Here is a 57,671-nt window from a genome sequence, read left to right as displayed (position 1 = left end):
AGTCGCTCAAACGCTCCAGTCCCTCCTTAACTTCTGCTGTCAGTTCTTTAGGATGGTTGCTATGAATACTGATCCATATAGGACCATTACGCTTTAGCATAGCACACAACTCTGGTGTAATCCTTTGCGGTAGAAAAATGGGAATCCTACTTCCTATTCTAATAAACTCTATATGTTCTATAGCGCGAAGCCTTTGGAGAATTTTTTCTAATTTAGTGTCACTGAAAAGAAGAGGGTCTCCACCAGAAAGCAATACATCCCTGATTTCATCATGTTGTTCTAGATAATTATAAGCTTCCTCAAAATCAGTCTCTAAATCTTGGTCTCCAGCACCACTAACAACACGACTCCTCGTGCAATAACGACAGTAAGATGCACAACGATCAGTAACTAGGAAAAGGACACGATCAGGGTATCTATGAACCAAACCGGGCACCGGCATATGGTTGTCCTCACCACATGGGTCACTTAATTCTTCTCTATGCTCATGAGTCTCCTCGATACGAGGGATTACCTGGCGCCTAATTGGGCAATTAGGATCATGAGGATCAACGAGATTAAAGAATTGGGGTGTAATTGTCATAGCCAATTTTGATCTAGATAGCCTCACGCCTGCGCGTTCCTGTGGAGTCAGTTTAATTCTGGCTTCCAGATCCTCTAATGACTTAACACTGTTGCGAAGCTGCCACCTCCAATCACTCCACTTTTTCGGGTCAAGTCCCTCCCAATATCCAGGATATGAAAATAAAAACTCTTTTCTCGCCAACGAGTTACCTCTCTAATTACTCCAAAATACTAATCGTAATGCTTTGGTTGTCAAATACTTGAAAATTCTTCATCTTTGTGGAATATAGATAGAGTCATGAGCCATATCATACCAACACTGTATGTGAAAACTGGATGCCCCTGGTGTGAACAAGTCATAAATTATCTTGATGAAAATAAAATTAAATACGACAAAGTAGTGGTAACTGGCGACGAAGAGGCTTTTAGCGAAATGCGTCAGCTCTCAGGACAAACAAAGGCTCCCACTATGGATTGGGATGGGCAAGTTCTCGCTGACTTTGGCGTTGAGGAACTTATAGAATTTCTCAAAGATAAATCGGAGAATTAATGGAATCGTTTTACCTCCCAAATACTCGGAGAATCCCACTATTTTGACAGAACACATTAGCCCAGATCTCCAAGCTGCACTCATCTGTGAAGATGTAAGAATGGAAGCCAACGGAGGCAACACTCTCGTCGGGGTCATCAATATAATTGCTGCCCCCAAATTGCCTATTAGAGTCATTAAGTTATGTGTATTTACTAGATGGTGCTCGGGTCGTGGAGAGTTCTTGCAAAAAACTCGCATTTTAGATATCGATGAAGAGCATGAAATTGCCTCAGCTGAAGCTCCCTTTCGTCTTAAAAACACCGAAAACCACGCAACCAATGTAAATGTTTTTGGGGGTATGGAATTTCGCAAAGAGGGTGACTATCCGGTAGAAATCTGCCTAGAGAATGATCTTAAATTAAGATTTACTTTGAAGATCGTTAAAATGTCTGCTCCTCAACCACACCATGGCTAGTTACCTTTTTTGGAAATTTACTAAAACTCTTGGTCCTAAAAATCACTTTCCTCTGTTATCGAGGTGACCAAGTATGAAAAACTCGGAGACCAATTCGCTCAAGAGGGAAAAACACTTGAGGCCATTAGGTTTTATCAAAAAGCTATAAACCAAGATGGCAAGAACATATCAAGTATCCTCAAGCTAGGCTCGCAGCTCTATAATAGCAACGACTACCAAGCTGTTATAAATCACTATCAAAAGCATATCTCATCTTATCCAAATTACTTCGAGCTCTATTACAACTTAGGCAAAACCTACTGCAGACTCGGACAATACAAAAGAGCTCTTTCTGTATTTATAAAAGCAAAGCAGCTACAACCAAAATTCTTGGAAACATATCTCGAGACCGCATCTATTCTTGCTCGATTAGGACAACTAAACAAAGCAATTGAGAATTCCAGGGAAGCTATACAAGTTAACCCCACATCTCATAAAGTTCATAGTAATCTTCTCTTTTATATGAACATGGATCCTGCTTATACAAATGAGAAACTCTTTGCCGAATACAAAAACTGGAACAAGCTACATACACAAGATTGTGTAGTTTATGACAAATACTTAAACTCACTTAATACCGAAAAACAAATCAGACTAGCATTTGTCTCACCAGACCTCCGAAATCATGTTGTAGGTCACATCATACAACCATTCTTTAAACATTATGACCGTAATAGGTTTCAAATTACTTGCTACTATAATCATAATTCAAAAGACCAGCACAGCGAAGAAATACGATCGCTTGTAGACAAATGGTATGATGTCTTTGATTTGACCAACGATGCACTAGCAGAGAAAATACACCAAGAAAAAATAGATATCCTTGTTGACATGGTTGGACATATGAATGGTAATCGATTGATGGCTTTTGCCCAGAGGCCTGCCCCTATACAAGTCACTCAAACAGGATTTCCTAATACTACGGGTTTAAGTGCTATGGATTATAGAATTTCAGATTTTTATTTAGATCCACCAGGGCTTACTGATGATTATCACTCGGAAAAAATTATCCGACTAGATAGCCCAGGCATACTGTATAATCCACCCGAAAATAGCCCACCAGTAGCAGCAGCTCCTTTTCTAGAGAATGGACATATTACCTTTGGATGCTTAAATAATTATGTCAAAGTCTCTGAGCTCGCAGTTAAAACTTGGAGCCTTATTCTTAACGCCCTTCCTGATAGTAAGCTCCTCTTGCTTGTAGCTGAAGGAGAGGATGTTACAGAAGCTCTCCATAGAAGATTTCTAAAATACAGCATATCTCCGGATCGTATCCAGCCCGCTCCGCTGTGTGATCGAGAAAACTTTTTGCTATTACATCATCACGTTGATATTGCCCTTGACCCATTTCCCTATACAGGTTTTTTCTCTAGTGTAGAAGCACTTTGGATGGGAGTTCCCGTCATTACCATCTCGGGGAAAAATGGCGGGGAACGCCATGGAGTTAGTATTTACAATTATCTTGAGAGAACTGAGTGGATTGCTGATAGCTATCAAGAGTACATTCGTATTGCCTTAAAATTAGCTAAGGATAAACAAATACTTCAAAAGACTCGTCAAGAGTTACGCCAAGAAGTTCAGAACTCTCCTCTAATAGATGGCCAGCTTTTTACCAGAGAAATAAGCAAAGTCTATAGCGAAATGTGGAAAAATTGGTGCCAAAGCCAGCAATAAGCATAGGAAAAGTCGATCCTACATCTCATATCTTTATACAAAAGACAAGGCCCGAACGATGCAGTAGGGACTTAAAGATCTACGCATCTCCTTCAACTTCTACGATAATTCCCATTAAATGAATTCGTTTATAAGATTCTCGAGCATTTCCTGGCGTCCGGAGGCTATTGTAGGCTCTCCACTCTGTAGGGCATATTTCTCTAGCTCTTCGAAACTACTTTTACCTTCTTCAATCATCGTGCCAGCTGCAGTATCAAAGGACGCATAGCGTTCTTTGATAAATTTCCCTAGACGCCCATCAGCTCGAATAGCTGATGCAATCTTAAGACCTCGAGCAAAAGCATCCATTCCTCCAATATGAGCATGGAATAAGTCCACCGGTTCATGAGATTCTCTGCGTCTTTTCGCGTCAAAATTAAGACCACCTGTGACAAAACCACCCATTTCTAGAACTATTAACATGACTTGAGTAGTTTGGTAAATATTGGTAGGAAATTGATCCGTGTCCCAACCAATTAATTGATCTCCCCTATTCGCATCGATACTACCAAGCATCCCAGCATTAGCAGCAACAGTTAGATCGTGCTCTACAGTGTGGCCCGCCAGCTCCGCATGGTTCGTTTCAATATTGAGTTTGAAATAATCCATGAGCCCATACTCACGTAAGAAATTGAGGCATGCTGCAGAATCACTATCATATTGGTGAGTGCTGGGTTCTTTAGGCTTAGGCTCTATGTAAAAAGGTGCTGTGAATCCTATCTTCTTGGCGTGATCTACCGCCATATGTAGGAAGGCTCCAAGGTGATCTAATTCTCGCTTCATGTTGGTGTTAATCAAAGATCCATAACCTTCACGGCCTCCCCAAAAAGTGTATCCTAAGCCGTTTAACTCTTTAGTTGCTTCAATGGCTTTCTTCACTTGAGCTGCAGCGTATGCATAAACATCGAAGTTTGGAGAAGTCGCAGCTCCTTGAGCGTAGCGTGGATGGGCAAACAAACAGGCAGTTCCCCAAAGTAGTTTCTTACCAGTCTCTTTTTGTTTTTCTTTGAGCTTTGCTACAACTGCGTCTAAGAGTTCATTAGATTTTCCAAGATCATTCATCTCTGGCGCAATATCGCGGTCGTGCCAGCAATAATAATCTATTCCAATTTTCTCAAGAAATTCGAAGAAAACATCCACTCGAGTAAGTGCATTTTCTAAAGAATCAGACTGATCATCCCAGGGCATTAACGCTGTTCCTTGGCCAAATGGGTCTGCCAAAGGATTACGCATCACATGCCAATAAGGCGCCGCAAAGCGAAGGTGCTCGGACATGCTTTTGCCATCAATGACCTCATCTGCGTTATAATGCTTGAAAGCTAAGGGATTTTTTGAATCAGATCCTTCGTAAGGTATTACAGGTACGTCTTTAAAATATTCCATATTTATTTATCAATGTTAAGTGTTAGATCCAATAGTCTAACTACCTTTTTAGTCACTTAAAGTCTACATTTGGGTTATTTTCTTGTATATTCAAGACACTTTGATTTTTACAATACTTAAATTAAACGAATAGATGCTTTCATATCCATCTAGAGCGTTTTCTAATTAATAGACAATTGTGCCTCATCCCACCTTTCTTTTTACTGCCTAGAAAGCCACTGGAGATCTATGTGTAGCCAGATGGTACTTGAATCAATGCTTGATATCAGGAGATCAATTCGGCGAAAAGTCTATGAATACTTGGATCCCCCGGTTGAACCAGGGTATGACATGACACCGATATTTAGGTATACTTCAAAAATTCTCTAGAAGGAAGGGCTAACCATTCAAGCAAACGAGACAGCCAAAACTAGTGATGAAAGCTCTCCCAATATTCCTCGTCTAGTCTTAGTTAGCGTGCCAAATCCTCTTTCATAAATAGGATTCCGTCATATAGTGATGCTGAAAAGTGATACATAATCATAAGTCCACACCCAAGAATTCCTTAGACACGAGCAGGAGAGGCGATTATAACTTGAATGATTAGTTGCGGCCACGCGAGGCCAAGCGATATCTTAATATAACTAATGCCCCAACACCCAGAATGATCAGTGTGTATGTAGAGGGCTCAGGTATCGTTACGATATCTATAGTCAATGTTTCAAGAAATTTTCTGCGATTACCTGTAGAACTCAACGCAAAAAGATCACCATCTTGGACTACTTCATCCAAAATTACTGAACCTTCTTCAGTAACAGAGGCAATTTCTAAACCCAAAGTCGGACTTATTTGTTTATGAATCGCATAATTTTCACCACCGCTTAGCCCGCTCAACACAACCAGATCATTTGCACCTAGTGTTAATCCACTAAAATCAAATTCGAAAAAGATCGCCTCACCTTGATCTATCCTGGACACACCACCCAGTTCAGAATCCTTAACTCCCCAACCTCTAGCGTTTGTGGCAATCAATGAAGTAGAGATATCATTAATACCGCTCCAATCTACTGGATTAAAATTATTGATTCCGCCTTCCGAGCTCAAAGCTGAGATCTTAAGATCAAACGTCCCGGATGCTAAGATAGATGAAAATCCGCCTGATAAGAAAGGGTCTTTTGTGCCAGTAGCAGACACGCTATTGTTTGTGACATCAACAGTAACATCTGAGGTACTAAGATTCAGCCCTCGGCTGGTGAAATCAAGGATCACTGCTGCACTGGTATAAGAAGCATGAGTTAAATATACGGCTATTAAAAGATATATCTTGTTTAGTAAAGTGCTCTGATTCATAATAGTTTTCAAATATATATGGTTTGAGTTTTAGTTTTTTAGTTCCCAAATACTTCAAATTATATCCTTCAAAAGGCTACAATTTACACAATCACCCATTAAACAAACTTATTCCTACCTTTTATGTAGAACACCTCTCAAGTTACTGATCTTGGATTAGAATGCAAATTAAATATTTAAAAAAAAAGCTGCATTTTATATCCGCTTGAGCATAGAAGAGTCGCTATGAAAGAGCGAAGTGAGTTCGAAAACTAGTAAAACAGTTTCATCGAGATTTTTTGTTGTTCTATAGAAAACCCATTTCGCCATCACCTAAGAAACAGGGGATATCAGTGGCTTAGTTGAAATTAACCAGATACAAGGTCGCTTCACTAGATCAAATCTCAGTGAAAATGGCCTAGTATAGTGTTGACGAAACACTGGTTTTATTAATAAATGATTATCAATAAGAACATGGACTCGAATTTTTTTAGAACTTTTAGTGAGCACCATAGCTGGCTTGACCGAGCAGCGATCACTATGTCACTTATTTGTGCTGTGCACTGTCTGATTACACCAGTTATACTAGTAATATTACCGATCGTAGCTTCGACTTTCTGGGTGCACGAGCAATTTCATTTATGGATGCTCTTTTTGGTCATTCCAACTACTAGTTTAGCTATTTTCATGGGCTGCAGAAAACACAAGGATAGATGGGTGATCGCATTTGCTACAATTGGCATCTGTTTACTCATCACCGCGCTTACGAGGGAAGTAACAGGGTTTACATCAGCATGCGCTAGTTGCCACGTTTGTTCAGGGCCAGCAAATCAAATGTCGGCAGAGACCATTTTCAAAGATAATGCTATTTCCTTACACGCTTTAATCAATACCCTGGGGGGGGCCTTTTTGGTGACTGGCCATGGTCGCAATTTCTGGCTATGCCGTAAGGTCTCCTGCACCCCTCAGAACTGTTGCTAAATCCTAAGATAAATGACCGGATAAGTTGCGGCATGGAACTTTTCCACACTGATAGCACTCTATTCTAATCAATGCATTTACAACAACTAGCCATCCTGAATAGCTTGAGCGATTAGAGTTTCCTTAGAATATGCCCATAGGCTCTTTTGATACCTACGGCCTTACTCCATCTGGATTGACACTTTACATTTTTAATAATTTCAACTTCGCTTATTCTTAAGAGACAAACTTAGACGTTGCCATGGATCCATCTTTGTCGACTCTCTTTTCCTTGTGGCTCAGGCTCTTATAGATTTTGTGCAACTCCCATTACATCAATCCGGTTTTAAAACGAGGGTTTGCAAACAGCTAAATTTTTGGAGAAAGCAAAGGTAATCCTAGATCCTATCTCCATTCATGCTTGGGGTAGCGACGCCTCAATTCCAATTTGATCTTTTCATACCCCTCTTCCCAAAAGGATTCTAGATCATCTGATATTTGAACTGGTCTCATATTCGGCGCTAGCACCTCAACGCAACATTTTACTCTATCCATAGCAATAGGGTAATTGACAGGCGCATCATAGAGATCTTGAATCTTTACACGAATAGTAGGAGCTTTTTCGGGATGATACTCCACCTTAGCCGATCTCTTATCATGAATTTTGATGCGTTCAGGTGCGTGCTGCTGTAAGGCAGACAACTGCTGTTGAGAGAGCCATTTTTGAACTATTGGCATAACAGCTCTTTCCTTGATTTGCTTATAGCTAATTGCTCCTTCACATATTTGCTCAAGTAATAATCTCTTATCTTCCTGGTTAATCATAGGTAATTCTAATTCCGGACACCATTGAGCCAACTGATTGAGTCTCAAAATCCATTGTTCTACCTCGTAGTTCCAATGCTTTAGCACAAGATTGCCTTTTGCAATTTCTTGTGCCAAAAGTCCACTAGATTCTACACCTGGCAGGGCATCTTTTTTAACTAGGTGTAACGTAAGATCTCGAAAAATCTGACCTTGAAGAACTACAATTCGTCTATTTTGTTTATCAAAAGCTAATTCATTCTTTTCTGCAAAATCATTTGGAAAGAGTTCCCTAAGCCATACTTCATCCACTCGACTTACTTGCTCTAAAAATGTTTGCACACCTTTTCCAGCAGTAAAGCTATCCGTTTCCCTTACACGCACAGCTATTACGATTTTACTATTCCTGACGACAGAGTTACGTGAAATTTCGCCTGTGCGCCTATGAACCATTTCACAACGCATAGACCCACCGTCTAACCTACATGCCACTTGATCGGAAAAGGCCACAAGAAAGCACTGTAGCAAGCTGGAAATATTTTCTTGTCTGGTAGCTTGATTATTCTTGGGAAACAAATTCATTTCTTTTGAGAGATTCAATAGCTGCTGGAAACTTTTATCTACTTCCAAAGCTGAAAGCCCATGGACACCTATGGAATCACAATCATGTCGATCAAACCCTTTTTGCTTGGTCCAATTCCAGGCATGCATTTGTAACAAGAGATCCGAATCACTGATTTCACCAAATAAAGATTCTCTTTTCTGTTGAACTTTTCTATCAACCTTTCGTAAGAAAATATCTCTTCCCTGCAACAAAGCCGCAGCTAAACAAGCTCCTTGAATACAATTCCGACGCTCAGCTTCAAGCAACATACGAGAAAATCTAGGATGCAAGGGGAAGCTAAGCATACGCCTGCCTTCATCACTAAGCATTTCAGTCTCACCAACTAAAGCTCCCAAATCTTTTAATACTACCAAGGCCTGATCCAATAAACTTTGGCTAGGCATTTCAAACCATGGGAAGCTTTTAAAATCTTCCACGCCAAAGCCTTTCAACGTTAATAGAATCTCCGCCAAATCAATCCTCATGATTTCAGGCAGTTCGGTTTGCGGGAGATGTTCTTGCTCAAACCTAGACCAAAGCCGATAGCACCTACCCGGAGCAATACGCCCTGCCCTACCCGCTCTTTGGGCAGCTGAGGATTGGCTGATCTTCTCAACGGTCAATGAGTTGATCCCGCGACTCGGGTCAAATCGATTGACACGCGCAAGCCCGCTATCAATCACAATGGTCACCCCTTCAATGGTCAAGGATGTCTCTGCAACATTTGTCGATACAATAATGCGTCTCTGCTGGCGCGGTAACAAAGCCTCATCTTGTTTATCAGGGGGCAATTCACCATGCAATGGCAAGACAACTACTCGCTCTCCAAAGTTATAGCCTTCTAAACACTTAATGGTTCTTCGAATTTCTATACCTCCAGGCATGAAAATTAATATATCGCCATCTACTTTTTCTCGAATCACTCTTTTAACAACTCCAGCAGCGCGCTCCCAGATAGGCTCTTCACGCCCTCTCGATCTCAAAGTATGCCGACCACTTTTTGCATTACCTTCATACCTAATCGATACATCATATTGGCGAGTCTCTGATTGAACCAACTGAACAGGTTGAAGAAACTTTTCTAAACGGTCTGAGTCCAAAGTTGCAGACATGACCACTATTTTTACATCTTGTCCTTTTGAAACTTGTAAATACAGTGCCCAAGCTAGAAGGACATCTCCTTCTAGATGTCGCTCATGGAACTCGTCAAAGACTATAGCCGAGATACCTTCTAATTTCGGATTCCGAAGTATTGTGCGCAGTAGAATCGCCTCAGTCATAAAGACGATTGAAGTCCATTCTCTCGTGCAATTTTCAAAGCGAACTTGATAGCCCACCTCCTTTCCCAGCGTGAGCCCCATTTCTTCGGCAACACGACGCGCCAACATTCGAGCAGCTAGACGTCTAGGTTGCAGAACTAGAATTTTCCCTTGTTTGGCATAACCTGCTTTGACTAAAATTTGTGGAATCTGTGTAGACTTTCCCGAACCGGTTGGAGCCATTAGGATGACTCTCTTTTTCTCTTTTAGCCCCTTTAATATTTCTGGACCTTTAGCATTTACGGGTAAACTCATCGAAAGATATAAAATATGATGCACTTATGTCATGACGACTCTATGTTCGTGATAACTTAGCCATGCCCGACCTTCAAGATAAAGGATTTATTGTAAAGAGCCTTAACTATTCCGAGACTAGTCTCATTATAACTTGGATTACAAAAAGGCATGGTATCATATCAACAATAGCTAAGGGAGCCCGCCGATCTAAGCAAAAGCTCTACTCTAAAACAGACCTCTTTTATGAAGCTTTACTCACTTTCAGATCCAGTACACATGATAACTCGCCTTATTTGCATCAACTAATCGACATCGAACTAATAAATCAAAATAAACATGTCTCTAAGAGCTATCAACATCTTTTAGCCGCAACTGTTTATTTCGAATTAATCAATCACCTTGTAGAGCAACAAACCCCGGTACCGGAACTCTATGATCTGTTTACAAAAGCAATTGAATATCTAGATAAAAAAGCACCTTCCAAACAAATTCTTCACCGGTATGAGAGACACTTATACATGGCCCTAGGATTAGACAATGGCACTCAATCTATACAGAAAATTCGCCAACGATATTATCAGAAAATACCCAAATCTTTGTTGAATCTAGAAAAAGATTTTTCTTCATAAGTTACTGCTGCTGTTTTGATTATAAATCAAAGTATATACTCTTAATTAGATTTTTTACATTTTACCAATAATGTAACTACATATTAAAACAGGAGGGTTACTTTATGAGTAATATTAATGATAACACATTGACAGAATCTCCCATCGCCGCTGGAGAAATTGAACCATTAGACATAAACGATTGTATTTGCTTTGGCATAAGAAAAGCTAGCCGAGCCATTACACAAATTTGTGATGATTCACTAAAACGCTCAAAATTACGTTCCACGCAATTTACTATTTTATTAGCACTATCACAAAAAGGTTCCATTACTATTGGTAAACTTGCAGAAGAACTATGGATTGATCCCACCGCTCTGAGCAGAAACCTAAAACCGCTTGTAAGAGAGAACTATCTTGAAATCCAACCAGGATCGGACCAGCGCACTCGCTTTATATCATTAAGTGAAAAAGGAAAGATAAAGACAGATGAAGCTTTAAATCATTGGAAGGAAACTCAAGAGAAACTTAGAACACTTTTTACTGAGAGTGATTTGGCTCAAATCAAAGGCTCTCTCAATATGTTATTAGAGAGCATAAAAGATCATCGTTAGTAGTAGTCCTGGTAAGTTTTATATTATTTAGTTTTCATTTCATAGACCCCATCCCATTCTTCAGGTGGTGGTGAGAACTGACAGTCTTGGCTTCTCTTAACATATAAACTGCACAGACTATCTTCAGGGTTTAGGCTGTATGCTAGATTGAAACTCTCTTCAGCCTTAACAAAGCTCTTATTTCTATAAAGAATTATTCCTTTCTCAAAATGCTCTAACCACGTGTAGGCTTCTTGATCAATATTAACTTTTTCACTATGCACCGTGAATACTTCCACGGGCTTTGTCTTACCTTTGACTTTGATAAGATCAACCGTCTGTATAATAAATTCATCCTTCACTAACTCTGCAATACTCTCTCCCATGCAAAACTCAATCCCGTATGTCTTTGTGACACCCTCCAAGCGGGATGCTAAATTCACTGCATCGCCGATGACAGTAAACTCTTTCTTCTTCAAAGACCCCATATTGCCGACTATGACCTCACCGTAATTAAGCCCCATACCAATCTTAAATGGAATCATTCCCCGTCTTTGCCAATCTGCATTAAGACGATCTAGCTCGTTTAACATAGCCAGTGATGCTTTCACTCCATTTTTAGCATCTAGCTCTATACCTTCACTTGTGGTGTTACCCCAGACAGCCATAATGGCGTCACCAATAAATTTATCCAAGGTCCCATTATGATCAAATACGCAATCAACCATCGCCGTGAAGTACTCATTGAGCTGTGTGACAAATTGTTGGGAGTCAGATACAGCCTCTGTCATGGTTGTGAAGCCGCGAACATCTGAGAAAAAAACAGTTACTGGCTTACGAACCCCTCCTAAAGATTCCATATAAGCATCGGGGCTATCGAGAATTTGCTTGACCACATTTTTTGAGACATATGTATCTAACATAGATCTTACCCGATTTTTTTCCATCCAATCAAAAGCATATTCAAGAGCCAAGCTGAATATGCTTCCTGAATTGAAGACGAACAAAGGAGCAAATGCGATAAGATAGAAACTATATGCATTATAAAGATAGAACAATAAGCCAAGAAATAATCCATTCGTTAACAGAATTAGAACAGCCCTGAAAAGAGGTTGCCTCATAGAAATGGATAAGATCCAAGCAAGCAATGCGCTTAGGAGAACTATGATACACTGCATCCAAATAGGAGTCTCTGATATAAAATGAGCGTGCCTAGCGGCTGCTAAAGCATTAAGGTGTAGCTCAGGCCCTGGCATATTACCCACTGGAGTCATATGATAATCCTGCGACCAATTACCATAAGGCCCCAATAAGATAATTTTATTTTTAAAAAAATCTCCATTCTGATAGTTATTCTCCCAATAAGAATCTACAAATATATTAGCTACTGAATGAGGTAAATAGCCTGCTCCTGCCTTTTCTCCAAAGCGTATGATTTGCCGCTTCTCAATCCCATGAATATATTGATCTTCCCCGAGAATTTCTAAAGCTCGCGCAGTAATAGATGTGGTATTGTTAGCTTTATAGAAATCAAGATTTCTTATAATATCATCTTCGTCATTAGGAAAATTTACATAGGCTATGCGCTTATCTAAGGGATCTTTTTGAGTAATAATTGTTTCGTAGGGAATATCTAATTTGATCACAACATTACCATTAGGAAGTGTTGCATTGCTATAGTTTGCTCCAACTACAACTTTATCTCTATATTTATCTAAGCTTGCCTTAAGAATAAAATCATTTTCAGTGGGTGTTAAAAATAAAAAATCCAAGATCACAACTTTAGCGCCTGCATCAAATAACCGATCTAGTATATAGGCATAAACCGAGCGTGGATAAGGCCAACCAGATTTCATTAAACGTAATGCTTCAGAGGCTTCGAAATCTTCCTCCCATAAGTGGTCAAGAACGATGGATGCATTATCTACTGCTAAATAAACAAGATCATCATCAATAGGAGCTTTTTTGCCATGCCATGCTAAATTGTCTCGGATATTTAATTCTCCTAGGTAAAAAGTGTTATTGACATAGCTATGAGCTCTTTGGATAAAAGGAGGAAATTTGCCCAGACCTATTAACTCAATAGTAACAACCAAGAAAACAGGAGCCAGGCATACCATGCAGATGATTGCTAAGCTGATACCTCTTCTTTTCTTAAAATTCAAAAGCATATGCAAAACTCACTCTGTATACCCTTCGACTGTTAATCAATCGAATTAAGAGAGTTAAACCACATCATCCAATAAAGACATAAAGATCTGTGTAAGATCGTGTACAAAGATACGTAGAGTTCACTCTAAGTATCCCTTCTTAAAAAATCTTCGCCAACTCTCTTTCCTTATGGCTCAAGCTTTTACACATTTCCCTTAATCCCTATCTATACAATCCAGGTTAAATCAAATTAATACTTTTTCCAAAACCCCGGAACAAAGAGGAGCAAGACTGCATACAGTTCTAACCTTCCTAACAACATCAAAAGTGAGAGCCACATTTTACTAGCTGGATTAAAAAAAGAAAAATTTTCAGTTGGACCAATTTGGTCAAGGCCGGGACCGATATTATTTAAGCAGGCGAAAACCGCCGATACTGTCGAATCAATTTCTAACTTTGGCTCAAGTAATGCTAAAATGACAATCCCAGATATAAAAATCATGAGATACAATGCAAAGTAAAAAGTCACCGCAGAAACCAATGAATCTTCTAGTATTCTGCCATTTAGCCTAATGCGTTGTATCAAACGCGGCCTGTAAACTAAGCGCAGCTGATGAAAAATTTCTTTAGTAAAAACAATCATGCGTGCAGCTTTCACACCGCCAGAAGTTGAACCAGCACAACCTCCCATCACCATTAATAATAGCAGGACTACCTGAGCAAAAGGTGGCCAACTAGCAAAATCTGCCGTAACATAACCTGTCGTTGTGCCTACAGAAACAACCGAAAAAATAGAGTCCATCAAAGCATTACCAAATTGAGACCATTGGTAGTGTCTAGTTACCAGCAAGTCCGAAGTCACCAAAATGATAGCTACTCCTATGACCATAAAATAGATACGAGTCTCTTCATTACGCCTCAATACTCCAATCTGTTTAAGAACAAGTATTTTATAATGAATTGGGAATGCCACTCCCCCAGCTAACATAATGACAACTAACCATAGTTGTATAAAAACGCTTTCATAATAAGCAATGCTAGTGTCCTTGGGACTAAAGCCCCCGGTGGCAATAGCAGTCATTGCATGATTAACAGCATCGAAGAAGGACATCCCAAAAATGAGTAAACCCAATGCCGCGACTCCAGTTAAAGAAAGGTAAATAATCAGATAGCTGAGGCTTAGAGATTGAATCCTAGGTTTTAAATCACCTTCTGCAAGTCCACTAGTCTCACCTTGGAATAATGCTTTGCCGCCTACTCCTAAAAAACCTAATAGCGCCACAAATAGCACCACTACTCCCATACCACCCATCCATTGCATGAGACTTCGCCATAATAGATAAGACTCCGGTAGTTTTTCCAAATGTTGAACAACAGTAGAACCTGTTGTGGTAAAGCCTGAGAAAGACTCAAAAAATGCATCCCACCATGGCATATGTGTCGGCCCTAAAATAAATGGAATGGCTCCAAAGACACCGCACAATAGCCAGCTCAAGCCCACAACAGCCAGTGCTTCTCGTCGGAAAATATTCTCTCGATCTGCATTACGCCCTACAAGTGCAAAAAAAATAGCAAACAATAAAATGATCAAGACACTCGCTATCCATGCTGGAAAAGACTCAGGGCTTGTTTCCCGTTCCCAAAACCATGAGAAGAGGCAACAGACTACCATCATCATGCTTTCAATGATTAGCACTCCTCCTAAAATTAATGAAACAAATCTAAGATTCACATGGCAGACTCAAAGAGATTCAACACTTTAATTCGTTCGGAGACCATATTAATGACAAGCAATGAATCGTTTCTCTGGATAGTATCTGAAGCTGTTGGAACAATGGTGCCATCTGCTCGCTCGATCCCCAACAATAAAGCACCTGCCGGCCATGCCAAGTCACTGATTCGTTTACCGAAAAGCTCAGACTCCTCTCTATCAAGTTTCAGTTGAATGATCTCAGCTTTATTTTTCATACTCCAAAGCTGCACATATGGCTCAGTCGTTACATAAGGTAATAGTTCCTCACCGGCTACAACTCTTGGGCTGACCGTTGTAGTAACTCCCAGAAAATCTCCAAAATCTAAAAAGATTCCCGCGTAATCTGGGCGATGTATAGTCAATAAAATAGGTTTCACACCTAACTTTGCTGCTTGCAGACATGAGACCACATTATCTTCATCATCTCGTGTAGCAGCTACAAATACATCTGCTTCTACTAAGTTTTCCTCTCGCATTAAACGTGAACGAGTCGCATGACCTTGAACCACTTTTACCCAAGGAAATAACTCGCATACCGTCTTGCATTTATCCTCGCTTGGCTCGATAAGCTTTATATCCGACTCGACAGGATTAAAATATTCTAATAATCCAATACCTACATCATCTGCTCCGTAAATAGCTATCCTAATGCGCTTTTTCTTATTATTATGTTCTACATATTCTGCAGCCTGTTTAAGGGCTTGCGGAGCTCCAATCAGTATGATCTCATCCCCAACTTCCAATATCGTAGAAGCGCGAGGAATCACAATTTCAGGATCACGACGCAAAAGCCCAACTCGCATACGAGGGGGGAAAGAAATATCCATCAAAGCTTTGCCTGCGGCAGGAGATTTTTCATCAACATGAACTTGAAGTACTTCTATCGCACCTCGAGCAAATTGGTCTAATACGGGAGTAATTGGTGTACGGATCTCCTTTGCTAACCTCGCAGCAACCAACCTTTCCGGACTTACAAAGTAGTCAATTCCAAAGTGTTTCCCATAGGAAAAACTTTTATGCTCTCGTTGCAAGTTAGAATGGCACCGAGCAATAACATTTTTGGCTCCAAGCTTTTTAGCTAATGAACTAGCAACAAGATTAATTTCATCTTGAGAAGTCAGAGCCAAAAAGAAATCACAATTTTTAACCCCCGCTTTACGCAACACTTCCACAGAGGATGCTGAACCAGTAATCACAACTCCATCTAGTTGATCCTCTAGTCGACTGGCAGTTTCTTCATCTGAATCGATCATCACAAGTTCATGGCCTCGTGCAATGAGGAGTTCTCCTAAATGAAAGCCGACTTCACCTAATCCAGAAATAATGATTTTCATTAGCTTGAAATAGCAAAAATACTTTCTACTTTTTTCATGAATTGCCGGAATAAACTTATTTTAATTTAAATGATGTCATTGAGGCCTAAAAATCTTCTCTCCAGGAAACATAGAGTCTCCCTAAGGGATCACCTTATTGATACATTTTCGTCGACTCCCTTTTTCTTGTAGCTGAAGTTTTTACGCCTCTCGTTCAACTTCCATGACACCATTCGCTTTTAACTTAGAGTTTTAAATAATATTGAAAAGTAATACTTCTAGAAGTTATTTGCTAACCCGGTAGCTATTGCAACGGTTTTCCCAGCCTAACTTCCACCTTTTTTCTCCCCGCTTGGGATCCGAGTTTTGGATTCTTCTGTTTAGAACAAAAATAGCCGCATCAGCAAAAGCATCCAAGGCAGCAAGACCTTCCTCTTCCCCTTTCATCTCCTCTAAGACTTGTAGCAGTCCCCAGCCCTTCCCTGCATATCGTTCGGATTCTCTAATTCCTTCACCCTTAAAGTTCACATAATCAACAAGCGCATAAATACCATGTGGATGACCTGCTACACGGTAAAATTGATCACGGACCCTGCGAGTCCTCTGAGGAGATAGCCCTTTTGTTATCTTGCCTAGAGCTTGTTCAGATCTTCTTGCCGTATAGCGCGCTTGGACAGGTATCGTTTCTTTAAGAAAAAGCCTCAGTTGAGTCATTTCACTACCATCTTTCGACTTTTCAAAGGCATCTCGACTCAACCACGGAGAACCACCTTTTTTCTCGACTTGATCAACAAGCCATTGAGGCACTTCTACCCCCTCTTCTTTCATAAAAGCTATGAGTTTAGGAAAGCTTTCATCAAATGGGCCTTCATAACCCACTGGATACCAAATAAAATGTCCTATACCTAACGAAGGGAATTCTTCCCCTGGATTCCACATGGTTAGACCAGAGATCGTTCCTCCGCATTCGTTCTTCCATATCATTTTTCCAATACGCATGGCATCTTCATCATCAAGTGATATCTTGGATTTTGTAGGAGCTCCATATGCATAGGATGCTATGAAATCTGCTAAAAAGACAATGTGGACTAGATACAAAGAGAGCTTTAAAAATGAATTCATCTCCCCCATTATCTCCATCCAGTGAAAAAAGTCACGACAGCCTTTATCCTGGGTGCAGGATTTGGAACGCGCCTCAAACCTCTAACCAATCAATGTCCGAAACCACTCCTTAGAATTGGTGGACGTCCCATCATTACTTATGTTTTTGACCACCTTATTCAAACAGGCATTCAACGAATAATTATCAATACACATCATCTACATCATATCTATGATCAAACTTTTCCGGAAAGAGAGTGGAAAGGTATCCCTCTTATTTTCCGCCATGAGCATCCCGAGATTTTAGATACAGGTGGAGGTGTTCGTAATATTATAGACCTCGTTCAAGAAGATGAGAATTTAATAGTCTATAATGGAGATATTATGACCAACCTCCCTATTGAAAAGCTTTTGCATCACCATTTCATGAAATCTTCAGAGGTCACGCTTGCTCTAAGATCTAAGAATGGACCACTCCATGTCAATACTGATGAAAATGGACAGATTGTTGATATCCGTCATGAACTTAAACGCCCGTCTGCCCGAGATTGCTTATTTGCCTCTATTTATGTGGTCCAAACATCATTCTTAAATCGAATCCCACCCAATACTAAAATCTCAGTTATCTCAACATTCCTTGACATGCTACGCAAAAAAGAAAGTATTAACTCCTTACTCATTGATGAGGGCCATTGGTCCGACATAGGTACTCACGACGAGTTTAACCGCATTCAAAAAGCATACGAAAAACAGGCTCCTCATGATTCCAAATAAAAATGAACTTTTTGAGAGTACTCGTAGAGCCTTAGGCTTGAGTCCTGACGCACAGTTTACAGTTACCCCTATTGTTCAAGGAGGCTCTGATCGTTTCTTTTACAGGTTTCATACGCGATCACACCCCTCATTTATAGTCCTTCTGTACAATGACCAAAAAAAAGAAAATAGTCTCTACGCAGATATTGCCCGTTTTCTTAAAAAGCTAAATATTCAAGTCCCGCTTATCTTTGAACATGATGAGAGGAATAAAATTATCTGGATGGAGGATGTTGGACAGAGTGATCTCTACTCCATTCGAGATGAAGACTGGATAATACGTCGTGAGTTTTACCGTAAAGCACTAAAGCAAGTGAATATTCTTCATCACAAGGGGCTACCGCTCGCGCGAAAAACGGATTTAATTACCTTACCTAGTTTCAATGTTGGCTTGTATGAATGGGAGCACCATTACTTTTTAGAAAACCTCATCAACGCATATTTCGAAATAGAACTCAATGAACACGAGGCTATGAAACTTGGAGAAGAATTAGGCAGGTTAGAGGAAAGGCTAATGCAAACACCTACCTGCCTCATTCATCGAGACTTTCAATCGCAGAATATCATGCTCAGTGATGACTCGACCTACCTCATAGATTTCCAAGGCATTAGAGGTGGTTCTGCCTACTACGACCTAGGCTCATTACTTTATGATCCTTATGTTGACTTCAAACACAAAGAGAGAATCGATCTACTCGAATATTATTATGATCAACTTAGACATGATCCAATAACATCCATTCCAACTTGGGAAAATTTTCTTCTAAGTTTTTATGAAGCATCTGCTCAACGCCTCATGCAAGCTTTGGGTGCTTACGGATTCTTAGGACTTAAAAAGCATAAAGCTGAGTATTTATCTTATATTAAGCAAGGTCTTATTAACCTACTGGACTGCACCTATTACAGTGGAAACTTGCAGCACCTGCAAAAGCTATCTACAAAACTACTTGAATTAGAATCACAAAGGAGGAAAAATCTAAGAAAGACCTAGCTTTTCTTCCAGATTAGCTTTTGAAGTCATACCCACCAGCTTATCCTTTAACTCGCCTCCTTCAAAAATTAGCATGGTTGGTATTGCACGCACATCATATTGAGAGGCTAACTCCTTATTTTTATCTACATCTACCTTTGTGATAGTTACCTTGCCAACGTTAGCATCAGCCACTTCGTCCAATAAAGGTGCTATCATCTTACATGGACCGCACCACTCTGCCCAAAAATCAACCAAGACAGTTCCATCATTATTTAAAACCTTTTCCTGAAAAGAATCAGAACTTAATTCGACTACATTATCACTTGCCATAATCAATAACCTGAATCAGCTTCTAAAAAAAGCAACTCGGAAATCCCAAATTTCTATCAAGCAGCGGTTATTTAACGTCAATCAAATCACATCTGTGTAGACCAATGCTAGAACGATAAGACTCGCTAGTGAGCATATCATAGCTAGGACAGATGTCGCATTACCTCCTGAAGCCTGCTGCGGTACAACCGGCATAGGAGCTGAAGCCGGTGATGGTGTTGCTGATTGCGGTGCTGGTGCTGGCATAGGATTCCTGGGGGATGCTGCCGGAGCACCACTTGCACCTGGAACAGGTCCTTTATGCTGTTGTGCACCCGGACTGGGCATTGGGGCAGGAGCTGATTTTTTCTGTCCGAGAGGACCTCCTGCCTGAATACTAGCCCCAGGAGCTGGCATTGGTGAAGGCTGCTGGGGTTTACCCATTGGTGCACTTGGAGGCTTGGGCGTTGGTGCCCCTCCAAGTTTGCTAGGAGCTGCCGGTGGCATCTTTAGCGCCATAGTTTTACCTAGAGATGAGCTTTCATCACTTTTAGCAGAAGAGGGTGATTTAGCAGATGGAGGGGGAGGGGCAGCACCTGGCGCTGGCGGCGGCACAGGGGGCTTAGGCATGGGTGGTGCAGGTACTGCACCTGCTGCCGGCGGTGGCATAGGTGGTTTGGGTAAAGGCGGTACGGGAGGAGGTGCTGCGGCGCTCGCTGCAGGAGATGCTGTTGGTTTGGGCAGAGGCGCCGGTGTTGCTCCAGCAACGGGAGGTGCTGGTGGTTTCGGTAAAGGCGGTGCAGGGGAGGGGGGTGCTGCACTTGCTGCTGGTGGCGGGACAGGTGGCTTAGGTAAAGGTGGTACAGGTGCTACACTTGCTGGCGGTGGTGGCACAGGTGGCTTGGGTAAAGGTGATACCGGCACTGGTGCCGCGCCCGTTGGTGCAGGAGGAGCAGGAGGAGGGGGCATAGTTGGTGGTGCAGGAGGCTTATTACCCACCGGTGGTTCAACTTGAGCAGTTCTCCTTACTGCAGTAGAAACTGATCCAGGTGCAGGAGCAGTCAGTCCAGGTGGTTTAGCTCCAGGGATCTGAATTTTAGCAGTCGCTTCGACATCTGGTGCCTCACCCTTAGGTTTTAATGGTAAAGTTGCAGTGGGAGCCTCAGATGGTGGTGCAGGAATAGAAGATGAACCCATTGGTCGAGTTACATTCATCGATGCTTTATCGACAAGATCACTCTTTGGTGCGCCAGCAGGCGGGGCAGAAGAAGCACCAGTTCGCGGAGGCAAGCTGATCCGCATGGTCTCTTTCTTTATGTTCGCGGCCTTTGAAGCGCTGTCTAAAGCTACGGTCTTTTTAGAAATATCAGGAAATGGGACTTTGGGCTTTTGCTGGGAATCACCCCCAGGTTGCCTTCCCAATGGTTGTGTTGGAGGCTGTTTCTTTTCAGGTATATCTGCCATACATCACAATAACAACTTAGTTAGTTTTAAAAGTCAATGACTTTATAAAGCTTTTCCGTTAAAAACTACACCTAATGCATCTACTCACAAACCTTTGCAAAAGACTTTGAATCACTACAAAAACTAGAAATGGATTTATCTAACCGGAGGATGTCACAGAAGTTGAACGAGATTCATGAAAGCTTGAGCCACAAGCAAAAGAGAGTCAACAAAGATGTATCAAGAAGATGATACCACTAGGAAAGTATGTGTTTCTTGAAGCCAAGATGTTGCGCAGATGTTTAAGTGTCTGTAACACGACTTTGGTTTAATCTATAAACTCTAAACCATCTTTCCAAAAAGCATCAAAAGCTCTATCCCAGCTTCGTTCATTTTGCATTTTTCGAGCGGTTCGATCAAGGGTCTCGCGGCTCGGACCATTGTCCATGAACTCTGAAATAGCGCCAACCCATGCTCTGAGATCTTTAGCTTTCAAAATCTTGCAGTGATCTAATTCAGCAACCAGTTCTTTGGGGCCTCCAATATCTGAAACAAATACAGGAAGACCTGCTGCCATAGCCTCTATAACAACATTTCCAAAAGTATCCGTTGTGCTTGGAAATACGAACAAATCGGCTGAGGCATAAGCAACCCCTAACTCTTGCCCGGTCAAAATACCTGTAAAAATGGCGTCGGGTAACAATTGCATCATTTCTTCCTTATAAGGCCCCTCTCCCACAATGGCTAAAGAAACCCGACTAGAAGTCTTCTTAACTTCACGGTAAACTTCTGTTAAGAAGCCCAATTCCTTTTCCCTAGAGACTCTGCCGACATAAATAAGGACTTGCCCATTAGCCCCTTTTGCCTTCCAATAATTTTCATTACGGTGCTTGGGGTTAAAGAGTTCTGTGTCAAGACCTCTAGGTAAAATCTTCAACTTATTTGATGGAATGCCTCGCTCGATCCAACACTGCCTGTAAAATTCTGAATTCACATAAACGAGATCGAGTTGTGAATAGAACCAGTGCATAAATTGCCAGGCCAAGGTTTCCATCATATAATCTTCACTTAGGATGCTTACGTATTGAGGAAAATCAGTATGATAAATGCCGGATGTTCTAAGGCCCAATAATTTTGCAGCAGCTAATGCTGTAAGCCCCACTGGTCCAGGAGTGCTGATAATACACTCTGTAAATCTCTCCCGTTCAATGTAATCAATCATATCCAAAATAGGAGGAAAACTTAATTTCTGAAGCTTATATTCTGGCAGTTCAAACTCGCCTACTGGTTCAAAATTCATAATCGGAATATCATTTATAGATATTTCTGATCGCGACGTCACAACAGCAAGATCAGCACCTTGTTTCTTACCACTCAAACACATGGTCCGTATAGTTCTGGCGACCCCATTGACGTCCTCCAAAGTATCCGTAACCCAAGCTCTCTTCGTATTCTGAAGCTGCTTAGGTAAGTCCGGCATCATAGCTTTGGCAGTGCGCTCCAACAGCCTCCTATTGCCATGCAAGCTGTAGAAGGAATAGATATATGGAGTAACACTCAAACCGATCGGGATAAATCCGCTAAGTGGTTGTAAGCTCTCTACAAACTGATTCTTATTAATGCACTTTAAACAAGAATTAAACAAACGAAAGCAAAGGTCATTGGCTATCTTGGAAGCCATTTTAAATGTCCGTCTGCTTGGAGTTTTCTCTGAAGCAATAATGCGATCCAGATCTAGGCTTACTTTAGGATCCAAGAAATAATTCAGTATTTCACGATTGATGGAAGGATCAGCCTCAGGAGGTTTTAATAGATCCAATGCTTTACCAGAACGAACAAATTCTGCCACGTGACCGATACGTTCTGCTAAGGACAACTTTGCAGGATTTTCCCCATCTAGAAAACGTTGCATAATCTTCCCAAGCAAGTCCATCCCAACTGGCGCTTTGTACTTCAGTTTATCAGAAGCATAGGTATAGACGACATTGTACATGCTATTGGAAACTCTTAAGGCATCTCCACATGAGCCCACAGCCCGAGAATGTCCTTGCATGACTTGTGCTAGAAAAGAATCGATATCCTTTGCCTCGGAGACTTCAGTCCAAGCAGCTCCCGGGTATAACCCCCCATGATCATCTGAGCCCCCAGTTAATGACTTAGTCCAGGGTTGTTTTCCCATTGGTTCAAGCTCATGTTTTAGAGCTAGTTGCTCTACTCTTTCTTGAGACAAAGCTTCTAAGCACATTACGGTGACTTCTTGAGCAAGAGGCTCTCTGATTCCATTGAGTCCCTCAAATACCTTAAATAGCAAGATTAGTTTTTCAAAATGCTCAACTGATAACTTATTATTAATACTATACAACGGGTGAGCGACTCCGTGAGCTATACCAGCTTGATTCAGGTAGCTTACTAAATCATAGATATTATTCCGGATTTCTTGAACGGTCGCATGCTGCTGTTCAGTAATATTCCATAACAAAAGGTGTATTTTGCATCCATCCTCTGGAAAATAAGTGGTAACCTCCTCGCTTATGAAAACATCTGCTTGATCGACAATATCTAAGCATCCCTCAATTGTATTATGATCTGTGATTGTAACATAATCAGCCCCTTTAGCTTTTAACTTTTGGTATAGCTCTTTGGGACGAGTATAGCTTTCGGGCATACCCAGTTGCCTAAGCACCCATTCTGAAGGACGGTTTGAGTAACACGAATGGACATTTAAATCACATTTTGGCATATTCCGCATAGGTTAACGGTTGGTAACCTCTAGCCAAGATCATTTCAACTATCTGAATAATTTGCGCACGACACCGTGTCCATGCCAAATCATTAGGATGTAAGCTTAGGCGAATGACGTCATTTGCCCAAAGACGCTTCAGAAGATACGGATTCCATTGTCTTGAAATAAGGCGCCTCCACCCTGCTCTGGAGCTATAACACAAAGACTGCGTGAGGATCTGCTTACCTTTCTGTAGCAGCTCAATGCTATTCAAACGAGTTGTATAATGAAAACCTAACTTGCTTAGTTGCAAGTCATAAGCCTTGGGCAATAACCAAGCGGGTGCAATAAAACCATCTAATGGCCAATTTCTTTCCTTCCAAAAAAACATTCCCTTTTCTAGACGTTCGGAAAATTCTTGATCTGTTAAATCCCAGAACTCTCCTTCATTCGCAGTGTAAAAATTTTTAATAAAAAAATTGCCTTGGCTGCCTAATTTGCCCAAATGATAAAAACCATGGAGCACAAGATCATCTCCTGCTTCCAGTCTTTGCTCTAGAAAAGCTAATGAATTAGAATCTTCAAAAATTAGACCTTGGCGGTGATAATTAGGAATGATTAAAAGAGAGACATTTTTAACACCTAGGCAATTTAAGACCTCAATCTGTTCGGAGATTGCATGGTGGCTACCTTGATGATAGTCGTGCAACGATACAATAAATTTCTTACCGCTCACCTTACTTATCGAATCACCTGATTAGCTTTCGCTATCCCTTTCCAAATCGTCCCAGGAGCCATTAAAGTTTGTTTACCCAATATAGATCCCGGATTTAAAACTGAGTTACAACCCACTTCTGTACCATCGCCAACAATCGCACCAAATTTTCGTAATCCAGTTTCGATCTTTTCATTACCATGGCCTATGACCACTTCCCTTCGATCAAGTCGAAGATTTGAACATATCACACCGGCTCCTAGGTGCGCCTTATTACCCAGTATAGAATCACCTACATAAGAAAAATGCGGCACTTCTACATGATTCAGAAGCAAACTGTTCTTGAATTCACAGCTATTACCTAAGACACAGTTGTTTCCTACAATAACATTTTCTCGTATGTAGGCTCCATGACGAACTATACAATTCTTGCCAATCCAAGCAGGTCCCCTAATGAAAGCGCCTGGCTCAATAATGGTTCCCTCTCCAACATAAACTTCATCGCTGATGAATGGCTTTCCGATAACGCTTGCTTCAATGTTAGGCTTCAGCCTAAACTGCAAGTAGCTTGCTATTTGCTTGATAGGATCCCAGACGTACTGTGCAGATTCAAAGAGTTGAACATGATCTATATGATCTAATTCAAAATAATCCGAAGGCTTCAAATCCATTTTTAAAACCCTATCTCCTGAGACCGGCTACATTTCCACTCATGTCCCTAGCTCTAATATAGATCATATCTTTATCCTTCGTAGAAACTCGAAAAGACTCACTTTTACTATCTAGAACACCGTCTCGCGGAATAACAACTTCATAGTCAGCGCCATCACCTGAAACACTTACTGCCTCAAGCAAACTCGTTTCATCCTCCACCTTAAATTCTAGATAATCAGCACCTTGATTAAAAATGGTGATCTCAGGCTTTGTATGATCAATTTCCCAAGCTGAGCTTTCACGTTCTGCTTGCTTAGCATAATCTTGAGGGTTATCCGGCAAATCACTTGCAATCACGCGAGCTTTATAAACCCCATCCGGCCAGCCACTCGTATCCCAACTATACATAGGCTGATCCAATTCTTCTTTCAGCGACTGCCAATCTCTTTCGTTCTCCTTTTTAATTTCTAGTTGATAGGTCAACTCATCCTGATTTGCATCTTCTGCTTCCCAAACAATGGTACGCAATCCCGGTTCTTCGACCGGGTAGTATCTATCCGATTTATTAAGCGTTAAATTGGAGCTACCCTTAACCAATTGTTGAGCCGTTTTAGGTTGAAGTTGAGGCGCACGTGTTTCAATCGCCGTGTATCCAAGATTAGGTTCTAGAACTTTCACACTCTTAACCTCTGGGGCTATATTACTTACTTGATAATAGAGCTCTAAGCGGTCCACATAGCCGCTATTGATCCTGAGCTCTACTTGTAAATACCGCGCAGAAGGGCTTACAACTTTATCGGACTTGAGGGCTTCCCAGTCATACCATGATTTATCAGGATCGCTTGTATTTCCACTACGAGTTCTTAACTTCCAACTACCTTCACCAAATGCCCGGACAGCTCCCCACTGTGCAAATAATTTGGTATCCACCACGTTTGTTCTATAGACTCCTTCTTTGTTTCCTGTCACATCTACAAGATAAGCCTTGGCTAAATTACTGGTTAAGACCATCAGCTCTCCTTGACTCATAGGCAGCATGACTGTTGCTTGCCCCGACTCAAGACTTCCCCATCTGGACATGACATTATTCTGATCGGCATGATAGAGATACCCTTGATCCCCAGCATTCAATACAAGACCATCCTTTACAAGAGACATGCTATGTATAAGCAAACTCGTTTTCCAAAGAACATGCGGAGCTTTATCATCAGAACGCATCACGTAAAATATACTTCCCCCTTTAATAGACTTCGTGACTTCTTTTTTAGCACTCGTAACAGTCGTTTTGCTATTCTCCTGAGTTTTTACTTCACTGCTACTAACCGTCTCGACGCCTTTGATATCAATAACACTTGTCTTAGAGGATTTTGGAACTTTGCTAATAGGCGCATCACCTTTTCCATCCCCAATAGCAACAAAATAAATATCTCCCTTTTCATTTACTGCCACATCACGAATTTCCGTCTTTCCCGAGTCGAACAGAGCAACCGCTTTTCCTTTCTCGTAGATGTGATATACTAAACCCTTACCGACAGTTCCAGCAAGGAGCTCACCTTTTGCTCCGAACGCTAAGCATCGCACATGTGGCTCATCTGCATCATAATAAATCTCCCCCTTTCCTTTAGCCGTCACTTTAAAGATCTTACCTTCAGGCCCAGTAGCTAAATAGAGAGCACCTTTACTCCACAGCATATCCCATACATATTCCTCTCCCGTTTCAAAAAATACTTCGGATTTGCCATTGGGTCTTACCTTAAAGATCTTACCATTAGGAGATGTTGCTACGTAGACATCTTTATTACTGTCAACCGCTAGAGCATAAATATCTGTTTCATCGAACTTAATAAACTCCCGCACCTCCCCAGTATTGGACAAAAGGTAAACCATACCTTCCTCTCCAGAACCTATAACAAACTCATCACGGTTACGCTCAGCTCCTACCCATAGATGAGAGGCTTCAAATTCAGCTAACTCTTTAACGTCCGGGCCCACCGATAACTGCCCTTCAGCCGATAAGCTAACCGATTCCGTCTTTCCTGCAGCCAATTCTTGCAAAGAGTCAATAATGACACGCTTTGTCTGACCACAATAACCCGAAGCTGCTATTATTAGTCCTAATAATGTCAACCAATACTTACTCATCATAACCCTTTTTTGACTTTTGCTTCTACTACCTTACCACCTCGAATGACTCCATCAATCTTTCTAGCCTGATCAAACCAGACCTTTCTAGACAGCGGCTGCAATGCAGGTTTGGCAGCTGCATTCTTTCCCATAACGCTCAACACAGAATAAGGTAGGCCCGTTTGATCCCGCTGGCGAACCCTGGCGCCTAAATCATTTGTATACAACCTGAGGTAGAGGTGATCTGCTTGAAACTGTTTATTCAAACTATAAATCCTATCCCTGGCATCCCGAGCAAGCGACAAGGCACCCTTTCGTTTTTCTGAGCCCTCAAGCACATCGCCCCCTCCTACATAAATACCTACCTGGCCATCTTTTATGTGTTCCGGAAGTTCAAAGGAAAAGCGCTGCACCTCGCGCTCGCCAGCTAAATTCCTTAATGTAATAACCGCCTCTATTTTTTGGTCCGACCTGATTACAGGTGGATCCAGGACTACCTTTTCAATTTCCCAGACACTCGCCTGTTCCAGAGTTTTTACATCAAGCTCAAGTGAGGTAATGTCTAACTCATACGCATATTCATTTACCAAGTTCATGATCGTGAAACCCTGATCGAATAATGCACTCATCCTTTCCGAACGAGTGCCACTATAAACACCATCTAAAATAAGACTCGGATAGTCTTTAAAACCAAGCTTACCTTCCAAGCGCAAGCTTACTTCATCAGATAACTCATCGCCTAAAATCATCGACTGAATCATAATCATAAGAATTAACTGTGGCGTAAGAGCTCGATGCTTAGCAAATCCTCCCTCTAAAGTCTCTTGTGAGACTCCATTCCACTGGCGCTTGATTTTGTAAGTACCCATTTCAGGTAATTTACCAATTTTCCCAGCTATAGCTGCTGTCCTGTCTTGGGTAATTGTCCCACTCATTTTACCTGTATTCGCAATTTTAAACGGCCGAAAATAACTTGGAAGAATACTCAATATCTCAGCAGAAGCCATAGGTAGCTGCACTTCGCCAAGTCCGAGCATTGGGTGCCCAAACCCTAAAACTCTATCCCCTTTTCTCCAGGTTAGCGTCCCTGTACCCGCCATAGTAATATCACCAGAAACGAAAACTGCCGCCAGAGCAGAACCGGCTTCTAGAGGATAGGATTGGACCTTATCATCCTCCAAAGAAACGCCCCCAGTAGAAGCTAACATTAGTGGCATATCAGGAAAAATTTTATCTAACAAATGATTAAACTCACTCTTCCAACCCGTAATAGAAAATGGCAGGCCAAGATATTCCATATGCTGCTGCTTCGGCTTATCAAGCTTTGTTATGCTATGAGTAAAATCAGAAATAAGATTAAACCTTGACGTATGAAATACAGAAACATCTCTAGGAATTGCCTTCAAAGCATTGACATCTAGCATGTCTTTAATGGGAGTAAACCCGCAATGCCCATCTTTCTCAAAAGTTCCCACACGATAAGCTAATGCACCTACTAGTTTCCCTCCAATGTAGAGGGGGCTACCACTCATTCCATGAACGGCGCCGCTTAGAGCAGTTCGTTCATCTACCAAGCGTCCCAGAATCACATGCTTATCTGGTCCTAAATAATTCCACATGACCCCTAAAATCTCAGTATCTAACTCTATAATCTCACTTCCTCGGATGACTGTATGCGTTTTGCCACTCATACCTGAACGAATTTCCTCAATCGGCATAAGCTCTTGTGCATATGAAAAATTTTTGAAAGCAAGGACCCATAAAGCACATATGATCACTCCGTATTGTCGAGTCATAGTTCTTATCACGCGTAAATTCATTGTACAGCGAGTCACTTTACTTTGGATAAAGAGACCTCTAAAGCCTTCAGTGTTTGCTCAATTTCATCATCTCCATGCGCTAATGCCAAAAAGCAGGTCTCAAATTGAGAAGGCGGCAAATAAATTCCTGCATCTAACATAAAGTGAAAAAAGCTTTTGAACTGATCCAGATTAGCAGCTTTCACGTCGTTTAGATTGTCTATCGCACAATTAGTAAAGAACAAGCAGAACATAGAACCTATTCGATTAAGTGCTAAATTTAAAGGAGATTGATTGATTAGATTACGAATTCCAGCTTCGAGCTTTTGTCCTATGAGCTCTAACTTTTCATAGCCGTTTTCTGATTCTAATGTCTCTAGCTGAGCTAGGCCAGCTGCCATGGCTAAGGGATTTCCCGACAATGTTCCAGCTTGGTAAACAGGTCCATCAGGAGCTAGGCAATCCATTATTTTTGCTTTCCCACCAAAAGCTCCTACAGGCAATCCTCCACCAATTACCTTGCCAAACGCAGATAAATCCGGGTTTATACCTAATAGTTCTTGAGCGCCTCCCTTGGCTAAGCGAAAGCCCGTCATAACTTCATCAAAGATCAAAACACTACCGTATTTGTCAGTCCATTCTCTTAATTTTTGATGAAACCCATCTTTGGGTAGAATTAGCCCAGCATTAGCAGGAATAGGTTCTAAAATGACAGCAGCTATTTCCTCTCCCCATTTTGTAAAAGCTTCTTCCAATAAATCTATCTTATTAAATGGTAAAATAATCGTATCCTCAGCGGCCCCTTTAGTTATTCCTGCACTATCTGGATGTCCTAGTGTGAGCGCTCCAGAACCCGCTTTCACCAACAATGCATCAACATGCCCATGATAGCATCCTGCAAACTTTATGATTTTAGAGCGTTTTGTATAGCCTCGAGCCAGACGCACGCATGACATGGTTGCCTCAGTCCCGCTATTACACATGCGAACCTTATCTAGACTTGGAACCCAGTCGCAGATTTTCTTTGCTAAATCTACTTCGAAAGGATTTGGAGTTCCAAAACTCACACCATCTCTCGCAGCACTTTGCACCGCATCAATCACAGGCTTTGGCGCATGTCCTAAAATTGAAGGCCCCCACGTACAAACATAGTCTATGAGCTCTCGGTCATCTACACTAATAATCCGAGCTCCTTTTGCCCGTTTGACGAAAAAAGGTTGACCCCCTACTGCACGAAAAGCTCTAACAGGTGAATTAACTCCTCCAGGAATAACTTTTAACGCCTCTTCAAATAAAACTTGCGAATTTGACACTGCTAAAATCTTAAATTAAACGAAAACGTGATATTGCCATAAGTGGCCAATCTGTCAAAGGGTGAAATGGTTTAGTACACTCTCAGTCACACAGAGGGCTTGCCGAAATGGATACGTATCTGAGTGTGAATAAAGTCTTTCTTCCATCGGACTACAAAGCATAGAGGACAAGTTCCCGAAGTTGCTCTAATATTTTATAAGCTCTCTCCAGAGACTTCACGCAACACCAAGCTTTCTAAAGCCTCTTTGACTGGTTTTTGTTCATAAACAATTGCAAATAATTCATCCAATACGGGTGTCCTAATTGCTTTTTTCTGGGCAATCTGATGCAGTGCTTTAATGGTTGGGATACCCTCAGCAACACCTCTCACACGGTTTACTGCCTCTTCGACACCACAGCCTTGGCCCAATAGCAATCCAGCCTGATGGTTTCTACTGTGCCCGCTGTAAGCAGTAAGCATAAGATCGCCAACTCCACTTAGTCCAAATAATGTCTCTTTTTTAGCCCCTAGCACAGTGGCTAGCCTTACCATTTCAGCTAAACTGCGCGTCATAGTTGCGGCAATTCCGTTATCACCCAATGAGAGGCCTTTAGATATTCCACCTGCGATCGCATACACATTTTTTAAAGCTCCACCTAACTCCACACCAAGTAAGTCAGAGCTCGTGTAGACTCTAAATAACTTGTGATGAGATAATTCTTGTATCTGCTTAGCTAGGCTCTCTGTCTCAGCCGCAACCACCGCTGCTGAGGTCTTATTGGCTTGAATTTCCATAGCTAATGTTGGCCCCGATAGTACTCCTATCTTACAGCCTTCCCAAGTTTGCTTGAAAATAGTGCTCACATAGTCACCACTCTCTATCTCTATCCCCTTAATTAAACTAACGACCGGGCAACCAGGATGAAGTAATTTTGAAAGACGATTTCTTAGAACCTGACAGGGTATTGCCACAAAAACAAAATCTATTTCTCGCGTATCGTGCGGCCACTGGCCTTCATCTCGAGACAATAAAGTGACCTCATGCTGATTGCGCTCTAGAACAACCTTCATTGCTTTTGCCCAAGCCCCGGTGCCTATCATAACAATCTTCATACTTACTCAGCCTTTCTTCTACCCTTTAACTCAAAACGTTGTTCTGTTCCTCCTAATAATCGCTTGATATTAGATCGGTGTCTCCACACCCCTAAAAACCCCATCAAAACAGATAAGAACACAAAGGCTAGTTGATCTCTATAGATTAAGAGGGTCGAGACAGGCACAGCGAGACAAGCAGCTAACGAGGCGATTGAAACATACCTTGAGAGAAAAAAAACGACCACCCATGAACTAGATGAAATTAAAAAAGTCCATGGCATGAGACCCAACAAAACACCAGCAGAAGAAGCAATTCCCTTACCCCCTTTGAATCCCAACCATGGACAATAGTTATGTCCTAAAACTACCAACAATCCTCCGATAACCAGAAATAAAGACTGGTCTATATTACCCATTTCCATGAGACTTCTCTCATGAAAAAAATGCATGCACATTACAGGAGTTAAGCCCTTTAATACATCTAAGGCAAAAACCGTATAGCCCCACTTCTTCCCTAGGCTTCTCAAAACATTGGTGGCACCTATATTGCCACTTCCCTTCTCGCGAATATCAAATCCATTTAACTTTCCGACAAGAAAGCCAAAAGGTATCGACCCCACCAAAAAACATGAAAAGCATACCACTAAGGGTATCTCCCATCCTGCTGCTATAAATAACATGACTCGCTCATCTCTAAAGGACGCTCTAAAAAATTGTTCATGAGAGAAATGAAGAAAAAATTGCTGAAGTCAAGGAGGAAGCAAAATCGATATTTATTCCAAAGATGCAATAGGAGCAAAAAACCTTTTGCACACATTTCTTCATTGCTCTACTCTGTCCTATCATGTCGCAGAATATTCCTTCAGACTTTGATCTGAGGCAGAAAGAATCATATACAAAAGCAAAGCAAGCCACAGAGCGCAAGAATCACGATTATGCAGTGACTATCTTAAAACAGCTAGTTACAGAAGTGCCAGGTCACTTAGAAGCTCGTAGACTTTTACGGAGCAATGAAATTATTAAAGCGCGCTCGGCCTCTTCATTTGCCAAATCCATGGCTGGAGTCAAAGTCAGTGCAAAGGCCATGAAGGCCAAAGGAATGGTTAATAAAGAACCACTACAGGCACTATCAGCTATTGAAGATGCTCTTGAAATAGACCCTATCAACGAACAAGCCAACAATATTCTTGCAGACGCTGCCAAGGCTCTTGAATTTTATGATCTTGTCGCCTTTGCCTATGAGACAATCCGTGAAGGTAAGCCCGATGATATTCCCAACCTAAAGAAGTTAGCTCAGCATTACATGTCTCGCCGGGAACCCGATAAAGCTGTCAAGGTATACGACAAAATTGTGGCTTTAGCCCCTCAAGATGGTGAAGGGCAAAAAGGCCAGAAAGACGCTGCTGCCATGATGGCCCAACAAGGGGGCGCTTGGGAGGAAGATAAGAGTTTCCGTGCAGGCCTTAAAGATGCTAATGAAGCCAAACTACTAGAAGAGCAAGGTCGTTCAGCAACCTCTGAGGAAGGAATCAACCTACAAATTGAAAAGCTCTCCGAGCACTACCAACAAAATAATCAAGATATTAATATTGTAAAAAAGCTAGCCGCTTTATATGAGAAGAAAAAGGATTTAGTGACTGCTCTCCAGTGGTACCAGTATGCCTTCTCTCTAAGTAATAACTCCGACCCCGTTTTAGAAAAAAGCATCCATAAGATTCAATCTGCTCAATATGAAGAATCTATAAGGGGTTACGAAGAAGCTATTGCGGTAGCCGAAGGTGATACCAAAGCACAATACGAACAACAGTTGGCGGAAATCAAACAGCAATATGCTCAAATCAAACTCACAGCAGCTAAGTCACGGGTTGATAAATACCCTAACGACCTTGAATTCCGTTATGAATACGGACAAACACTCTATGAGGCAGGAGAACATAAAGCTGCTGTTCCAGAATTACAACTTGCCTTAAAGCAGCCTAAGATTCGTTACCAAGCCATGAATATGCTAGGCAACTGTTTTTGGCAGCGCCGTATGCTGGACTTTGCAGAAAAACAATTTGCTACGGCTGCCGACGAAATCGAAACAATGGATGATCTCAAAAAAGAGGTCATTTACAACCTAGGTTGCGTTCTAGAAGAGTCTGAAAAAAAAGATGAAGCTCTCGCCCAGTTCAAAATCATCTACGAAGTAGATTATCAATATCGAGATGTTGCAGAGCGCGTAGAATCATCCTACGAAAATTAGAGATACGCTAAGAGGATTCTAAATGTTTTCTTGTCCCTAGTCCTATGACTAAAGCAGAGATAACTCCGAGATAGCCTCCAACCAATACATCTGTAGGATGGTGCCTATCCAACATCATTCTTGACCAACCCACACTGCTTCCAGCTATAAGAATGGGAACAGCTGCAGAAGGATAAACGACTGCTAAGGCTGTCGTCGTACCCATTGCAGTTGCAGAATGACCAGAGGGAAAACCGTGATAATTTCCATCCATTCTTAATCCATACGCCCCGTCAGGTTTCTCTGCCGAAGGACGTGGTCTTCCTATTGTTAGTTTCAAACTATAGGTTAAGATACCAGCTATAGCCGCAGCTAATAAACAAGTCATTGCTCCACGCCTTAATTTTTCATTCTTAAATGCATAACCGCTTAAAAAAAGTACTGCAAAGACTATAACCGTACCTGTTGGAAAATCCCCCCAATAGCTAAGTTGCCTAGAAAGCTGATGAATAAAATCATTATCCACAGACTGCACTATCTCAAGCCAATGCGCGTCATGAGGTAGCATAAAGAACGTCATCACTATTATGAGGGATAGTGAACCCCAGATTACTTTCTGCCATTTCTTAAATTGACTCGCTCCAGCCTTTAGCGTCAGCTTGACATCTCTTCCCAATGTTTGAACGATTCTGATTAAAAGTTCCATTATACTCCCCTCTTTTTAGGCTCCCAAATAAACTTGTGCATTTGAAGCTGAAATCGAACCGGTAATTTATCTTCTACAATCCATTCCACGAGAGCTTGGGGCTCACATTTACCAAAGACTGCCGAAAAAAGCACTGTCCTCACTTTATCTTGTAATTCAAATTCTCGAACCTTTTGTCGACTCCACTCGTAATCATTTCGTGAAGCTATGACAAACTTGACTTCATCCTTCATTTTTAAACAAGAAATATTCTCATATCTATTGCGACCCTCCATTCCGCTATCTGGGCACTTTAAGTCCATAATACAATGAACACGTGAGTCTATTTGGCTAATATCGTGTGCGCCACTTGTCTCGATGAGCACATCAAAGCCCTCGTCGCATAAAACCTTCATCAAAGGAAGGACATTTTTCTGCAATAAAGGTTCCCCTCCGGTTATTTCTACTAAAGGAATTTGATGACTCCTAATTTCTTCGAGGATATTTTCAAGAAGACGCTTTTTACCCTCATAAAAGGCATACTCTGTATCACAATAGCTACAACGCAAATCACAGGCTGTTAAGCGGACAAACACGCACGGTAAACCCGCAAAAGTGCTTTCCCCTTGAACACTCACATAGACTTCATTTACTACTAGTGCCCTATCCTTCATGCTGAGAAAAGTTTATGCAAATCAGATACAATTGAAAACGGAATAACCGAAGAAGGTTCACCAAATCTCAATCAACACCTTTATCACCACCTCTAAGAACAAGTTCAATCAACCACGCTAAGAAATGAATCTCTAAAATACCACCTCTCAATTGATCATCCTCTATTTCTTCCAAATCTCTATCCATCTCATCTTGCCCTACACCTAATTCAGCTGCCCGGTATAGGCGATGGTCATTGAGAATAGTTAATACCCGATCAATCTCACCATCCTCGACCCTCCAAGTAATGATTTGTTGATCGGCACGTAATAAAGAAATCCAGCTTTTGAGTTTTAAAGAATTCTCACTTCGGTATATCTGAAAATCATCGCGAATCACATCAGCAAGATCATCCGAATCTTCTCTATCCTCTTTTTGAATATTTTTTGGGTACCAAACCTTCTGAACAGCATCACTAAGTTCATCTGGTGGAATACTATAATTGCTAAGAATGCGAGAGAAAATATCTTGCAGCAAAGTTGCCTCACCACGAAATAATATAATCTCTATGCCTCCCTCGATTCGATTGACTTGCATCGTTATGATTTCACTTTTTCAATCGTAGTTTTTAAACCAAAGTGGAGCAATTGCTGAGCATAATGCTCAGCTTTTTCTTTTGTTTCATTGGCCACACAACTTTTCCCTTCTTGATGAACTTCTAACATGTGTACTGTTGCTTTTTTATGGGAAAACCCCAAAACTTTCTGAAAAACATACACCACATAACTCATCAAGTTTACCGGGTCGTTCCACACAATCACATTCCACCCTCTTTCAAAAGCATCTTTAACCTTTTCTTTGCTTTTCGGGGAAACTGATGGAGCCTCTACCGCCATAGAGAATAATTAAGCTTAAAATTCTACTTTAGACACACTTTTTTTGAGTAGCATTTTACCCTAGGGAAATCTGGCAAGCTCTGGAAAAACTGAAAATAATAGCTGGTTGGATTAGCTGATAATAGTCTTATCTGGATCAAGCTCTGAATCGAGTTGTAAAGGTTCTGCACTTTCAGATTTTTCCGCTGCCTCTTTGAGATAGACGTTTAGGGTCTCAGCCCCTTGCTGAGCGTAGAACTTTACTAAACCTATATTTGTCTTCTCATCAAAAACGGTGATTAGTAAGCTTTCATAGTGCAAGGCCGAGATGAATATACTAACACCCTGTCCTTCATGATACAGTGCCGTAAATTCAGGTTCTCCTAGACGACGCGCTAACTCGTGCGTTGCTGCGAAAGATCCAGCGGCTAGGGCGCATAATATACTCAGATCAAGATCTCCAGTCTCACCGAATTGAGCAAATAGATTTCCACCCTTATCCACTAAAGCTGCCCAGAGCGACTCTGACTTTCCCAAGAATTCTTCAAGATGAGATTCTATTTTCAACTGATCTTCTTCTGATAACATACCGATCGAGGTCATCTAAATATCCCTTCTTAAAGTTAACCTTGAGATTGCTTGGGTGAAAGTTCCGCTACATTTGTGCTAGAACCTGCTGATTTTGAATATTTTGCTAATAACAACCTAGCCGTTCCATTTAAAGTCTCCAAAACACCGTAACCTTCTGTAGCAGATGATTCAAATGACAAGACTCGAGTAGCTCGATTATTGAAAGTATACTCTAAGTAATGAAGTGGCGCTGCATTAGGAAGATCTCGCTTGTTATACTGAAGGACATAAGGAATTTGCGCTAAACTTAAGTGGTTCTCGATAAGGTTCTCCTGCAGGTTGGCGAAGGATTCTACATTCTCTGCCATGCGGTCCCAATGTGAATCAACTACAAATACAATTCCATCCACACCCTTTAGAACCAATTGACGGGTCGTGTTATAGACAGGTTGACCTGGAACAGTGTAAAGCTGAAAACGCGTATTGAAACCAGGAAGTGTCTTCGTGCTCAGACTCAGAAAATCGAAAAATAGCGTTCTGTCTGCATCTGTCGATAAAGATACAAGCTCTCCTTTTTGAGTGCTTTCAATACGTTTGTGCAGATTGACTAGATTCGTCGTCTTCCCGCATAAAGCACAGCCATAGTAGACTATCTTTAATTGAATTTCCCGTTTCGAATAATTGATAAAAGCCATATGTTAACGCGAACCCTCTAAATGTTTATTATTATCTAATAACTCCTTCAATATAGACCTTATGATGTCCGAGTAAAGCGACGGCAATTGATTACTTTCGTGAACTGCAACAATCAACAAATCTCCACGAGAAAAAAGAAAATAACTGAGGCCCTCAGATGGTAAAAATAGCTCTTGAGCCTTTTGCAGACCAAAATTTGTCATCATATCCCTTGTGCTATCCAATAGCTTGGCAGCTATAGAGCCCAAAGACTTAGCAGAAGCTTCATCGGGATAGTCATAAACTGTAGGCGCAGAATTTTTACCAGATATCACACACCCTACCACACCTGGCCATGATCTTATGCAAGAGGCCAAATCCTGTAAGGAAATTCTTTTATAAGGATCTAAGCCCAACATTTCATTCACGGCAGATGATATAGTCAATTCTGGTAAAGATAGTCCTGTAATACCACAATAAAGGTCACGGGTCATGCCCGGAACTTCCATCAATTGAGATGGGTGCTTAAACCGATCATTCAACTCACGCCACGCAATGATCTTCTTAGCTATAGATTCTGAACATCCCTCGATCTCGGTTAAGTCATTGAGTGAACAATTATTCAAATCTAGTGAAGACCCCCTAGGAGTTGGTATTATGCTTGCTTCGGCAGTTTCGGTTTGCTGATGAGCCGTTTCTAGCAAGCTTGTTTGTGCAGGAATTTTGAAGCTAGAAGTCTTTCGAGAGATTGATTCAGTTGCAAACTTTGATTTTTCACCAATAGGAACTTTAGCTGTTTCTTCTTCAAGGGGATCAAAAGGCCTTTGATCTTTTTCATGTGATGCTGGAGGGACTAAAGGAGGCGGTTTAATGGAAGATAGATCTCCAAGGGTTTTTTCGGGTTCTTTAATTGGAGGAAGCTTTTTAGCCATAGCCTTGAAAGCGCTCACACTCTCTTCTGACTCTATAGGCTTCGAGCGTGAGGTTTGTGAGATAGCTTTCGTCACAGGACTTTCCTCTACAACCTTCTCTATGTCAATAGGCTTAGGCATAGGGACGACGGCAGGCGGATCTGCAGGTTCAGAACTCGAAACAGCTTCCTCGAGCTCGATTTTTTCTGCAGGTGTAACTGAGGGAAAAGATGAAAGCACCTCATCATCCTGAGAAGGCGTTACTGCTTCAGGAACTGCAATGGATTCGATTCCAGCAATTTCTTCACTGAGCTCTTGTCTGTCACCCTCTTCTTCAGAAACTTCAGGTTTCATGATCTCAGTGACATCTAATTTAGAGGTAGGCCTTTGAATAGGGATTTCTTGGCCAGAGGTACCAACCTCTTGTAATTCTTCTTCCATTCCTTCACTAGCACTTACTCCTGAAATTGAATCCTCTGGGATCTCCTCAGTAGTAGGGCTCCCAGGCATTTCAGGCACTGAAGGAGCTAGTTTTATAGCCTTGGTTTGTAATTCATCTACCTCAGGCTCCTGGACTTCATCTTGATCTGTTGATTCATCTGCTTGAGAGCTTTCATTCTCTTCACTTTGTAAAAAAGCTTTAAACTCATCTGATTTCGCAAAAGATAAATCTGGTTCAGATGGTCCCTCATTCACCTCTTCCTCTAGTTCTTCTTGCTTATCAGAAACACTAAATGCAGAGAGCGCCTCATCTGCCTCTTGCTCAAATTGATTATCGGAAGATAAATCAGAAGCAGCTCCTAATTCAATTTTCGTAGTCTTATCTTCCACATCTAGTTTGGGAATATCAAATGAGGTTAATCCTGTGGCTACTACAGCAGGCTCAGGTTCAGAGGCTGCAGCGGTTTCTTCAGCGCCTGTTAAGTCTTCCGAATCTGGAATCAAGCTGGACTCCAGGCTTGGCACGTCCTCATCTAACACTGCGTCAGGATTTGAAAGATCTTGAGTCTCATCAATTCCTTTCTCTTCTACTGCCTCTTTAGGTTCATCTAAAACCCCCTCCGGTATTCGTTGAGTAGGCGAATCTTGGATACCGTCTAGCTCTTCTACCTGACCCGCTGCTTTAGCAGCAGCTCGCTCTTCCGCCATCTGACGCAACTTCTCTTCCGAAAAGGGATCCTCCATAGAAGATACTGAGGGGTCCACCATTTTTTGGTCAGCACGCAGAGATAAATACTGAGGAGGAACCCTCATAACAACCTCAGATAGCGGCAAACTAATCATTTCCTCCGCTACCTCTCCCATCTGTTCGGTCGCAACAAGGATGTTGGGTGGCATTCCCTCGGAAATTTCACGATGTGTAAACTCTATCTTGCCCGAGGGCATCATGGGTATAATGCTTTGAAGAGGTAACTTTAAATTGTAATTAGCAGCTTCGCTAGATAGAAGACTGTTTACATCACTAGTCAAGACGCTCTGAGAGATAAGTGGCAACACCACAGCTAATGGCAGCTCAACCGTACCCATGGAGTTAAGATCTACATTTTGTGTCCTAGCTAACCCAGCATCCGATGAAACAATAGGAGTATGTGCGGCAGCTGCTTCACTTGAGCTAGCACCTGGGACTGATATGCGCTGCGTAATTCTCTTCTTGCCCGATGGAAATGGAGGCTTTGCCGGGGCTAGCCCTTGTGGAAGTGGAGCGGGTTGTACTTTAGGTGGAACCTTAAAATTTGCTCCAGGGGCCGGACCACTCACGTTGGTCGCAGCAGGAGGAGGTTTTAGTTCAGGAGGTTTAATTGGTTTTACCCCAGAGGAAGGATTTTGCCCTTCTTCTTTCTTTTTGGCGAAAAGGTTGAAGAATTTGGAAGCCATGTTATTACGTTAGTTTTCCCATAAAATTCTTTAATGTAAAGTTTACTTTCTCTTTTTAGCATCTACTGCTACAAACCTAGCAGGTATAAAAAATAGTTGATGATCTCTATGATGTTGAAATACATTAAGTTTACTAATCACTCTAATCTCGAGTTTTATACATAGAACGGTGAATTTAGCTGAATTGTTACATCTATGCTCCCTTTCTAGCAGAACAGGTAAAGTAAATTTTACTTCTACTGAAAAGAAAGGCGAGATCTATCTCGAAGAGGGTGAACCATGCTATGCTCAATATGAGCAACTGCAGGGAGACAATGCTTTACTTAAAATGCTCACCCGAAAACAAGCAGATACCGTTTTTATACCTGAACTTTATCCACCAGAAAAAAATGTCACTTTAAAAACAGAAGCCGCACTGCTTGAAGCAGCTCGCTTGTCTGATGAAATGCTCATTACCAGTCAGCTATCCTTAAAAACCTCCTCGCAGCCAAAAGAAAAGCCTAGGCCTGCCATTGCTAACCTCTATTTATTACCAGATTCTACAGGCTGGACCTACCCCATCCTCGAAGGCCAGCAGCTATACATTGGCCGAGACCCAAAAAACGAAATTTGCATCGAGCATGAAACCATTTCTAATAGGCACTGCCAGCTCAAAAACCAATCCAATAGCGTCGTGCTTACGGACTCAGAGTCTCTCAATGGAACCTTTGTAAATGGAAAGCGCATTAAAATGGTTGTTCTTAGCAATCACGACCTGATTCAACTCGGTGACGCCACCTTCCGTATAGAAATGAAGTAGCCAATCATTTTTGCCTTCCTATTTTATTTCATCACACCATTGTTCACTCGTGCCTATGAAAAACTCTGACCTCAAAACTGCAATCGACAAAATCCATTCAGCCAACTCTGTTATCCTTTTGAGCCACGTTCGCCCAGATGGTGATGCTTATGGTAGTGAGCTTGCTTTAGGCCTTTCCTTAAAAGAATTCGGGAAGAAGATCTACTTCTTCAATCAAGATGGACTAAGCACCCTCTTTACCTTTCTCCCTGGAGCTGATGAACTAACTCCAACCCCAAAAAAAATGCCTGCTGCAGACCTTATTATCTCATTAGACACCTCCACAGAAAATCGTTTAGGTGAACACTTCACCGGATGGTCTCGTCCTGTCGATATCAACATAGATCATCATGTCAGCAACACCCTTTATGCTAAAATCAATGTCATAGACAGTAATCAACCTGCTACCGCTTCAATTATTCAAAAGCTTATCGAAGAATCTGATCTGCCCATGACCCCACAAATCGCTTCCAACCTATTTGTTGGACTGACAACTGACACGGGATCCTTTAGATATCGAGGAACTACTCAAGAAACATTCCTAATGGCTGGCAAGCTTGTAGAAGCTGGAGCAGATCCAGCCTACCTAGCTAAGGAGTGCTATCAGTCTTTCTCTCCCAGTCGTTTTAAACTTAACCAAATGGCTATGCAAAACCTTCAATTTGAAAAAGAAGATACTTTTGCTTGGTTCGAACTGCACCCTGACATGTTTGAAAAAGTTGGTGCCCTACCGGAAGACACCGAAGGCATTGTCGAAAGTACCCAAGCCGTTAAAACTGTAGAAATTTCTGCATTATTCGAATACCGCGGTAAGGATGCTCTCAAAATAAGTCTACGTTCTAAGGGAAAATTCAACGTCAGCGAAATAGCTAAAAATTTTGGCGGTGGCGGCCACCCAGGTGCAGCAGGAATAAATTTTTCGGAAGATGCGGCCCAATATCAACAAAAGGTGCTGGATCATATTCGAGAACTTCTCTAGTATACTTTCCCTTAATATAAGGATAACCACACATGACTGATTTAGACGGACTGTTATTAGTAGACAAACCCCCACAAATGACATCGCACGACATAGTTGCCTATGTTCGCAAAGCCTTTGGTATAAAAAAAGTGGGCCATTGTGGAACTCTCGACCCTATGGCCACAGGACTTCTCATGCTTGTCCTAGGTAAAGCGACCAAGGTTCAAGACCTTCTCATGTCAGAAGACAAATTCTACGCTGGAAGCATGATGCTGGGGAAAGTAACCGACTCACAAGACGCCGAAGGCGAAGTTCTTGTTTCGAACAAAGTTCCTGAATTTTCCCAGGACACTATCGAGGAGGCCTTTGACCAGTTCAAAGGGGACTTCTACCAGACACCACCTATGGTTTCGGCTGTCAAAAAAGATGGGGTCCCTCTATACAGACTTGCCCGTCAAGGAAAAACCGTTGCTCGCGACCCTCGCTTGGTTCACGTCTACAAATACAGCATTCTCAATGTCAACTTGCCCCAGATCGACTTTGAACTTCATTGTAGCAAGGGCTTTTATGTCCGCACCTACTGTCACGACATTGGAGAAAAACTACAATGTGGAGCCCATCTATGTGCTCTTAAGCGTATCAAATCTGGCAACTTCTCCACCGAGATGGATAAAACGACAAATTGGAATACACTTCAAGAAAACAAAGGAGATAAAGGCTTTCTCTCTGAAAAGCTATTTACTTTACCTGAAATATCCAACATACGTCGCCAATAAATAGTAGAGCCGTCAGTGGCCAATTTATGCGAATCTACCAACATTTTAATCAAGCCAAACAAGACAAGTCTATTCAAAGAGTCGCTATTGGTTTCTTCGACGGGTTACACCTCGGCCATGCAGAGGTAATTCTAGGAGCCGACACTTCTCTGGTTCCTCGCACCTGCGTCATCACATTTCAGCAACACCCTTTCTCGGTTCTCTTTCCTCAAAAGGCTCCTTTACTTATCACCAGTCTTGAACACAAATTTTACCTACTCAAAAAATGGGATGTAGGCACAGTATTAAATCTACAATTTGATGATGCTCAATCTAAACAATCAGCGCCTGATTTCCTAAATCAACTTAAAGAAAACTTCCCCTCCTTAACACATATCTCAGTTGGACCCAATTTTCGTTTTGGCTATAAACGCCTGGGCACACTTGAGCATTTACAAGCATGGTGTACGCGAGAGAACGTCGCTTTAAAAGTGCCTCAACCTGTAACGATAGGTGGCGAGATTATTAGCAGCAGCCGTATTCGCCAAGCTCTTCAACAAGATGACTTACAAGGAGCTAAAAGTTTACTAGGCCACCCATACAGCCTTTTCGGTACAGTCATCACAGGTGAAAAATTAGGTCGAACACTGGGCTGGCCGACAGCTAACTTAAACACCCACGTAACCCCTATTTGTTCAACAGGAGTCTATGCTGGCCTGGCTATACTAGAAAATGGCCAAGCTTACAAAGCAGCCATCAATATAGGCCATCGACCCACTGTTTCTCGAGACAGAGATATTCATACCGAAGCCCACTTGTTGGAATTCAATGAAACAATTTACGATCAAAATCTTGAAATCGAGCTACATCATAAAATACGAGATGAAGTAAAATTCGACTCCTTGGAAGCTTTGAAAAAACAAGTTGAACAAGATATTGCGAAAGTTAGAGGGCTTGAGACGTTAAATATTAAGTAAGATATTTACTACTACACTCGGTTTCATTACTAAAAACCTCAACCAACCTATGCTCAGTAACATAATCCTTGGATTAAATCCCAAATCAAAAAATCAATCCAAGGGAATCGAAAGAAACCAGTCATGAAGAAAAAAACATTCTTAATCACCGGAGCAAGTAAAGGAATTGGCCTCTCTGCAGCAAAAATACTTGTCAAGCAAGGACACTCTATTATCGGTCTTGCACGTTCCCAGCCCTCATTAGATTTAAAAGGAGAGTTCATTGCTATCGATCTACTTAATCATCACAAACTAAAGGATGTCTTAAAAGATGTGACATCTAGACACCATCTAGATGGAGTCTTTAATAACGTCGGACTTGTGCACCCTGCTCCACTGGAAGAAATAACCGAACAACAATTGAATTCTTGCTATCATATGAATGTGAATGTTGCGGTTCAATGTGTTCAAGCTGCTCTGCCTCACATGAAAGGACAACATTTTGGTCGCGTTGTCAATACGGCTAGCCTAACTGTCGCAGGTGCACCTTATAGAAGTAGCTATGCTGCTGCTAAATCTGCCCTAGTAAGTATGACTCGAACTTGGGCTCTGGAATTAGCGTCTCACCAGATTACCGTCAATGCTATTTCTCCCGGTCCTATCGAAACCGAACTCTTTAACACAAACAATCCTCCAGGCTCAGAAAGTAGAGAAAGATATATCAAGAATATCCCTATTGGAAGAACAGGCAAAGCAGAAGAAGTCGGAGAGCTTGTTGCCTTTCTCATGTCTGATCAGGCAAGCTTTATCACAGGTCAAAATATTTTTATTGATGGCGGTTCTAGTGTAGGAAAATCACTTAACTAGATTTTTCTGCCGGATTGATCCCCTGGTATCTACACAGATCTCTAGCCACTTTTACTGCTGAAACCGGAGATTAACAAATAGATAGGGCACTGTTTCCTATTTACTCAAAGATGCTCTAGCATTCCTTTGCAAGTTTCTGCGACCCATCATATAGCTCAAGGCTTTATCCATGGATCACTGGCCTTTTTTCTTCCAGAGATCATTCCCATACAAAGTAACATTTTCTTTAAGATCCTTGATAATCGTAAATAAATAAACCGGATGATCAACTAGATCTTGATATTTAGTTACCTTCACTTGATCCACAACCTTGAATCCATACCGAGCGTACATTCTTGGACCCCTTCTATTCTCAAAACTCACAACCTGACCATAGACTTTTTCCTCACCGTATTCTGATAGTCTCTGCAAAAACATATCAAACATGGTCCGAGTCTGGCTTACACTTCTATGCTCCGCTAAGAAATTAAAGTGCACATGGGCCATGTCCTTTGGGGTAAGAGGCGTTTCTTTTCTACCATTCCATAGCATCCACCTTAGATATTTCCTGGTAGCAGACTTATATTTGAAAAAGAAATTGCCTAGCACTTTCGGAAATAATCGAAGATAGAGCTGCATCTCATAAGCTTTCTGTAAAGAGGGAAATCTTGAACCCATAACATATCCCTTGATTTGCCCATCTTCTAAAACGACCACTGTGAGATCTGGCTCAACATCCGTATAATAAGAAGTAAGAAAATCAGCAAAGACTTCACGATCTTCGAAGACCGTATCAATAGACTTACCAAGATAGCCTGTTGCACAGCAGACAGCTCTAACCCCATCTCGATCGCTTGATTCATAAAAACGAATCTCGATCTTCTTATTTTGCTTTGTCTTCTCAGTCATGATGAATCAACCACCGTAGCGAATATTATTGCGTTTATCTTCAATGGCTTGCCGGTAAATATCCCAAATGGTGTTGCAGACATCCTTCCAAGAAAAGCGTTCTCTCACCCTAACACTAGCTTGCTTACCGATTTTTTTTAAATCCTGAAAGCTATAAACGGCAATGGCGTCGGCAAGCGCCCTCGGGGTGTTTTCTTTAGCCCAGTGCTCTATGCCAGCAAAGATGTTGGCATCCATATACGTCCCGCGAATTCCAATAACGGGGGTCGCACAGGCTTGACTTTCCAACGTCACCAAACCAAACGTTTCACATACTCCTGGATGTACAAAGATATCTGCTGCACGATAATAGTCCGCCAAGACTTCTGTATGATTACAAAAGCGGATCCAGCTCACAGCAGAGGTTTCTTCTTGCAACTCCTCGATTAGATGCCGTTGAGCCCCATCTCCAATAACCATTAAATGAAAATGTCTAGGTTGGTGATCATGTAATAAACGAAAGGCATCTACCAAGGTTCGGGTATTCTTATCTCCGGATAACCTTCCGACATATAGTAACAATTTCGCGTCCTTCTCCATATCCTTAGGGCGCAGAGAAGTTTTGCAGCGCCCAGGTTTAAACACCTCTGTATCCACTCCCAAATGAACATACTGAGCACTCGATACACCCCAATCTTGTAACAGATCTACCAGAAAGCGCGAAGGCACTAAGGTACGATCAAAATGATTATAAAGACGTTCAATATAATCTTGGGCATAAGCTAGCCCAACATCTCGAAACCACTGGCCGCAGTATTTTAAAACCGTCCGCATATAGGCCTCGGGAAAGTGCGAATGATAAAAACCAACCACAGGAATCTCCATTTCATCCCCTACTCCCACTAATTGCCATCCTAAATGGTAGGGGTCTCCAGATTCAATTACATCTGGTTTTTGTTCGCGGATCATCTCCATGGCCAGCCCAAGATTAATTAATACACGATATCGTGCATTGCGATCCCCTATCCTGTAGGACTTGATAGTGCAGGTGGTGAGTCTACCCTCTTGAATCACTTCAGTGCGCTCGCCTGGAATGACCAGCAAATGCTCATCCTCCGTATGCTCCAAGACATATTTTCGCTTTTCTGTAATATACCGCTTAACACCGCCGCCTACAGCAGAATAGAATTGAGTCGCATCGCAAACTTTCATGTAAACATTTCAGAGGTTACCAGAGGCGACCTAAAAAGAAGGGATGAAGCATGGCATTTGTTTTGAGCCATGCAAGCTAGAACAGAGAACGTGCTTTAGACTACTTGTTCTTCTATGTCTTCTAACGAAGGGATAACCGATTGGATTTGCGACTCGTCTAGTCGTCTAGCACCCTCTAACAGAAGCTCTTGCCAAGGTCTATTGATCGTCTGAACAACCAATGGATGTTCTTCTATAAAGTGAAATTCACAACGTCCCCACTGAAGCATTTCATATAAGGCTTTTTCAGCAGCATATTTCTCATCTTCTGCATGAATAAGGAGTCCTACGTTTAGATAGATATATCCCATTTCCCCTGTTTTCAGATACTCCACTTCAATTTTACCGGTCCATTGGCTAAGACAAAGCATTTGAACCAGATCCGCTAGCTTAAGAGTGGATAGATAACCCAACGACTTGGGCTTTTGCGCCTCTGAAGAAATTTCCTCGGCGGAATTGATGAACTGAGCTCTTGCCTTAATATCATTCAGCTTAGCTACCACGGATGCTTTCACTTGCTCCACTTCATATGGTTTTTCTATGAAAAGCACATCCGCATCCTGCCAATCGATCGCCTGCATGATCACGCTATCAGGACCCCCAAGCACCAGCATGGATCCTACCTTGTTGGCGTATACTAGCTTGGTTAAATAAAGGAAAAAATAAGGTCCCGGACTATCCCCATCAAATACAATCAGATCATACATCTTAATGGGCTCGTTTTCTAATACGCCGATAGAAGTAACCGAGATTTCTGGAATGGATTCTACTGCTAACTCCAACCACTCAAAATCATCTCTAGGCCAAAAGGCAGTTGCAATATCCATGCTAGGTTTAGTGAGCATAGTTTATGCCCAATATTGTCTATACGGTATAATAACTGCTAAATGCAACGTCTAAGCCATAACTAATACATTTTGTTCTTTGAGATATGGTAATGTCTTAGCCTAATGTAAAAATTGGAACAACGTGGATAGATAAGTACAATGTTTGCTGGCTCATTTAACCAGATGCACTTCGGAGAAGTGGCGCGGTTGCTTAGCTCATCTAAGCAATCAGGTGTATTGATTATTATCGATCAAGAAACCAATCATCTTTTAGCCTCTGTATACTTTCATGGTGGACAATTAGTTCATGCCACCGCTGATCAACAATCCGGATTAGATGCGCTAAATCAGATCTGCCATATGGGCCAAGCAAGCTTTTCATTCGAAAATGATGTGTCCCCTCCAGAACAAAGCCTCATCACGTACCCAACAGAAAGGCTTCTCGAGAAGGTCCACAAAGAAGTCATCGTAAATGGCGCTTTTCAGGCAGCTCTTCCTCTTCCTGCCGATATTCCAGTTTATCAACCTGGGAAAAGTATGATGGGCCTACAAGCTAGTCCAGACGAACTCGCTCTGCTGATTCAATGCAAAGGCCAAAGTACCATCAATCAGATAGCTGCTCAGATGAACCTCAACGTTGAAGATGTCTGTCGCACACTAGGCAAGTTCCAGCATGTAGGCATGATCAAAACAGGGGAAAATCATACGACAGAATCCGTTGAAGCCGCTCAAGATATTTCCGAATCAGACCCTTCTGCTCCAAATCAACTCCCTCAAGCGACTCAGTCAACAACCAACCAACCTGCCCGCTATTGGCGAGGCAAAAGAATTTCTTAGCTGTAATTTAGAATGGGCATACCAATTGCTGAAACCGAAAAAAATTTATGAAATCAAATCTAACTTATTTCATTGCCATAGCCGTATTGATTGCCTTACCCCTAGCTACCCATATTAGCTATGCTCAAGAAATTCCCCAAGCAACACGCGTCATGCAAGCCGAGGAAGCCATTAAGGCCCAAAAGGAAACTCAGGATCTTCAGGCAAAAAACCAGGCTCAGGACGCTCAATTAATCAACATCCAAAGCGAAATTCAAAAAATACAGCGTGACTATATCGAGCTACAAAAAAGCTTACAAGATAGCGGTGTCAACCCATCTCTAAAGAACGACCTTAAGAAAATTAAAGATATCGATTCTTTATCTAAAAAACTTTCCAACATCCAAAAGGAAAATGCCAGGCTCAAAGACCAATTGGAGGTAGTGGCAGAAGATAACAAAAAACAAAACATTGAATCCAAAGCGAAAGCCGAGGGCGGTTGGCTAGGTGCAAGCTGGGTATGGGTTCTCATAGCAGGTTTCATGGTCATGCTGATGCAAGCTGGTTTTGCTCTTGTGGAAACCGGCTTTACCCGAGCTAAAAATGCAGCTCACACCATGATGATGAATTTGCTGGATTATGGAATCGGTATGCTTGTGTTTTGGGCCTTTGGTTTTGCCATCATGTTCGGTGGAGCTAGTAACATCGACTCCATTGCTCTAGGCGAAGAAATTAATAGCAGCGTTGAATTTTCTATTGGTGGTCAGACATATTCTATCCTCGGAAATGCCGGTTATTTTCTTGCTGGATCTAATGTTTATACCGGAGGCGTATTCACCCTATTCCTATTCCAAATGGTTTTCGCAGCTACTGCCAATACCATATGCACCGGCACTTTGACAGAGCGCTGGAAAATTCAAGCATTCTGTCTTACCTCGGTTATCGTAACAGGCTTTATCTACCCGATTTTTGGCCACTGGGTTTGGGGAGGTGGATGGCTTAGCACCCTCGGCTACGTTGACTTTGCCGGCTCAACTGTCGTGCATATGACTGGTGGCGTGATTGCTCTTGTCGGTGCATATGTTGTTGGTCCACGTGTCGGTAAGTTCAACAAGGATGGATCTTCTAATCCAATTCCCGGACACAACATACCTATGGCATTCCTGGGAACCTTCTTATTGGCTTTTGGCTGGTTTGGCTTCAATGCCGGATCATCACTAGACGGCACAGATATGCATATCGGTATCATAGCAACCAATACAGCACTAGCCTCTGCTGCCGGAATGATTATTGCCACCCTAACAAGTAAATTTAAATTTGGCATGCCCGATCCTTCTTTCGCTTGTAACGGTCTACTAGCAGGCCTAGTAGGGATCACCGCGCCTTGTGCCTATGTCGACGCTTGGGCCGCAGTCTTCATTGGGGCGGTCGCTGGAGTTATTGTCGTATTTAGTGCTATCTTCATTGAAGAAGTTCTGAAGTTAGATGATCCCGTAGGTGCAATTTCCGTTCATGGCACCTGCGGTGCATGGGGAGGCTTAGCCCTTGGCCTATTTGCCAACGGCTCCAATGGTGTGACAGGCCTCTTTTTTGGAGACCCCAATCAATTGTTCATACAAATCATTGGCATTATCGTCTGTCTCATATTTGTTGGACTCAGCGGATATGCCGCTTTCTGGACCGTTGAAAGAATAGTTGGAAACAGAGCAAGTGACCAACAGCAAAAAGAAGGTTTAGACTTAGCGGAAATGGGAATAGAAGCCTACAGCATAGAATCGGAGAATAATCAGTTGCTCAATACAGTTGCCACTACCCAACAAGAAGAGGCTATGACCTAGCCAGTGTATTCTTAACACAAATAGACCAAATATAGCTCAAAACATCAAAAGCCGGCATCCTTGGTGCATGCGGCGCAACTACTCAGGTTTTACCTAAGACATAATTGATAAGTCCACCTACGGTTCTGTGCGATTCCACATTATGCCTTAGCTTGGAGTTTCTATTTATTTTGTAGCGGTTGTTTCTACCCTCCCTATGCCTAGTTAGGACTCCAGCCACCTCCAAATCCGCCACAATCCTCTGAACAGCCCTTTCCGTTATTCCAACCTTGGTCGAAACATCTCGTAGGGTTAGCTCAGAGTCCTGCGCTAAACAGATAAGAACATGCGTGTGGTTAGTTAGATATGTCCAGTTTGCTGCTGGACCCCCATTTTTCATACTTTTTTTTGCGTTCATATTTGACACTTCTTTAGACACGAAATATATTACGTATATTATTATACGCGTTTCGAATTACACGAAATAATATACATTTTTAATATAAGAAATCAACAATCGAAAAAAATTTACATAAAAAAATTAAAACTATGGACATAAAAGAATTACAAAAGCATATCAGAGATCTAGCCGGAATTGAAGAAACAAAACAACCGATGGTAAGTTGCTACCTCAATCTCGAAAATGGAAAATCAGGTTGCCTTAGAAATTTTCTATCCCGCGTTGAGATTCTCCGAAAAGGACTAGAACGCCAACTGCAGCCAGGTTTTAATAAAGCGATAGGAAGCATCGATGAGTATCTAAATAGAGAATTAGAGGATAGCACCAAGGGTGCCGCCATATTTAGTCGCTATGGTAAAAAGCCTTATTTCTTACCTATGCAATTTCGCGTCCCTGTGAGGAATGAAGTCATTGTAGACGGATTGCCCAGTGTTTATGGACTAGTCGAGCTTAAAGATGTCTTTCACCAGTTCATCATCGTCGTATCTAACGAATCCCATGGAAAAATTTTGGAAGTTAACCTTGGTGAAGTCACAGAGGCTATTTTTACCGAGAAGCCAGAACTACGCAAAAGAGTCGGAAGAGAATGGACCAAAGAACACTACCAAAATCACCGACGAGATAGGGGAGAACGTTTTGTAAAAGAAAAAATAAAAATCCTCGAGCAACTTATTCAAAGCAAGGGGTATAGCCATCTGATTTTAGCGGGTAAGCCTCATCTTACTTCGAGACTGAAGAAAAGCTTACCTAAACACCTCCTAGATAAACTCATAGATACAGAAGTTCACACAAATACCAGTGATCTCGGAGAAGTCATTAACGCCTCGCTTAAAGCTTTCATCGACGAGGAGCAGAAAGAGTCTGAAGATATGCTGCAAAAGCTAAAACATTCGATTGCTACTGACGGCCTCGCCTTGCTCGGACCTGCTGCAACTCTTGATGCCTTGCAGATGGGACAGGTGGACGCTCTCATTATGAGTAAGGATTTTGATCACAAATGGATTCGTGAAGAGCTAGTGAGAACTGCTGTAGAACAAGGCATACACATCGAAACTGTGCCGGATGACCCTATGTTAAAAACAGTCAATGGTGTTGCATGCCTACTGAGATATAAATTACCTGGCGAGCACTCGCTGTAATCAGATTACCATATGCTGGGAGAATTAAAGAAATTGCATAGCCTAGTTTACGTGTCTATGGTTTGCCACATGGGCATCGTAACATGGGCATGACAGAGAAACAATTTTTGGAGTTACACGAGGGATGGATCGACAAAGAACATGACCACCTCCAAGGAAATTTAGACTTAAATAAGCCCAGGTATCAAAGCCGCTACAGTTGCGAGGCATTACTCACCAGGCCCGGCGACAGGCACCTTGAAAAACATAAGATAGCCTCAAAAGTAATGGGCTGCCCGGCAAAAAATACCATGTCGATTCTCGCGCGAGGAGGCAACATCTCCTCTATTCAAAAGGACTCCAGCCTTGCTTTAATGATATTCATGGAAAAAAGGACTAGAAAAGCTTCCCTCTGGGAACTCTTCGCAATCCAATGACTACGTGTTATCTATGGATCTTTTCGCCCAACTTGTATTGATTTTTGCTGCGGCAGTTTTAGCTCCCCTGCTTTTTCGTTTCTTCAGCTTGGAAAAAGGCTGGCTTCTAGCACTGGCCCCCCTTGCTGTATGCATAAGCCTACTGCTTGAGGTCCCCGAGGTCATGGATAAAGGCTACGTAAATCTTACCCATGAATGGGTGCCAAGCTTGCAAATCGCCATAGATTTGCGGTTAGATGGTCTTTCACTTCTGATGGGGCTGCTCATCACAGGTATCGGAACACTTATTCTCCTGTATGCTAACGATTACCTCAAGGGACACCCCAAGCTGCTTCACTTTTACAGCTATATCCTGCTTTTTATGGGCTCTATGCTTGGATTGGTTTTTTCCAATCATTTGATCGTTCTTTTTATATTTTGGGAGCTCACCAGTATCAGTTCTTATTTGCTCATCGGTTTTAATCATCAGGATGCGGATTCTCGCAAAAAGGCACTCCAAGCGCTACTTGTCACAGGCTTTGGGGGCGTCGCCATGCTGGCTGGCTTTATTCTTTTAGGTAAATCTGCTAACACCTATCTCATCAGCGACCTAGAGCAGATGGGAGCACACGCATTGTATCTGCCAATTATCATTCTAGTGCTATTAGGTGCCTTTACTAAATCTGCACAATTCCCTTTTCATTTCTGGCTGCCAAATGCTATGGCAGCGCCAACACCAGTCAGCGCCTATCTACACTCGGCTACTATGGTCAAAGCCGGAGTTTATCTTATGGCCAGATTGACTCCTTCCCTAGGGAATACTGATTACTGGAATAACACGCTCATTTTATTTGGAAGTGTCACTATGCTAGTAGGTGCTTTCAAAGGACTTTTTCAAACAGATTTAAAGAAGATATTGGCCTACACCACCCTAAGCGTTTTGGGCGTCCTGACCATGCTATTGGGTATCGGTACTGAACTGGCTTTACAAGCCGCAGTTATTTTTCTTCTAGGACACGCTCTTTACAAGGCGGCTCTCTTTATGGTGGCGGGTTCTATAGACCATGAATGTGGGACCCGCGAAGTTACTATACTTGGTAACCTTAGAAAGCTCATGCCTATCACAGCCTTAGCTGCAGGCCTGGCAGCATTATCAAAGGCGGGGGTTCCACTTTTCTTTGGTTTCATAGGTAAAGAATATCTTTATAAAGCCACATTGGATTATGATGCATTTACCCTCTTCTCAATAGCTATCATCTTAGCAGCTTTTATTACCAATGCCCTCCTTCTTGCTCTTGCATTTAAGGCAGGCATCCATCCCTTTTGGCACAAAACCAACCAAACTACTCCGAAGAAAGCACATGAAGCTCCTGCCTTCATGTGGCTAGGTCCCCTAAGTCTAGGACTCCTAGGCCTAGGCATTGGCATCTTGCCAGGTTACCTGGAGCGACCTCTGATTGAACCTGCCGTTTCATCCATTTATGGCCAAGCCCTTGATCTAAAGGTTGCGCTATGGCACGGCTTTAATTTGCCCCTTTTGTTGAGTGCACTGACCATAGCATGTGGTATCACCGTCTATACATTTCGACAGAAAATCTGGCAAAAAGTCTCCGAATCCAAAGATAAATCTAAAGACCGAGCCGAGGGAATTTATGAAGCAATTGTTGCGAGCATTCTAAAATTGGCTAGCTGGCAAACCAATGTGCTACAAAGCGGTTACTTAAGAAATTACTTCCTGATCATTATTGGAAGCTCAGGAGTCCTCTTATTCATCAAGCTGGTCTATCTTGGTGGACTCCCTTCTCAATTATCTTTTTCAGATGTTCATGCAATGGAGTGGGGATTAGCCATTGTCATGATCTTTGCAACTTTGCTAGCGGCAACCACCAACTCCCGACTAACCTCTCTTCTATCCCTCGGGATCGTGGGTTTCGGCATTGCACTTGTCTTTATGCTATACGGAGCAGCTGACCTAGCCGTTACACAGATTCTAGTGGAGACCCTAACGGTTGTCCTATTTATGTTGGTAGTCTACAAGCTTCCAAGATTTAAATATTATTCGAGCAAACGTGAACGTCTATGCGACGCTTTATTTTCTATCTCTATCGGTGGCTTATTCACTGCATTAGTCCTCAAAGCGCAAAATATTCAAATTGCTCCACCCATATCAGATCGACTTGCCGAATGGAGCTACTCCTTAGCCAAAGGTAAAAATGTGGTAAATGTTATTCTTGTTGATTTCCGAGCTCTAGACACACTTGGCGAAATCACCGTCATTGCCATCGCTGCGCTAGGCGTAGTTGCGCTACTCGGAACGATTTTTAAACAGAAAAAGGAGAACCCTTAATCATGCCTTCAGTCCTTTTAAGCATTGCCAGTAGAATCCTTCTTTGGCCATTTGTTGTTTTATCAATCACTGTATTGTATAGAGGCCATAACCTACCCGGTGGAGGTTTTATCGGAGGACTCATAGCCGCATTTCCTTTTATTCTCATCATGCTTGCGGATGGAGTAAAGGAAGCCTCACGGCGGCTAGTTATTTCTCCCATCACACTATTGTGCTGGGGTCTGAGTATAGCAGTGTTGTCAGGACTTCTTGCTTCCTTTGCCAGCGACTCCTTTATGACCGGATTGTGGTTACCTGGTTTTACACTTCCTATCTTGGGGAAAGTTCATCTCGGAACACCTTTGCTATTCGATGTTGGGGTTTACTTAACGGTCGTCGGTTTCACCCTAGCTGTTATCTTTAAATTTGAGGATCTTGAATAATGGAAACCCTGCTTGCATTTATTATCGGCATAATTATGGCTGCTGGTATCTATTGCTTACTAAGAAGGAGTATCGTAAGACTTGCCATTGGTATTATCCTCATTAGCCAGGCTGCCAATCTTATTATCTTCAGCTCTGCTGGCTTGGATAGAGGCAAGCCTCCTATCATCTCTGCGGAAGAAACGGCTTTAGAAACTGCTTATGCAGATCCACTGCCCCAAGCTCTAGTCTTAACCGCTATTGTCATAGGTTTTGGTTTCATATCATTTGTTCTTGCCCTTATCTACAGAACAAATGCGCTGCTAGGGCATGATGACATCAACAACTTTAACCAGACGGATAAGGCTTCGTGAATAGCATTATTCTGCCCATCCTTATCCCTTTAGTTGTTGCCGTAGGATGTCTCTTTGCACGGTCTTCCTTAAAAATCCAAAAACTTATTTCCCTGATAGGAGCAAGCATCACCTTTGTTCTCTCCTGTTGGATTCTCCAGCATGTTTATCAACATGGCATCACCGTATTGGAAATCGGAAGCTGGAAAGGACCCTTCGGTATTGTATTAGTTGCCGATCTCTTCAGCGCGATTATGCTGGTGATATCTAATCTCATTAGCCTCGCTGTCTTAGTCTATTCACTCACAGATGTACCCAAAGAAATTCAGCAACGCTTCTATTTCCCTCTCTATCAATTTTTAATGGTCGGAGTCAATGGTTCATTCCTAACAGGAGACCTATTCAATCTTTATGTTTGGTTTGAGGTCATGCTACTTTCTTCTTTTGTTTTATTAGCGCTGGGACAAAAGCCAAGTCAGCTAGAGGGTTCTATCAAATACGTTTCCCTCAATTTATTTGCTTCCATCCTTTTCCTAAGTGGCCTTGGCATTCTTTATGGAAAGCTAGGCACTTTAAATATGGCAGATATTGCTTACAAACTCTCAAATGAATCGGATTCCATGTTCATTAACAGCTCTGCCATTCTTTTCCTTGCCGCCTTTGGCATAAAAGCCGCCGTCTTTCCATTCTTCTTCTGGCTACCTGCATCTTACCACACACCTGCTGTTGCCATTTCTGCAGTTTTTGCCGGACTGCTCACAAAGGTTGGCGTTTACGCGTTGATCCGAAGCTTCACTTTATTCTTCGTTCAAGACATTTCCTTCACACATAACCTACTGCTTCTCATTGCCGCAGCGACTATGATCACGGGCGTGCTGGGCGCAGCCACTCAATTTGAAATGCGCAAGATTCTCTCATTTCATATCGTCAGCCAGATTGGCTACATGATTCTCGGGCTAGCCTTGCTAACCCCACTTGCCTTGGCTGGAGCCATCTTTTATCTTGTGCACCATATCGTAGTAAAAACGAATTTATTCTTAATCAGTGGGATCGTTATTCACAAAAAAGGGACAGACCAACTTAAAAAAATAGGTGGTCTTTACCAGTCGGCCCCCTTCCTTAGCTTGCTTTTTTTTATCCCGGCCTTCTCTCTTGGAGGAATCCCCCCCCTATCCGGCTTCTGGGCTAAATTCTCTGTATTAAAAGCAGGCTTAGAAATAGAAGCTTATGCCATGGTAGCAGTCGCTCTAATCGTTGGCATACTCACCCTCTATTCTATGACAAAAATTTGGGCCGAAGCCTTTTGGAAATCTGACCCTGTAACTACCTCGGCTGAAGAGCACCCCGACTCTAAACCTCAGAAGTATCTGCTCTTTTCTTACAGCCCAGTCATCGCTCTTGCGCTCATAACACTTGTTATAGGTTTCTACACTGAACCTTTCTTTTCACTCGCCCAGATGACGGCGGAACAGCTTCTTGACTCCAATGAATATATCAATTCTGTCTTAGGAAAGGAACTCCCATGAGAATCTTAAAGTTTATTCATTTTTTCTTTTTTTACCTTTATGAAATCATTCTTTGTAATCTCAAGGTGGCTTATGACGTGCTAACTCCCAAACATTACATGAAACCTGGCTTTATTGCCGTCGAGCTAGATGATATGTCAGACTTACAAATCTCTATCCTTGCTAATCTACTTACCATGACTCCAGGAACGTTGAGCTTAGATGTCTGTTCCAACAAAAAATCCCTCTACATCCATGCCATGTATATCGATGACCAAGAAAAACTTCTTACCGAAATCAAAGAGAATTATATAAAGCGCATCAAGGAGGTGTTCCCATGATTTCCCAAGAACTGGTTCATCCATGGGCATTGAATACAGGATATGTCTTTATAGGAATGGCCATATTACTATCTACCTGGCGGCTGTTTCGAGGACCAAGTGTTTTTGATCGCATCATCGCATTGGATCTCATCGCTGCACTCGTGCTCTGCATTGCTGGACTAGTCGTACTAGAAACTGGCCGCACCCTTTTCCTTGATGTGGCTATGGTGGTGGCTGTAGCTACCTTCCTTGGCACCATAGCTTTTGCAAAACACCTTGAACAAGAAGGAAACCTAGAATGATCTGGCTACTTTCTCTTCTCCTAGTCATAGGATCAAGCTTTGCCCTGATCGCATCGATCGGCTTGATCAAGATGCCTGACCTCTACACCCGCATGCATGCCGCCACTAAAGCGGGTGCTTTTGGTGGTGGCATCATCCTGCTAACCTGTGCCCTAGCCAGTCCTAACTACTGGGTTTGGCTTAAAGTTGTAGTAATCATCTTATTCTTTTTTATGACGGCTCCCATAGCTGCACACATGGTCGGGCGTGCTGCTTATCTCAATAAAATACCTTTTTCTAAGAGAACCATCATTGACCATTTGGAGGGCAAGTACAGCACAAGAAAAAGTGGGGCCAAGAGTCATAAGGAAGCCAAAACCTCGGAGAATTAAAAGCCAAGCTACCATATAAAATACTTGCTTATCGCCTCTGCCATACGTAGATAGTTCGGTATTCCGTGCACCAAGATGATCTAAAGAGACTTAAGAAGACGACTGGCATAGCGCCGTGGCGCTTGAAGCTCTCCAGCTGGATTGAGAGCACGCTTATTCAAATCGCTATTTCCATACTCATCATCATCAACGCTGTTGTCTTGGGACTTGAGACCTCTGAAACTCTCATGAAAGAGTACGGAACTCTTCTGAT

At 42.0% G+C, this 57,671-nt stretch carries 56 protein-coding genes (1 of these 56 running past the window's edge); 27 read left to right on the top strand and 29 right to left on the bottom strand.

Translation table 11 applies throughout. The features are described 5' to 3' along the window. On the bottom strand, positions 1-766 hold the 5' portion of the coding sequence (locus tag AAGA18_07160; protein MEM9445116.1) for a KamA family radical SAM protein. The gene continues 428 nt to the left of window position 1, outside the view; the window shows 766 of its 1,194 coding nt (coding positions 1-766); its start codon is at positions 764-766; its stop codon lies beyond the left edge, outside the window. 96 nt (positions 767-862) lie between these two features. On the opposite strand from AAGA18_07160, the gene AAGA18_07155 reads away from it, so the two are divergent. From AAGA18_07155 to AAGA18_07145, 3 genes are all read left to right on the top strand, one after another. Then, positions 863-1,114, top strand: coding sequence for a glutaredoxin family protein (locus AAGA18_07155; GenBank protein MEM9445115.1), 252 nt, complete (start codon positions 863-865; stop codon positions 1,112-1,114). A gap of 43 nt (positions 1,115-1,157) precedes the next feature. Then, positions 1,158-1,571 carry a hypothetical protein gene (locus AAGA18_07150; GenBank protein ID MEM9445114.1) on the top strand — a complete coding sequence of 138 codons (414 nt, stop codon included), beginning with the start codon at positions 1,158-1,160 and terminating at the stop codon, positions 1,569-1,571. 63 nt (positions 1,572-1,634) lie between these two features. Then, positions 1,635-3,284, top strand: a complete 1,650-nt coding sequence (locus AAGA18_07145; GenBank protein MEM9445113.1) for a tetratricopeptide repeat protein — start codon at positions 1,635-1,637, stop codon at positions 3,282-3,284. A 114-nt stretch (positions 3,285-3,398) separates the two neighbouring features. On the opposite strand, the gene xylA is transcribed toward AAGA18_07145, so the two are convergent. Both xylA and AAGA18_07135 read right to left on the bottom strand, forming a co-directional pair. Then, positions 3,399-4,706 (bottom strand): xylose isomerase, encoded by a 1,308-nt coding sequence (xylA, locus tag AAGA18_07140; GenBank protein ID MEM9445112.1) that lies wholly within the window; start codon positions 4,704-4,706, stop codon positions 3,399-3,401. 582 nt (positions 4,707-5,288) lie between these two features. Next, complete coding sequence (locus AAGA18_07135; protein ID MEM9445111.1) at positions 5,289-6,035, bottom strand: PEP-CTERM sorting domain-containing protein; 747 nt, start codon at positions 6,033-6,035, stop codon at positions 5,289-5,291. Positions 6,036-6,488: 453 nt separating this feature from the next. Between AAGA18_07135 and AAGA18_07130 the strand changes: the two genes are divergently transcribed. Beyond that, positions 6,489-6,995 (top strand): MerC domain-containing protein, encoded by a 507-nt coding sequence (locus AAGA18_07130; protein MEM9445110.1) that lies wholly within the window; start codon positions 6,489-6,491, stop codon positions 6,993-6,995. Between the two features lie 384 nt (positions 6,996-7,379). Here the strand turns inward: AAGA18_07130 and hrpB are convergent, their stop codons facing one another. Continuing rightward, the gene (gene hrpB / locus AAGA18_07125; GenBank protein ID MEM9445109.1) at positions 7,380-9,956 is read right to left on the bottom strand and encodes an ATP-dependent helicase HrpB; all 2,577 of its coding nucleotides are present in this window, start codon (positions 9,954-9,956) and stop codon (positions 7,380-7,382) included. Positions 9,957-10,671: 715 nt separating this feature from the next. Between hrpB and AAGA18_07120 the strand changes: the two genes are divergently transcribed. Then, complete coding sequence (locus AAGA18_07120; protein ID MEM9445108.1) at positions 10,672-11,160, top strand: MarR family winged helix-turn-helix transcriptional regulator; 489 nt, start codon at positions 10,672-10,674, stop codon at positions 11,158-11,160. A gap of 23 nt (positions 11,161-11,183) precedes the next feature. Here the strand turns inward: AAGA18_07120 and AAGA18_07115 are convergent, their stop codons facing one another. The 4 genes from AAGA18_07115 to AAGA18_07100 form a co-directional block, all read right to left on the bottom strand. Then, entirely contained in the window at positions 11,184-13,310 is a 2,127-nt protein-coding gene (locus tag AAGA18_07115; protein MEM9445107.1) for an adenylate/guanylate cyclase domain-containing protein, read from the bottom strand. Between the two features lie 230 nt (positions 13,311-13,540). Next, positions 13,541-15,022, bottom strand: a complete 1,482-nt coding sequence (locus AAGA18_07110) for a TrkH family potassium uptake protein (protein ID MEM9445106.1) — start codon at positions 15,020-15,022, stop codon at positions 13,541-13,543. After that, positions 15,019-16,377, bottom strand: coding sequence for a Trk system potassium transporter TrkA (gene trkA / locus AAGA18_07105; protein ID MEM9445105.1), 1,359 nt, complete (start codon positions 16,375-16,377; stop codon positions 15,019-15,021). The genes AAGA18_07110 and trkA overlap by 4 nt, the downstream gene beginning before the upstream one ends. A 264-nt stretch (positions 16,378-16,641) precedes the next feature. Continuing rightward, entirely contained in the window at positions 16,642-17,478 is an 837-nt protein-coding gene (locus AAGA18_07100; GenBank protein ID MEM9445104.1) for a hypothetical protein, read from the bottom strand. Between the two features lie 21 nt (positions 17,479-17,499). Here AAGA18_07100 and AAGA18_07095 point away from each other — a divergent pair, with 21 nt between their 5' ends. Together AAGA18_07095 and AAGA18_07090 are read left to right on the top strand one after the other, a co-directional pair. After that, the gene (locus tag AAGA18_07095) at positions 17,500-18,231 is read left to right on the top strand and encodes a sugar phosphate nucleotidyltransferase (GenBank protein ID MEM9445103.1); all 732 of its coding nucleotides are present in this window, start codon (positions 17,500-17,502) and stop codon (positions 18,229-18,231) included. After that, positions 18,218-19,261, top strand: coding sequence for a phosphotransferase (locus AAGA18_07090; GenBank protein MEM9445102.1), 1,044 nt, complete (start codon positions 18,218-18,220; stop codon positions 19,259-19,261). The genes AAGA18_07095 and AAGA18_07090 overlap by 14 nt, the downstream gene beginning before the upstream one ends. Here AAGA18_07090 and trxA read toward each other — a convergent pair. Continuing rightward, the gene (gene trxA / locus AAGA18_07085) at positions 19,247-19,573 is read right to left on the bottom strand and encodes a thioredoxin (protein ID MEM9445101.1); all 327 of its coding nucleotides are present in this window, start codon (positions 19,571-19,573) and stop codon (positions 19,247-19,249) included. The genes AAGA18_07090 and trxA overlap by 15 nt on opposite strands. Before the next feature lie 81 nt (positions 19,574-19,654). Beyond that, a complete protein-coding gene (locus tag AAGA18_07080; protein ID MEM9445100.1) occupies positions 19,655-20,059 on the bottom strand; it encodes a hypothetical protein in 405 nt (134 codons plus the stop codon). Here AAGA18_07080 and AAGA18_07075 point away from each other — a divergent pair. Together AAGA18_07075 and AAGA18_07070 are read left to right on the top strand one after the other, a co-directional pair. Further along, on the top strand, positions 20,037-20,567 hold the full coding sequence (locus AAGA18_07075) for a hypothetical protein (GenBank protein MEM9445099.1): 531 nt from the start codon (positions 20,037-20,039) through the stop codon (positions 20,565-20,567). The two genes, AAGA18_07080 and AAGA18_07075, sit on opposite strands and share 23 nt — an antisense overlap. Before the next feature lie 138 nt (positions 20,568-20,705). After that, complete coding sequence (locus AAGA18_07070) at positions 20,706-21,056, top strand: hypothetical protein (protein MEM9445098.1); 351 nt, start codon at positions 20,706-20,708, stop codon at positions 21,054-21,056. A gap of 267 nt (positions 21,057-21,323) precedes the next feature. Here the strand turns inward: AAGA18_07070 and AAGA18_07065 are convergent, their stop codons facing one another. From AAGA18_07065 to plsY, 8 genes are all read right to left on the bottom strand, one after another. Further along, entirely contained in the window at positions 21,324-23,735 is a 2,412-nt protein-coding gene (locus AAGA18_07065) for a glycosyltransferase (protein MEM9445097.1), read from the bottom strand. Further along, positions 23,722-24,453 carry a polysaccharide deacetylase family protein gene (locus AAGA18_07060; GenBank protein ID MEM9445096.1) on the bottom strand — a complete coding sequence of 244 codons (732 nt, stop codon included), beginning with the start codon at positions 24,451-24,453 and terminating at the stop codon, positions 23,722-23,724. The genes AAGA18_07065 and AAGA18_07060 overlap by 14 nt, the downstream gene beginning before the upstream one ends. 5 nt (positions 24,454-24,458) lie before the next feature. Continuing rightward, complete coding sequence (locus AAGA18_07055) at positions 24,459-25,103, bottom strand: UDP-N-acetylglucosamine diphosphorylase (protein MEM9445095.1); 645 nt, start codon at positions 25,101-25,103, stop codon at positions 24,459-24,461. Positions 25,104-25,113: 10 nt separating this feature from the next. Then, positions 25,114-27,231, bottom strand: coding sequence for a WD40 repeat domain-containing protein (locus AAGA18_07050; protein MEM9445094.1), 2,118 nt, complete (start codon positions 27,229-27,231; stop codon positions 25,114-25,116). Continuing rightward, complete coding sequence (locus AAGA18_07045; protein ID MEM9445093.1) at positions 27,228-29,006, bottom strand: hypothetical protein; 1,779 nt, start codon at positions 29,004-29,006, stop codon at positions 27,228-27,230. The genes AAGA18_07050 and AAGA18_07045 overlap by 4 nt, the downstream gene beginning before the upstream one ends. Before the next feature lie 35 nt (positions 29,007-29,041). Next, a complete protein-coding gene (hemL, locus tag AAGA18_07040) occupies positions 29,042-30,322 on the bottom strand; it encodes a glutamate-1-semialdehyde 2,1-aminomutase (GenBank protein ID MEM9445092.1) in 1,281 nt (426 codons plus the stop codon). 194 nt (positions 30,323-30,516) lie between these two features. Further along, positions 30,517-31,416: an NAD(P)H-dependent glycerol-3-phosphate dehydrogenase gene (locus tag AAGA18_07035; GenBank protein MEM9445091.1), complete on the bottom strand. Its 900-nt coding sequence runs from the start codon at positions 31,414-31,416 to the stop codon at positions 30,517-30,519. Positions 31,417-31,418: 2 nt separating this feature from the next. After that, positions 31,419-32,078 carry a glycerol-3-phosphate 1-O-acyltransferase PlsY gene (gene plsY, locus AAGA18_07030; protein MEM9445090.1) on the bottom strand — a complete coding sequence of 220 codons (660 nt, stop codon included), beginning with the start codon at positions 32,076-32,078 and terminating at the stop codon, positions 31,419-31,421. Positions 32,079-32,242: 164 nt separating this feature from the next. Here plsY and AAGA18_07025 point away from each other — a divergent pair, with 164 nt between their 5' ends. After that, the gene (locus AAGA18_07025; protein MEM9445089.1) at positions 32,243-33,643 is read left to right on the top strand and encodes a hypothetical protein; all 1,401 of its coding nucleotides are present in this window, start codon (positions 32,243-32,245) and stop codon (positions 33,641-33,643) included. 7 nt (positions 33,644-33,650) lie between these two features. Here AAGA18_07025 and AAGA18_07020 read toward each other — a convergent pair whose 3' ends face one another. The 7 genes from AAGA18_07020 to AAGA18_06990 all read right to left on the bottom strand — a co-directional run bounded on the left by AAGA18_07020 (position 33,651) and on the right by AAGA18_06990 (position 39,867). Then, a complete protein-coding gene (locus tag AAGA18_07020) occupies positions 33,651-34,328 on the bottom strand; it encodes a phosphatase PAP2 family protein (protein MEM9445088.1) in 678 nt (225 codons plus the stop codon). Continuing rightward, positions 34,328-34,981, bottom strand: coding sequence for a radical SAM protein (locus tag AAGA18_07015; protein ID MEM9445087.1), 654 nt, complete (start codon positions 34,979-34,981; stop codon positions 34,328-34,330). Before AAGA18_07015 ends, AAGA18_07020 begins: the two co-directional genes overlap by 1 nt. A gap of 67 nt (positions 34,982-35,048) precedes the next feature. After that, positions 35,049-35,558, bottom strand: coding sequence for a hypothetical protein (locus AAGA18_07010; protein MEM9445086.1), 510 nt, complete (start codon positions 35,556-35,558; stop codon positions 35,049-35,051). 2 nt (positions 35,559-35,560) lie between these two features. Next, entirely contained in the window at positions 35,561-35,857 is a 297-nt protein-coding gene (clpS, locus tag AAGA18_07005) for an ATP-dependent Clp protease adapter ClpS (GenBank protein MEM9445085.1), read from the bottom strand. A 111-nt stretch (positions 35,858-35,968) separates the two neighbouring features. Beyond that, complete coding sequence (locus AAGA18_07000) at positions 35,969-36,439, bottom strand: roadblock/LC7 domain-containing protein (GenBank protein MEM9445084.1); 471 nt, start codon at positions 36,437-36,439, stop codon at positions 35,969-35,971. 20 nt (positions 36,440-36,459) lie between these two features. After that, positions 36,460-37,101 (bottom strand): GTPase domain-containing protein, encoded by a 642-nt coding sequence (locus tag AAGA18_06995; protein ID MEM9445083.1) that lies wholly within the window; start codon positions 37,099-37,101, stop codon positions 36,460-36,462. A 3-nt stretch (positions 37,102-37,104) separates the two neighbouring features. Further along, a complete protein-coding gene (locus AAGA18_06990; GenBank protein MEM9445082.1) occupies positions 37,105-39,867 on the bottom strand; it encodes a helix-hairpin-helix domain-containing protein in 2,763 nt (920 codons plus the stop codon). Between the two features lie 169 nt (positions 39,868-40,036). On the opposite strand from AAGA18_06990, the gene AAGA18_06985 reads away from it, so the two are divergent. The 5 genes from AAGA18_06985 (at position 40,037) to AAGA18_06965 (ending at position 44,244) form a co-directional block, all read left to right on the top strand. Continuing rightward, complete coding sequence (locus tag AAGA18_06985) at positions 40,037-40,666, top strand: FHA domain-containing protein (GenBank protein ID MEM9445081.1); 630 nt, start codon at positions 40,037-40,039, stop codon at positions 40,664-40,666. A gap of 55 nt (positions 40,667-40,721) precedes the next feature. Next, positions 40,722-41,684, top strand: coding sequence for a bifunctional oligoribonuclease/PAP phosphatase NrnA (locus AAGA18_06980; GenBank protein MEM9445080.1), 963 nt, complete (start codon positions 40,722-40,724; stop codon positions 41,682-41,684). Between the two features lie 32 nt (positions 41,685-41,716). Then, positions 41,717-42,442, top strand: coding sequence for a tRNA pseudouridine(55) synthase TruB (gene truB / locus AAGA18_06975; GenBank protein MEM9445079.1), 726 nt, complete (start codon positions 41,717-41,719; stop codon positions 42,440-42,442). Positions 42,443-42,468: 26 nt separating this feature from the next. After that, on the top strand, positions 42,469-43,398 hold the full coding sequence (locus AAGA18_06970; protein MEM9445078.1) for a bifunctional riboflavin kinase/FAD synthetase: 930 nt from the start codon (positions 42,469-42,471) through the stop codon (positions 43,396-43,398). Between the two features lie 123 nt (positions 43,399-43,521). Then, positions 43,522-44,244, top strand: a complete 723-nt coding sequence (locus tag AAGA18_06965) for an SDR family oxidoreductase (GenBank protein ID MEM9445077.1) — start codon at positions 43,522-43,524, stop codon at positions 44,242-44,244. A 174-nt stretch (positions 44,245-44,418) separates the two neighbouring features. Here AAGA18_06965 and AAGA18_06960 read toward each other — a convergent pair whose 3' ends face one another. The 3 genes from AAGA18_06960 to AAGA18_06950 form a co-directional block, all read right to left on the bottom strand. Continuing rightward, positions 44,419-45,132: a GNAT family acetyltransferase gene (locus tag AAGA18_06960; GenBank protein MEM9445076.1), complete on the bottom strand. Its 714-nt coding sequence runs from the start codon at positions 45,130-45,132 to the stop codon at positions 44,419-44,421. A 6-nt stretch (positions 45,133-45,138) separates the two neighbouring features. Next, on the bottom strand, positions 45,139-46,323 hold the full coding sequence (locus AAGA18_06955) for a glycosyltransferase (protein ID MEM9445075.1): 1,185 nt from the start codon (positions 46,321-46,323) through the stop codon (positions 45,139-45,141). Positions 46,324-46,418: 95 nt separating this feature from the next. Further along, a complete protein-coding gene (locus AAGA18_06950) occupies positions 46,419-47,207 on the bottom strand; it encodes a DUF4388 domain-containing protein (GenBank protein MEM9445074.1) in 789 nt (262 codons plus the stop codon). A gap of 141 nt (positions 47,208-47,348) precedes the next feature. On the opposite strand from AAGA18_06950, the gene AAGA18_06945 reads away from it, so the two are divergent. After that, positions 47,349-48,026 carry a DUF4388 domain-containing protein gene (locus AAGA18_06945; protein ID MEM9445073.1) on the top strand — a complete coding sequence of 226 codons (678 nt, stop codon included), beginning with the start codon at positions 47,349-47,351 and terminating at the stop codon, positions 48,024-48,026. A gap of 47 nt (positions 48,027-48,073) precedes the next feature. Continuing rightward, positions 48,074-49,843 (top strand): ammonium transporter, encoded by a 1,770-nt coding sequence (gene amt, locus AAGA18_06940; protein MEM9445072.1) that lies wholly within the window; start codon positions 48,074-48,076, stop codon positions 49,841-49,843. 82 nt (positions 49,844-49,925) lie between these two features. Here the strand turns inward: amt and AAGA18_06935 are convergent, their stop codons facing one another. Next, positions 49,926-50,240 carry a winged helix-turn-helix domain-containing protein gene (locus AAGA18_06935; protein MEM9445071.1) on the bottom strand — a complete coding sequence of 105 codons (315 nt, stop codon included), beginning with the start codon at positions 50,238-50,240 and terminating at the stop codon, positions 49,926-49,928. Positions 50,241-50,371: 131 nt separating this feature from the next. On the opposite strand from AAGA18_06935, the gene AAGA18_06930 reads away from it, so the two are divergent. From AAGA18_06930 to AAGA18_06885, 10 genes are all read left to right on the top strand, one after another. Next, complete coding sequence (locus AAGA18_06930; GenBank protein MEM9445070.1) at positions 50,372-51,421, top strand: hypothetical protein; 1,050 nt, start codon at positions 50,372-50,374, stop codon at positions 51,419-51,421. 89 nt (positions 51,422-51,510) lie between these two features. Then, positions 51,511-51,837 carry a hypothetical protein gene (locus AAGA18_06925; protein ID MEM9445069.1) on the top strand — a complete coding sequence of 109 codons (327 nt, stop codon included), beginning with the start codon at positions 51,511-51,513 and terminating at the stop codon, positions 51,835-51,837. Between the two features lie 13 nt (positions 51,838-51,850). Then, positions 51,851-54,163 (top strand): putative monovalent cation/H+ antiporter subunit A, encoded by a 2,313-nt coding sequence (locus AAGA18_06920; GenBank protein MEM9445068.1) that lies wholly within the window; start codon positions 51,851-51,853, stop codon positions 54,161-54,163. Positions 54,164-54,165: 2 nt separating this feature from the next. Continuing rightward, positions 54,166-54,585: an MnhB domain-containing protein gene (locus AAGA18_06915; protein ID MEM9445067.1), complete on the top strand. Its 420-nt coding sequence runs from the start codon at positions 54,166-54,168 to the stop codon at positions 54,583-54,585. Continuing rightward, the gene (locus tag AAGA18_06910) at positions 54,585-54,938 is read left to right on the top strand and encodes a Na+/H+ antiporter subunit C (GenBank protein MEM9445066.1); all 354 of its coding nucleotides are present in this window, start codon (positions 54,585-54,587) and stop codon (positions 54,936-54,938) included. Before AAGA18_06915 ends, AAGA18_06910 begins: the two co-directional genes overlap by 1 nt. Next, a complete protein-coding gene (locus tag AAGA18_06905; GenBank protein ID MEM9445065.1) occupies positions 54,935-56,443 on the top strand; it encodes a Na+/H+ antiporter subunit D in 1,509 nt (502 codons plus the stop codon). The genes AAGA18_06910 and AAGA18_06905 overlap by 4 nt, the downstream gene beginning before the upstream one ends. Beyond that, a complete protein-coding gene (locus AAGA18_06900; protein ID MEM9445064.1) occupies positions 56,440-56,763 on the top strand; it encodes a Na+/H+ antiporter subunit E in 324 nt (107 codons plus the stop codon). Before AAGA18_06905 ends, AAGA18_06900 begins: the two co-directional genes overlap by 4 nt. Continuing rightward, complete coding sequence (locus tag AAGA18_06895) at positions 56,760-57,047, top strand: monovalent cation/H+ antiporter complex subunit F (GenBank protein MEM9445063.1); 288 nt, start codon at positions 56,760-56,762, stop codon at positions 57,045-57,047. Before AAGA18_06900 ends, AAGA18_06895 begins: the two co-directional genes overlap by 4 nt. Beyond that, positions 57,044-57,418 (top strand): monovalent cation/H(+) antiporter subunit G, encoded by a 375-nt coding sequence (gene mnhG / locus AAGA18_06890; protein ID MEM9445062.1) that lies wholly within the window; start codon positions 57,044-57,046, stop codon positions 57,416-57,418. Before AAGA18_06895 ends, mnhG begins: the two co-directional genes overlap by 4 nt. A 65-nt stretch (positions 57,419-57,483) precedes the next feature. Further along, the coding region (locus AAGA18_06885) for a hypothetical protein (protein MEM9445061.1) at positions 57,484-57,671 on the top strand (188 nt) is incomplete at its 3' end.

The organism is Verrucomicrobiota bacterium (assembly GCA_039192515.1).
Lineage (GTDB): Bacteria > Verrucomicrobiota > Verrucomicrobiia > Methylacidiphilales > JBCCWR01 > JBCCWR01.
Note: the sequence above shows the minus strand (reverse complement) of the source record. Positions and strands in the feature narration are given on the sequence as shown.

Excerpts from the sequence above, each read along its gene's own strand:
- AAGA18_07155 (MEM9445115.1), top strand. The coding sequence starts at position 863 with ATGAGCCATATCATACCAACACTGTATGTGAAAACTGGATGCCCCTGG.
- xylA (MEM9445112.1), bottom strand. The coding sequence starts at position 4,706 with ATGGAATATTTTAAAGACGTACCTGTAATACCTTACGAAGGATCTGAT.
- AAGA18_07135 (MEM9445111.1), bottom strand. The coding sequence starts at position 6,035 with ATGAATCAGAGCACTTTACTAAACAAGATATATCTTTTAATAGCCGTA.
- AAGA18_07130 (MEM9445110.1), top strand. The coding sequence starts at position 6,489 with ATGGACTCGAATTTTTTTAGAACTTTTAGTGAGCACCATAGCTGGCTT.
- hrpB (MEM9445109.1), bottom strand. The coding sequence starts at position 9,956 with ATGAGTTTACCCGTAAATGCTAAAGGTCCAGAAATATTAAAGGGGCTA.
- AAGA18_07120 (MEM9445108.1), top strand. The coding sequence starts at position 10,672 with ATGAGTAATATTAATGATAACACATTGACAGAATCTCCCATCGCCGCT.
- AAGA18_07115 (MEM9445107.1), bottom strand. The coding sequence starts at position 13,310 with ATGCTTTTGAATTTTAAGAAAAGAAGAGGTATCAGCTTAGCAATCATC.
- trkA (MEM9445105.1), bottom strand. The coding sequence starts at position 16,377 with ATGAAAATCATTATTTCTGGATTAGGTGAAGTCGGCTTTCATTTAGGA.
- AAGA18_07100 (MEM9445104.1), bottom strand. The coding sequence starts at position 17,478 with ATGAATTCATTTTTAAAGCTCTCTTTGTATCTAGTCCACATTGTCTTT.
- AAGA18_07090 (MEM9445102.1), top strand. The coding sequence starts at position 18,218 with ATGATTCCAAATAAAAATGAACTTTTTGAGAGTACTCGTAGAGCCTTA.
- trxA (MEM9445101.1), bottom strand. The coding sequence starts at position 19,573 with ATGGCAAGTGATAATGTAGTCGAATTAAGTTCTGATTCTTTTCAGGAA.
- AAGA18_07080 (MEM9445100.1), bottom strand. The coding sequence starts at position 20,059 with ATGCCACCGGCAGCTCCTAGCAAACTTGGAGGGGCACCAACGCCCAAG.
- AAGA18_07065 (MEM9445097.1), bottom strand. The coding sequence starts at position 23,735 with ATGCCAAAATGTGATTTAAATGTCCATTCGTGTTACTCAAACCGTCCT.
- AAGA18_07055 (MEM9445095.1), bottom strand. The coding sequence starts at position 25,103 with ATGGATTTGAAGCCTTCGGATTATTTTGAATTAGATCATATAGATCAT.
- AAGA18_07050 (MEM9445094.1), bottom strand. The coding sequence starts at position 27,231 with ATGATGAGTAAGTATTGGTTGACATTATTAGGACTAATAATAGCAGCT.
- AAGA18_07045 (MEM9445093.1), bottom strand. The coding sequence starts at position 29,006 with ATGACTCGACAATACGGAGTGATCATATGTGCTTTATGGGTCCTTGCT.
- AAGA18_07035 (MEM9445091.1), bottom strand. The coding sequence starts at position 31,416 with ATGAAGATTGTTATGATAGGCACCGGGGCTTGGGCAAAAGCAATGAAG.
- plsY (MEM9445090.1), bottom strand. The coding sequence starts at position 32,078 with ATGTTATTTATAGCAGCAGGATGGGAGATACCCTTAGTGGTATGCTTT.
- AAGA18_07025 (MEM9445089.1), top strand. The coding sequence starts at position 32,243 with ATGTCGCAGAATATTCCTTCAGACTTTGATCTGAGGCAGAAAGAATCA.
- AAGA18_07020 (MEM9445088.1), bottom strand. The coding sequence starts at position 34,328 with ATGGAACTTTTAATCAGAATCGTTCAAACATTGGGAAGAGATGTCAAG.
- AAGA18_07015 (MEM9445087.1), bottom strand. The coding sequence starts at position 34,981 with ATGAAGGATAGGGCACTAGTAGTAAATGAAGTCTATGTGAGTGTTCAA.
- AAGA18_07010 (MEM9445086.1), bottom strand. The coding sequence starts at position 35,558 with ATGCAAGTCAATCGAATCGAGGGAGGCATAGAGATTATATTATTTCGT.
- clpS (MEM9445085.1), bottom strand. The coding sequence starts at position 35,857 with ATGGCGGTAGAGGCTCCATCAGTTTCCCCGAAAAGCAAAGAAAAGGTT.
- AAGA18_07000 (MEM9445084.1), bottom strand. The coding sequence starts at position 36,439 with ATGACCTCGATCGGTATGTTATCAGAAGAAGATCAGTTGAAAATAGAA.
- AAGA18_06995 (MEM9445083.1), bottom strand. The coding sequence starts at position 37,101 with ATGGCTTTTATCAATTATTCGAAACGGGAAATTCAATTAAAGATAGTC.
- AAGA18_06990 (MEM9445082.1), bottom strand. The coding sequence starts at position 39,867 with ATGGCTTCCAAATTCTTCAACCTTTTCGCCAAAAAGAAAGAAGAAGGG.
- AAGA18_06980 (MEM9445080.1), top strand. The coding sequence starts at position 40,722 with ATGAAAAACTCTGACCTCAAAACTGCAATCGACAAAATCCATTCAGCC.
- truB (MEM9445079.1), top strand. The coding sequence starts at position 41,717 with ATGACTGATTTAGACGGACTGTTATTAGTAGACAAACCCCCACAAATG.
- AAGA18_06970 (MEM9445078.1), top strand. The coding sequence starts at position 42,469 with ATGCGAATCTACCAACATTTTAATCAAGCCAAACAAGACAAGTCTATT.
- AAGA18_06965 (MEM9445077.1), top strand. The coding sequence starts at position 43,522 with ATGAAGAAAAAAACATTCTTAATCACCGGAGCAAGTAAAGGAATTGGC.
- AAGA18_06960 (MEM9445076.1), bottom strand. The coding sequence starts at position 45,132 with ATGACTGAGAAGACAAAGCAAAATAAGAAGATCGAGATTCGTTTTTAT.
- AAGA18_06955 (MEM9445075.1), bottom strand. The coding sequence starts at position 46,323 with ATGAAAGTTTGCGATGCGACTCAATTCTATTCTGCTGTAGGCGGCGGT.
- AAGA18_06950 (MEM9445074.1), bottom strand. The coding sequence starts at position 47,207 with ATGCTCACTAAACCTAGCATGGATATTGCAACTGCCTTTTGGCCTAGA.
- AAGA18_06945 (MEM9445073.1), top strand. The coding sequence starts at position 47,349 with ATGTTTGCTGGCTCATTTAACCAGATGCACTTCGGAGAAGTGGCGCGG.
- amt (MEM9445072.1), top strand. The coding sequence starts at position 48,074 with ATGAAATCAAATCTAACTTATTTCATTGCCATAGCCGTATTGATTGCC.
- AAGA18_06935 (MEM9445071.1), bottom strand. The coding sequence starts at position 50,240 with ATGAACGCAAAAAAAAGTATGAAAAATGGGGGTCCAGCAGCAAACTGG.
- AAGA18_06930 (MEM9445070.1), top strand. The coding sequence starts at position 50,372 with ATGGACATAAAAGAATTACAAAAGCATATCAGAGATCTAGCCGGAATT.
- AAGA18_06925 (MEM9445069.1), top strand. The coding sequence starts at position 51,511 with ATGACAGAGAAACAATTTTTGGAGTTACACGAGGGATGGATCGACAAA.
- AAGA18_06920 (MEM9445068.1), top strand. The coding sequence starts at position 51,851 with ATGGATCTTTTCGCCCAACTTGTATTGATTTTTGCTGCGGCAGTTTTA.
- AAGA18_06915 (MEM9445067.1), top strand. The coding sequence starts at position 54,166 with ATGCCTTCAGTCCTTTTAAGCATTGCCAGTAGAATCCTTCTTTGGCCA.
- AAGA18_06910 (MEM9445066.1), top strand. The coding sequence starts at position 54,585 with ATGGAAACCCTGCTTGCATTTATTATCGGCATAATTATGGCTGCTGGT.
- AAGA18_06900 (MEM9445064.1), top strand. The coding sequence starts at position 56,440 with ATGAGAATCTTAAAGTTTATTCATTTTTTCTTTTTTTACCTTTATGAA.
- AAGA18_06895 (MEM9445063.1), top strand. The coding sequence starts at position 56,760 with ATGATTTCCCAAGAACTGGTTCATCCATGGGCATTGAATACAGGATAT.
- mnhG (MEM9445062.1), top strand. The coding sequence starts at position 57,044 with ATGATCTGGCTACTTTCTCTTCTCCTAGTCATAGGATCAAGCTTTGCC.